A 57,671-nucleotide genomic window follows, 5' to 3' on the forward strand; every position below is an offset into this window, starting at 1 on the left:
GACGAACCGCTTCCGTGGATCCCCGGTTGGGACCTCTCAGGCGTCGTCGTGTCTGTCGGGGATGACGTGACGGCGTTTGAACGGGGTGACGCCGTCTGCGGCATGGTGCGACCGCCCGGTGCTGGCGGCACGTTTGCCGAATACGCGACGATGAGTACCGCGGAAGTCACGGCGAAGCCGGCATCGCTTTCGCACACCGATGCTGCGGGCGTTCCAATGGCAGGCCAGACCGCCTTTCACGCCCTCTATGAGACCGGCGGACTCGAGCCCGGACAGCGGGTTCTCGTCCACGGGGCGGCCGGTGGCGTCGGTCACATGGCCATCCAGTTGGCGAAGAATACCGGAGCGCATGTGATCGGCACCGCCTCGGGACGAAACGAGCAGTTCCTCCGCGATCTCGGCGTTGACGAGTTCGTCAACTACCGCGAGGAGCGATTCGAAGCCATCCTCGACGATGTAGATATCGTCCTCGATGCCATCGGTGGCGAAGTCCTAGAACGGTCGGTCGACGTTACTCAGCCAGGTGGTGTGGTCGTCACGCTCCCGGAGCAACCGTCAGAAGACGGTATCGAGCGATGCCGGACAGAGGACGACGTTGCAGTCCGCTTCTTCGATGTTCTCACGGAGTCAGATCCGGCAATACTTCGACAGGTGGCTACCCACGTTGAAGCGGGCGTTCTCGAGCCCACGATCAGTGATACGTATCCACTCGCTAACACACAGGAGGCACTCGAACAGAGTGCAGACGGCCACGTTCGTGGTAAACTCGTCGTAGGGGTGATCGACGACGAATAACTGCCGGACACGGGTCAGGTCGAGGGGATCGAGCACGTCGAACTGTGGGGCCTGTCCGCTCCGAGGCAGCCGAAGGATACGACGAGGCGCTCGGTCTCGAGATCGTCGCGGGACTCGAGCGCGTATCCGCTGTTGATCTCCAGCGACGGTGGCGGGACGATGCTGGCTCCGTTCCCGGTGAACGCTCGACTCGAGAGTTGCCCACAGACGATCGGTCCCGACCGAGAGAGGGGCGCGGAATTCCGGCAAAATAGGTTTCCGCCAAGCGACCGTCCCGAACACATGGCGACGACCGAAGAGCTCTCCAGGTTCGTTCAGGCGGTCTCCATCGAAGCGTTCTCCGAGGACACGCGGGAGGAACTGAAAAAGCGCATACTCGATTCGGTCGGGATCGGGATCAACGCCCTCGGGGCGGAGCCGGTGGACGTCGTCCATCGGACGGTCCAGCGAGCGAACCCCGGCGACGACTGCACGCTCTGGGGGCGTGGCGAGTCCGCGTCGCCGGTCGGCGCCGCGATGCACAACACGGCGCTGACGCGCTATCTCGACTTCATGGATTCCTTTCTCGCGCCCGGCGAAACGCCCCACCCGAGCGACAACATCGGAGCCATCGTCGCCGCAGGCGAGGCCGTCGACGCCTCCGGCGAGGAACTCCTCGAGGGGATCGGCGTCGCCTACGAGGTTCAGGGCGAACTCGCCTGGAACGCGCCGGTCCGGGACAAGGGGTGGGACCACGTGACCCACACGGTCATCTCGGCGGCCTGCGGCGTCGCGAAGGTGCTCGACCTCGACGCCGAGACGACCAGGGACGCCATCGGCATCGCCGGGACCGCCCACAACGCCCTCCGCGTGACCCGCACCGGCGGCATCAACGAGTGGAAGGGCATCGCATCGGCCAACGCCGCCCGTAACGCCGTCTACGCGGCCCTGCTGGCCAGTGACGGAATGGAGGGGCCGAAGAACCTCTTCGAGGGACAGAAGGGGTGGAAACAGGTGATCAGCGGCGAGTTCGAGGTCGACCTCGACCCCGGCTGCACGAGGGTGCACGACGTCATGACGAAGCGGTACGTCGCCGAGACGTACGCCCAGTCCGCCGTCGAGGGCGTTATCGAACTGGCCGAACGGGAAGATCTCACCGGCAGCGACGTCACGCTCGTCGATTTAGAAACGTTCGCCGGCGCGAAGCTCATCATCGGTGGTGGCGAAGGTGATCGCCACACGGTCGAGACGAAGGCGCAGGCCGACCACTCGCTCCCGTATATGTTAGCAGCAGCGCTACTCGACCGGGAGATGGGCAACGCACAGTACGGGCCGGAGCGCATCACCCGCGACGACGTCCAGTACCTCCTCCGGCACGTCACCGTAGAAGCGAACGAGGCGTTCACCGAACGGTTCGAAGCCGGGGAGATGCCCGCTCGCGTGACGGTCGAACTCGAGGACGGCACCACCCACGTGGTCGAAAAAGACGCCTTCCAGGGCCATCCGACGAACCCGATGCGTTGGGATCAGATCGAGTCGAAATTCCACGACACGGCCGGCACTGTCCTCGACGATGGTCGCCGAGACGACGTCGTCGCGACGGTCAGGGAGCTGGAATCACGGACCGTCGACGACCTCGTCACCCTGTTGACGTGACGACTCGTACTCTCAGAGAGACCTGACTGTTGCCCCCCTCACTAAGCAGACAGCGATCGAGTCTGCTACCGGATTATGGTAGATCGCACGTTCGAGTTCCTGCATCACAACGAGCGCGAGGAGAAGCCTCGAGAGAAGGGAATCACGGAGATCCGGGGGCCGTACTACGACCCGATGGGGCCGCGCGAACTCCGCGATATACTGGAGACGATGGGGCAGTACGTCGACATCTACAAGTTCAGCGGCGGATCGTTCGCGTTGATGCCCGAAGCGGCGGTGACGGAGTTGATCGACGTCTGCCACGAGTTCGACGTGAAGGTGTCCACGGGCGGGTTCGTCGAGAACGTCCTCATCCGTGACAACGACAAAATCGAGCAGTACTTCGAGGAAGCCGAACGGCTCGGCTTCGACATCGTCGAGCTATCGAGCGGATTCCTCGCCATCGGTACCGACGACATGGTTCGAATGACGGAACTCGTGGCCGACGACTACGAGATCCAGCCCAAACCGGAGATCAACGTCCAGTTCGGCGCTGGCGGTGCCACCGACCCGGAGATCTTGGAGGAGCAGGGCCAGCAGGATCCCGAGCAGGCCATCGAAGAGGGTCGTCGGCACCTGGAGGCGGGCGCAGACCTGCTGATGGTCGAGGCCGAAGGTATCACCGAGGAGGTCACCGAGTGGCGAACGGACGTCGCCTACCAGATCGCGAACGAACTGGGGATCGAGAACCTCGTGTTCGAGGCCCCGGGCCCGGAGATGTTCGAGTGGTACATCAAGAACTTCGGTCCCGAGATCAATCTGTTCGTCGACAACTCCCAGATCGTCGAACTGGAGTGCATGCGCTCCGGCCTCTGGGGGAAGGCGACCACCTGGGGGCGAACCGTCACCTGGAAAGGCGACGACGAATAGCCGAACCGCAGGTCGGGACCACCGAGTCGGCGAATCGGTTCCGTCACGCGTTTCGGTGCGTTCCGTTTTGCGGATCGAGAGACGTGGCAGTGAGACGGATGGTTTTCGAGCCGACCGACAGGCCGGGTCAGCCACACCAGGGGTACCGAGAGGAAGACCGCCGGGCCGCGTTGCCCCTCGAGGATCAGGGCACCCGGTGGGGAGCGCACCGCACCGAGAACGCCGTCGATTTGGAGCGTGTACTCGCCGTCCCAGAACAGGTGCTGCTCGAGCACGGTGAAGAGAGTGGAGTCACTGGAGACTGTCAGTCCGCACCTCACAATCATCAACTCCCGGTAGTTGGCCAGCATCTCTGGTCCGAATACGGGGTGGAGTAACGAGCATAGTGAGTAGTACGGTTCACCATCGTGATAGAACATAACGTACGGTGAGAAGGTTCCATATTGGGCAGCGGCTTTTCAATCGCTGCGCGTTAATACAGTGTATGGACAGGAGGAAAGTTTTGGCTTCTATCGGACTTTTGATTTCGTGCGGATGTTCGGGAACGGACGTTCCGAAAGATACTGAGGGTGATCGTGGAGTTTCCGAGAATGCTACTGGTCTAAATACTAGTAGAAAGAAGACGACTGATCGTGTCGACTCGATCTGGGTCGAAAATTACGACCACAGTAGTCATAAAGTGAATATTACCGTAATAGGCGACGAAGAAGAACAAATATATAACCAGAAGTACCAGATCCCTGGGAAAACAGGGTTTGAAGTGCCCGCTGTTGGGCAGAACGGATCCGAGTACGAGATCGTTGCCGAAATCAATGGGAGTATAACGCAATCGTTCGATTGGGACGTGAAACGCTGTGAACGTGGTGAAACAGACACTTCCGGAGGCAATACTGATGCAGGAGTTATGATTTCTGAAAACGAAATGAGGGTTGCGAGGACTGAGTGTGACGTGGCTAGTTTTGGGATGCAAAATATAGACTACGGAAACCATACTGAATTCAGCATTGATGACGATAAATCGGAGGAGGCGTAGACGAGGGAGCCCACTGACGCTCCTCGAGATTCCGCGTTTTGACCTCCCCCACGGTCTGTCGGTCGTGAAATCATCCAAGGGGATTTCCGCCGAGCGAGACAACCGAAATGACACCACGACTACGCACCAGATACCACCGAGTCCGTGTCGTTTCGAGAGCCCCTTTTCGCCGACGGGGGCGGAAGTGCGACCTCGCGTTTTTGTAGCTGGCTTACTTCAACCAGTACTGTGACCGTGCGAGACGACAGGATGCCGAGGCCCAGTGCGGCGGCTGATACCCCGCACAGTGAGGAGTTAGCTCCGGAATCGGCCAGCCGTTCAGCGGTCGACGAGACGGCCGCCAGTGAGGAGGCCGAGCCGGTTCGTGAAGCCGCTACCAGTACCAGTAGTAGCGGTTCGGCGATGGACGGCCGCGACGTCGCCGTTTCCGTAACCGGTCTGCGCAAGCGGTTCGGCGACGGTCCGGAGGCGATCACCGCCGTGGACGACGTCACCCTCGACATCGAAACCGGGTCGATCGTGGGACTGTTAGGCCCGAACGGGGCCGGGAAGACGACGCTCATCAAATCGATTCTCGGGATGGTGCTGCCGGAGGAGGGGACCGTTCGGATTCGGGGCGTCGACCTCCACGATCGGCCACGAGAAGCGTACGCCCACGTCGATGCGATGCTCGAGGGGGCGCGCAACGATTACTGGCGGTTGACCGTCCGGGAGAATCTCCGGTACTTCGCCACGATCAGCGGCGTCGATCCGGATTCGGTGAGCGAGCGCCACGACCGGCTGCTGGCGCAGTTGGGGCTCACGGAGAAAGCGGACGTTCCCGTCCGCGACTTATCGCGCGGGATGAAGCAGAAAGTGTCGTTAGCGAGCGTTCTCGCGGGGGGAGCGAAGGTCGTGTTCCTCGACGAGCCGACGCTGGGGTTGGATATCGAGAGCTCGCGGACCCTCCAGCGGGAACTACGACGACTCGTCGAGGAGGAGGCGCTGACCGTCGTCCTCAGCAGTCACGACATGGACGTCGTCGAGACGGTGTGTGATCGCGTCCTCGTGATGTCCGACGGAGAGATCGTCGCGGACGACACCGTCGATGCCCTGCTTCACGGGACCGATCTGCACCACATACAGATCACGAGCGGCGATCTCGACGCGGCGATCGTTTCGACGCTCCGGAACAGATTCGACACGATCAGCGTCGAGTCGCGCGATCGTGGCGCCCGGATCGACGTGACGACGGATAGCGACGGGCTCTACGAGTTGCTGGATCGACTCCGCGCCGAGGACGTGACACTCGAGCGCGTACGGACGATCGAGCCGGACCTCGAGGACGTGTTCGTCGACCTGACGACGGTCGAAGGGAGGGATCGATAATGTCACACGGTCGTGACGCGGCCGCCGCGCCGCGGAAGGCGGGCTACTCTCACCTCGCACGTGCCGTACTGTACCGCGAGGTTCTGCTCTTCGTCCGCTATCCCGCGAACGCGATCGGCGGTATCGTCGTCTCCCTGTTCTTCTTCGGGGTCCTCTTCTACGGTGGGCAAATGGTCGCCGGGCAAGCGCTCACCGACTCGATCGAGGGGATCATCGTCGGCTACTTCCTGTGGACGCTGTCGGTGGGCGCGTACTCCTCCATCTCGAACGACATCGGGAGCGAGGTGCAGTGGGGGACCCTCGAGCGCCACGTGATGTCGCCGTTCGGATTCGCGCCCGTCGTGCTACTGAAAGGGGTCGCGAAGATCGTTCGGACGTTCATCACCTCGACGGTGATCCTGGTGGTGATGATCGGTATCACCGGGACGACGCTCGAGTTGCATCTGTTCACCATCGCCGTCATCGCGACGCTTAGCATCGTCTCGGTGCTCGGGCTCGGGCTCGCGGCCGGCGGCGTGACTGTCCTCTACAAGCAGATCGGCAACTGGCTCAATCTGCTCCAGTTCGGGTTCATCGTGCTCATTTCCGCGCCCGCGTTCGACCTCGGGTGGATGCGGTTTCTCCCCCTCGCCCTCGGCAGCGCCCTCCTCCAGCGCACGATGATCGACGGCGTCCGGCTCTGGGAGTTCGCTCCGACCGAGCTCGGGCTGCTGTTCGGCATCGCTGTCGCCTACGTGGCGCTGGGGTATACGGTCTTTCAGTACGCGACCAGCCGGGCGAGACGACTCGGCGTTCTCGGCGATTACTGACCGGCACCGCCCCATCGAACGATCAGTACAGGCTGTCCACTTCACAACCGACTCTCAGTGACTGATCGCTTGAGACAGTGTTCTACTCATCCATTCTGAAATCTCCGAGAATATCCTGTGGTCCCCCACATATATTTACGCTCATCCGGGATAAGTACACTATGAGCGATACGCAAAACCGTAGGAGAGAACGGGTATTGATACGGGTCGGAGGACTGGCCTTCGTAATTCAATTAATCGTGTTTCAGAACAGTCTCGGAGTGATGAGTAGTCCGGGAGTTTCTGGAACGCTTCGAGACATTTTAAGTGGTGGATTGTTGCTTGTGGCAGTGGTTTGCCTCGTCGGAGGGGTGTATCTCCGCCAGCGTGGTTCGTGATGGATACGCACAGAGAGTGTGCAGTGTTTTCATGAGTGAATATCTCCAAAAAAGAGGGATTCGACAGATCTTTCCGACTTCGTATACTTTGGAACTCCGTTCGATAGCAGTCCAGTTTCCTCGTCGCCGCACCGACGGTTGAACCCTCGCTGACGAACGGTCGTCTGAAATCGTCGTCTATCGCCGAGGAGAATTACGACGGACTCGAGGGCTCAGTTCCCGAAGTACTGACGATCGTCGGTTCGAGTCACGGTTCCGGCGAGCGCGACGTGATTCGGAACGGCATCGTCGATCGGCTGATGGTCGCGTTCGTGAACCGGTATTCGACGACTTTCTGCGATCGGTTATTCCCCCGTATCATAATATTTTTCAACAGTGTTTTGAATAGGTAGCTCGACGACACAGGTCGAACCTCGAGCGTCAGCAACCGGTACGACAGCCGCTCTCGCGTTCCACGGCTCGAATCGGACCACTGCGACAACCGTTGAGCGGCCAGCTTTCGGTAGAGAACGCCGCAAACGCAGGCCGTCCGCCGGTCAAGCAGAACGGACCACCGTCTCCGGTCTCCTGCAACGGACGAACGGCGACGGGCCGCTCGAGACAGCCGCCGACCGCCAGGCCCGTGTCCGATGCCCGGCCGAAACTGGGTCCGCTGGGCGACGGCCGTAACGCGCTCGAGTGAGGACTGCCTCAGTAGTCCCGGTCGCCCCGCTCGTCCCGCTGCCGTCCCCCGACAGAGTGGTCGAACGGCCTGCGGAACTGGACCGGTGCGATCCAGTTCTCAGTTCGCAACCCGGTTCGTGAGCTCGATCGTTTCGACGAGTTCGGTGTTGCGCTCGATGTCGAGGTCGCGCCTGAGTTCGACGTGACACGTATCGACCATCGTGTCGACGAGTCGCTGCCGGTCGTCGTCACCCTGGTAGCGCCCGCCCAGGTTATCGCCGGTGCGGATCTCGAGCGACCAGTACTGGCCGGGGTAGGCGGTCCGAAACATGTACGGCGAGTCGTGGAACGCCAGCCGGACGGCAAACGCCGAGAGGTCGACGTCCTCGCCCTCGTAGCGGTCGGGCATGTGCTCGTCGTCGAGCACGACCTCGATGATGTCTCGCTGTGGGTGACCGACGCCGGGTTCCGGTCGCTGTTCGTTGTTGTAGTGACCCGCGGACATCGTGTTGCCGTACTTCGACGGGCCGACCCACCAGATGACCGCCCCGTCGAGGTGGTACGGGACCGGGCCGGTGTTCTCGAAGACGAGAACCTGATGTCCGCTCCAGCCGTCGGCGTGAACTTCTGCTGTGACGTCCATGGGCGCGTTCGCAGTGAACCCGTCACCGCCCAGCGGGTCGCCGGTCACGGGATGGACGTCGTTCGCGATGGTATCGAGCAGCTGATTGTCGTGGTTGTACAGGATTTCGTCCGGGAGGGAGAAGTGCGAGTCCCAGTCGTCCCGGTGCTGTGGCTGGTTGTGGACGGCATCCCGTTCGGCGACTTCCTCGTCTGCTTCGCCGATCGCGTCCGTGGGCCACTGTGACTGGACGAACGTGGACGGATCGTTGGTCGCCGCAGTCGGGCCGGCCGTCTGGTCCCACGCCACGCTGCGGCCGCTGCCCTGGAACGTCGGCGTCTCCGTCTCCTCGGGCAGTACCGAAAGCCACGGCAGGAGCTGTGAACTGGCGTGTCGCGGAAGGCCGGCGTCGTCGAACTGCTGGACCCACGGGAGCGCCTGCGTGCCTAGCGATCCGAACTCGAGGGAGCCGTCGTCGACGTTGTTTCGAATCGCGTCCGTGTCCGCACCGTAGTCCGATGCGTCGTCCGGCATCCAGATGTCGAACAGTTCGGGCACGTACCGCTCGTCGTAGTCCTCGTAGAACTCGACGATCGTGGTGTCGGCCGTGATGTCGTCGGGATCGGCGTCTCGCTCTTCGATGCTGACCGTGGTGGTCGCGGCGTCCGTGCGACCGTCGGTATCGGTGACGACGAGTTCGACACCGTACTCGCCGGCCTCGTCGTAGGCGTGCTCGACCACGTCGCCAGCGGCTTCGGTGCCGTCGCCGAAGTCCCACTCGTAGGCGTCGATCTCGCCCGTCGAGTCGGCGGCGTCGAACACGATCGACTCGGTCGGCGCGACCGGCGTCTCGCTGACGGCGATCGACGCCGTCGGCCCCTCGGGCGGCGTCGGCTCCTCGGGGACGTCCTCGACGCGTTCCCACGGCCCCCACTCCCGCGAGCCGGGTTCGTCCCCCCGGGTCCACCACTGGGCTTCCCAGACGGAGCCGTCGTGGACGACCCGGTCACCGCTCGTGTAGACGGTTTCGGCATCCCACGCGGGAACGTCGTCGGCCGCAACGGTGCCCGCGCCGGCGAGCGCGGCGGTAAGTAGCGATACATCACGGAGAACGGTTCTGCGCGTTCGTTTCATTGGCTGTGTGGTACGGTGATCAGTGCTCGAGCGATACTACTCCGCGGTGAATCCGTTGAAGTTCTCGGAGAACTCGAAGGGCTCCTGATCGACGCCGCTGTGTTCGGAATCCAGGCCGTTTCCGGGGTTGTCGCGTTCGATCGACCAGAACGACAGGAGACCGATATCGTGTTCCTCGGCGTACGACCGGACCTCGGCGGCGTCGTCGGGGTAGAACGGCTCGCCCGAGTTCTGGACGCCGATCATCGGCGTGATGCCGATCATATCGTACAGCTCGGCGTCCGATTTGTCGGGGAACCACTCCTGGAGCTGGTCGTGAGCTCCCTCGGCGCACTGGATGCAGTTCTCGGCGCTGGTACGCACCCAGCCCCAGTTCATCGTCATCAGGTTGACGTACTCGATCTCGACGCCGTTGTCGATCGCGTTCGTGATGATTTCGGTGTCCGCGATGCCGGTGACGCGCGTACGGACGGTGTAGCCGACGTGGACATCGGGACGCCGATCCTGTAGGATCGACAGCGCCTCGTTTCGCAGGTCGACGACGCTCCCGTTGGGTGCCTCGTCGTCGATGTCGATGTACGGACAGTCGTACTCGTCGACGACCGACTCGAACGCGTCGGCCAGCGCGTGCGGATCGTCGTAATCCGACGCGAGGTAGTTGCCGGTCGCCCCGCCGAAGGAGATGATGGCCTGACCGCCCCGCGCCTGGAGATCCCGGATCTCGTCGCCGAACGACGTCTCTCCGACGGCCTGGTTCGGGTTGCCGTCCCACGCCGGCGTTCCATCACCCGTCCCCAGCACGAACGCCAGATGGAAGTAGTTCGTTCCGGCCAGATCGGCCCACTCCGCGGGCGCGGTGGTCGGGTCGGTGTTCATGTGGTGATACGGGGCGAACACGCTGTCCGGGATTGCCCCGGTGTCGCCCGGTGGCGACGCGTGCTCCTCGACGGAGACGGAAACGGAGTCGGCGTCGGTCGCGCCGGCGGCATCGGTGACGGTCAGTTCGACGGTGTACTCGCCCGCCGTCTCGAACGCGTGCGAAACGACCGCACCGGTGGCCCCGGTGCCGTCGCCGAAGTCCCAGCCGAACGACGTGAGGTCGCCGGCCGATTCGCCGGCATCGAACTCGACCGTCTGCCCCGGCTCGGGCGCCGCGTCGCTGACGACGATGGACGCGGTCGGTCCCTCGGGCGGTTCGGGGTCCGGGTCGTCGGGTGCGTCCTCGATCCGTTCCCACGGCCCCCACTCGGATGCGCCGGGTTCGTTCCCTCGCGTCCACCACTGGGCCTCCCAAATGACCCCGTCGTAGCCGACCCGATCACCATCCGTGTAGACGGTATCGGGGTCCCACTGAGGCGGCGATTCGGTCGCACTCACCGTCGTCGCACCGGCCAGTCCGGCGGTGAGCGTCGATACTGTGCGAAGCAGCGTGCGGCGTGTCGGTTTCATTGTCTGTTGGTCGCGACTGTGTCCGTCGACTGTCGCTACGGTCGTCCCTCGAGCGACGCGAACGGCAGTGCCCCGTGAAAGCGTACGACTCGAGGTCCAGCGTAATATTTATCGTTATTATATATAATACTTTGTGTGAGAAAATAGAAAATATACGACTCGCTAGTCCGTGTACCGACCGTGAGCGGGTCCGCCGGTCGCACGAGTCGGGACGAGGGACAGACGGATCGCAGCGCTTCCATGCGCGTAGCTGCCTGCCGGCGTAGACACCGACTGGCGCTTGCGGACGGGCAGGACGCAAGTAGTACGCGGAGGTGTACGCACTCGAAGACACGGGTTCTCGAGCAGGGGCGGCCGCTGCGGACGAACGGGTCAACAGTCCGTGACGTGTGACCACCGCCAGCTATCGTGACTCGGCGGAACCGTCATCACATCTATCGTGGCCTCCCAGACGGCACCGTCGTAGGCGACACGATCGCCGGTTTCGTAGACCGTCCCGTTGTCGTACGCCGGATAGTCGCCGCAGTCGCCGGGCGGATCACCGGTGCCGTCGGCGGTGACGGCGACCGAATCGCTGTCGCTCCCGCTGCCGCCAGTCACGGTCAAGATCGCGGTGTACTCACCCTCGTCGTCGTAGCTGTGAGTCACCGTCTGACCGGTCGCCGAGGCACCGTCACCGAACTCCCACTCGTAGACATCGATCGGTCCGGACGAGTCTCCCCCGTCGAACGTGATGGTCTCTCCCGGTTCGACGGTCGTCGGTGACGCGTCCGCAACGGCCGTTACTTCCGCCGGTTGGTCGCCGTCCTCGCCGACGAGGTTGGCGGCGTCGACCCGGCCCGCACCCTGTTCGTTTGCGGGAAGTCCGACGTCGACGGCCGACTCCTCGAGCGCGGAACGCAGTTCGCTTGGCCCCCATTCGGGGGTGGCTGCCAGTCCGAGTGCGGCGACGCCCGCAACGACGGGCGACGCCATCGACGTTCCCGACAGGCTCTCGTAGCCGCCGTTTGGGACGGTCGAGAGGACGTCGACGCCCGGTGCTGCGACGTCGATCTCCGGGCCGGTGTTGCTGAAGCGCGCGAGGTTCTCCGAGGAGTCGAGTGCCGACACAGCGACGCAGTTCGAGTACGCCGCCGGGTAGGAGACACAGTCCGTACACGGACCGCCGTTCCCCGCTGCGGCGATCGGCAGCGTCCCGTTGTCGTACGCGTAGTTGATCGCGCGTTCGACCACACCGCTTCGCTGTGGCGCGCCGAGGCTCAGGTTGATGATGTCGGCACCGTTGTCCACAGCCCACTGGATACCGTCGGCGATGTCGCTCCAGGAACCGCCGCCGTCGCCGAGGACACGCACCGAATAGAGGTGCGAGTTCGAAATCCCAGCAACCCCATCGCCGTTGTCCGTGGTCGCCGACGCGATGCCGGAGACGTGTGTCCCGTGCTCCGCTCCGCGTGCGGCCGGATCGTCGGTGTCGCCTGCGGGGTCGGTCCCCGGATTCGAACCGAACTGGTCCCGAAGATCGGGATGGTCGTAATCGGTGCCCGTGTCGACGACGGCGATCGTCACGTCCGCCGAGCCGAGCGTCGTTTCCCACGCGTCCGGCGCGTTCACCTGCTGGGGGGCGTACTGCTGGGAGAAGTCGGGATCGTCGGGGGTGCGCCGGTCCGTGTCCACCTCGTCGAACGCATAGTAGGTCCCGTTCTCCTCGACGAACGCCACACCGTCGGTTCGCTCGAGGCTCCGAACGACGTTCGACCCCGCTCGTGTGCTCGCATCGTCGGGTACCTCCACGGCGAAGTAGCCGAGCGTATCGTTTCGGTGGACGACGCTTGCGTCTGCGGGGAGTTGGGTCGTTACCGTGCGCCGTACGGATGCCGTACTCGTCGTCGGAGCCGTACTGACCAGCAGTTCGTTCGGTTTCGGTCCCGGATCGCGTCCGGGCTGTGCGGCCGTCAGACCGCCGAGTGCTGTGATACTGCCGATCGCTCCGAGGCTCCGGAGTACGTCCCGTCTGTCGGGGCAGTCTGGGTTGTTTACCATACTACGTTCCCGATATATATGATCTTAATATTTATATTTTATTAATTTAAATAATTGTCAATAATACACAAAATGAGAAACGGGCGGGTGTCAGGTCCCGCTTCGAAGGACGGCACCCGTTCGGTCGTCGCTCTCCGTCCCACCGCCCACCGCCCGATCGAACGAGGGTGCGACTACCTCCGGCAATCGAACGGTGACACTGACGGGGCGCGGTGACGGCAGTCCGTTCGCGGATCGATCGTGGCTAGCTCGACCCGTCCTCGAAGTCGTGGTAGATCTCCGAGAACGTTCCGTCGGGGTCGTTGTACAGCGCCCAGTAGGACAACAGCCCCATTCCACGGTCCGCCGCGAACTCGACGATCTCGCGGGCGACGTCGGGCGTGACCGACTCCTCGCTGACGTCCGGGGTGTTCCCGAGCATCGCCCAACACTCCGCGGTCGATTTGGTAGGATACACCTCCTCGAGGAACGCGACGGTGCCCTCACACGCCGACACGATCTTGTCGGACGTCGTCGGATTCATCACCATCGTCATGATGTTGACGTACTCGAGGTCGACGCCCTTCTCGGCCGCGTCGCGGACCCACGTTCTGGCCTGCGCGTGGCTCGACTCCGCGATTCCGTTCTCGTCCGCCGGAACGGTATAGCCCACCGTGACCGCCGGACGCTCGTCCTGTAACAGTGCGAGTGCCTCGTTGCGCAGTTCGTAGATCGGCTGATCGCGTCCAGCGGCGTTCTCGTCGTCGATATCGATGTGCGTGACGCCAAACGTGTCGAGGATCTCCGCGTAGGCGTCTTTCAGTTCCGTGGCGGAACCCGCATCGCGGGCAACGGTTCGGCCTTGCCAGCCGCCGATCGAGAGCCACACCTCGATGCCTTCGTCCTGCAGCGTCTGAATCTCGGATTCGTACCTCGAGAGCGGCTGCTGATCACACGAGCCCTGATTGCAGCCCGTCAGCCATCCGGGGGTGACGTCGCCGTCGTCGGTCGCATCGCCGAGGAACGAGACGACGACGCGATCGGTCGCGGCCTCGAGCGTGCCGTCGACGATATCGCCCCACGTGCCCTGGTACGGCGCGAACGCGCCGTCGACGGTGATACCGTCCCGATCGCCGACGGAAACCGTCGTGGACGTCGAATCCGACTCGCCGTCGTCGGTCTCGACGGTCAGCGTCACCTCGTACTCGCCGTCGTCGTCGTAGGCGTGTGTCACGACGCCACCCTCGGCGGTCGTTCCGTCACCGAACTCCCATGCGTAGGAGACGATCTCGCCAGTCGAGCCGGTGCCGTCGAATTGACCGACCTGTCCCGGATCGAGCGTGGCGTCGCTGACGGCGATCGATGCCGTCGGTCCGGGATCGGACGCGTCGATTTCATCCCACGGCCCCCATTCGCCGCCGTCGCCCGGTTCGTTCCCGCGTGTCCACCAGTTCGCCTCCCAGACGGAGCCGTCGTGGACGACGCGATCGCCGCTCGTGTAGACCGTGTCCGGGTCCCACTCGGGGTACTCCTGTGCAGCCGCAGCGGTGTTTAGTCCAACGCCCGCAACGATGGCGGACAGTGTCGATGCAGTACGCAGTACGGATCGTCGTGATCGTTTCATTGTCATCGGTTAGATCGTCTCGAGGATCGTATCCAGAAGCGTCTCGTTCCAGTCCTGGGAGAGCTCCCAGAACATCACGCCACCCATGCCGCGTTCTTTGGCGAACTCGACTTTCGCCTCGATGGCGTGTTCGTCGTCGTAGCTGATGAAGATCCCCTCGTCCTCGTTGACGAGGGACGGCACGTCACCCATGTCGTGACGGCGGCCCTCCCAGTCGGGATCGTCACGCATGTTCTCCTCGATGTCGCCGAAGTCGAACGAGCCGGTCGGGTCCGCGCCGTCCTCGAGGAGGTGGTGCCAGGTTCCCTCGGGAAGTCCCGAGTACCGCGAGCCGAGTTCGGGCGACTGCCACTCGCCGACGGTAAAGCCGCGGCCGTAGAACGGCATCCCGAGCACGAGTTCGTCGTACTCGGCGGGATCAGCGGGCGGATACTGCCACTGGTTGGGCCAGTAGCCCTCCTCGCCGTGATCCCCGGCCCACAGTTTGTCGACGGCGTACTCCACCCAGTACTGTTCGCCGTCGGGGTAGACATCGCGGTCGTTCGTCGGATGCGTGTCAGGGCCGTACAGCGGCGCGTTCAGGCCGATCGTGTCCATCCACTCGCCGGTGAAGTCGTAGGCCATGACGGACACCGAGTCACAGAGCTCGCCGATCCGATCGTGGCGAAGTCCGCCGGCGTTCCAGTCGGAACCGCCATTGGCGACCGACAGGTGATACTGCTGGCCGTCCTCCTCGCCCGCCTGATCGAGGTGGTCGCGCAGTTCCTCGAGCAGCAGGACGTGGTTCTCGTAGTCGGCGTCGTTGCCACACTGGCATTGCCCCTGCTGCGGACCGGGATGCTCCCAGTCGATGTCGACCCCGTCGAAGTTGTACGTCCGCAGCAACTCGACGCAACTCTCCGCGAAGTTCGTCCGCAGATCGGGATCGGCCGCAACGATGTGGAAATTATCCGAGAGCGTCCAGCCCCCAATCGAGAGGTGGAACCGACAGTCGGTCTCGTCTGCCAGGTCGGCGAACTGCTCGAGGTTTTCCTCGTGTGTCTGGCGCGGACTGTCGAGCGCCGTCGCGTCGTTTTCCGGCGGGAAGACGTTCCCGTTCTCGTCGAGGGCGAGAAACGCGTACAGAACGTCGGTCACCTTCTCGAAGGGGACGTCGCTCGGGTAGTAGTCCTGCTCGGCGTTGGCTTTCCAGCCGGGGTAGTAGCCGACGACTTTGAAGTCGTCGGCCGGACCTTCGACCTCGTCCCGGACGGTGAGTTCGAGGCGGGCGGTGTCGGTTTCGCCATCTGCGTCGGTGACGGTCAGTTCGACGGTGTAGTCGCCCGTCTCGTCGTACGTGTGCGTGACGACCTCGCCGGTGGCTTCGGTTCCGTCACCGAACGCCCACGCGTAGGCGTCGATCTCACCCGTCGACTCGCTCCCGTCGAACTCGACGGCCGCGCCGGGTTCGACGCGCGACGCGCTCGCGGCGATGCGTGCGGACAGGGCCGGCGGCTCGGGCTCGGACGATTCGATCTCGTCCCACGGACCCCATTCGCCGCCCTCGCCCGGCTCGTCACCGCGAGTCCACCACTGGGCTTCCCAGACAGAGCCATCGTGGACGACGCGGTCCTCGCTCGTGTAGACGGTGTCCGGGTCCCACTCCGGATACGCCTGGGCCGTCGCCACCGAACTCGCTCCGAGGCCGGCCAGCAGAACGGATATATTCGATGCTGTACGCAGTACGTGTCGTCGTGATCGTTTCATCGGTTGTGTGTGCTCGTGTCGTTCGATCGTCGATACTGTTGCTCGAACGGCTCTCGGTCGTCGCCGTGCGTGGTTCCCCACGACCGCCGTTCAGCCGTTGAGCGTCGTCCAGAGTGTCGTGATGAGATCGCCCTCGTAGGTATCGCCGCCGACGGCCCACAGCATCGTCCCCCCGTAGGGAGACTCCCTGAGCCAGTCCATCTTCGCCTCCACCGACTGCGCCGTCTCGTGGGAGATCATCAGCCGCTCCTCGTCGTTCCAGCTCCAGGCGGCGACCGCGTCCTCGTCGAAGTAGGTCTCCCACCCGGGGCCGTCGAGATCGACCGGGTTGCTCCCTTGGCGACCGTCGGAACCGAGGTCGAACCACTCCCAGACGCCCGCGTAGCTGGTTCCCATGGACGGATCCCAGCTCGGATACGAGCCGTCGCCGCTGGCGTCTTTGCCCTCGCCGTCGTACTCCTGGAAGAGACCGTCGTCCGCTCCGGTACCGAAGTCGCCATTCGGGGGCTGGACGTCCGACCAGCTCCGACCGTAGAACGGCACCGCCATATTGAGCTGGTCGGAGTCCCAGCCCTGGTCCGCCCAGTACTCGAGAGCGTACTGGGCACTCCAGACGTCCGATTCCTCGTACGGGTCGTCTGGATTCTCCAGCAGCGGTGCGTGATGGCCGGTGGTATCGCTCCAGATGCCACGGTAGTCGAAGGTCATCACGAGGACGAAATCGAGGATGTCCGAGAGCTGTTCGTGCTCGAGTCCGTCGTTACCCTCGGTCTTCCCCTCGACGACGTCGGGACTGGCGCTTACGGCGGCGGAGAGTTCGTAGGGCTCGTCCCGATCGGGATCGTTCGCCGCGGCCTCGTCGAGTTGAGTGCGGACTTCCTGACACAGGAGCGTAAAGCGTTCCTGGTCGCCCTCGCGGACGACGTTGTCGACGTCGCAGACGGGGTCGTCCGCGGTACAGCCGCCGCCACCGGGGAACTCCCAGTCGATGTCGATCCCGTCGAGGTTCGCTTTCTCGACGAGATCGACACAGTCACTCGCGAAGCGCTCTCGGTTCTCCTGGGTGAGCGCAGCGTCGGAGAAATACTCCGAGTCACCCCAGCCGCCGATCGAGAGGACGAACTTGGTGTCGTCCCGCTCGGCGGCGTACCCCGCGAACGTCTTGCCGCGATCCGGCCCCTGCCAGTCCTTCTCGGCGTAGAACATCTGTTGCCCGTAGCTGTCACCCACGAGGTTGATCGAGCCGTCTTCTTCGGGTCGAGCGAACGCGTACTGGACGTGTGTTACCTTGTCGAACGGAATGTCGCCCGGGACGTAGTCCCGGTCGTACTGTGCCCACTGACGGTAGTACGCGACGACCCGGTTCTCGTCCGAGGACGGGCGGCCCGCGGTAATCGTGATCGAATGCGTGTCGGTCTCGCCGGCGGCGTTCTCGACCGTCAGCGTAACGTCGTACTGTCCCTCGTCGAACGCACGAGTGACAGTTTCGCCCGACGCGGTCGTGCCGTCGCCGAACGCCCACGCGTACGTCTCGATCTCGCCGTCCGAACCGCTGGCGTCGAACTCGACTTCGTCGCCGGGATTGGGGAACTGCGCGCTGACCGAGAATTGCGCGGTCGGGCCATCTTCGCCGTCCTCGCCGTTGTCGCCGTCGTCCTCCTCGATCTTCTCCCACGGACCCCACTCGTTGGCCCCGGGTTCGTCCCCCCGGGTCCACCACTGGGCTTCCCAGACGGAGCCGTCGTAGACGACCCGATCGCCGCTCGTATAGACGGTCTCGGTATCCCAATCGGGGTATTCTTGTGCCGCTACTGCCGTGCTCGCACCGATGCTCGCCAGTAGCGTAGACAGTTTCGTTGCGTTCTTGAGTACAGTTCGTCGGGTTCGTTTCATTGGTTCTGAGTTTCGGTATGGTCGTCGGACGCTACATCCGATCGTGATCCGCCACGACCCGCGTAACATTCTGTATTCGCCGTACAAAATATTATCTTAACTATATAGATAGTTTTTATTAGTTAATACGTCATATTTCACCACGGTTGATGGGAACGTGGGAGAGTGCAGGCGACCGACGTCGAGTTGCCGAGCGATCGACTGGGAGAGCCGAACGACCGCGACGGTGACCCTCACTGGTCGACCGTCGACGAACGCGCCACACCATCTCGACTGACGACGGCACAGCGGACGAACCGAACGCGAGCGTTCCGTTCGGCTGTCGCGGCCCGTTGGTCACGCGTACCCCGCAGTACCGGCGACGATTACGCCGTCTCGACGTGGCTATCGGCTTCAGGGAGCGTACTCGACTCGATCGGCTCGTCGCTGTGCTTGACGGAGCGACCGGAATCCGCGTCGAAGAGGTGCATCTTCGACGCCGGAACGTACATGTGGAGGAGCCCACCGGGATCAACGCCGACGTGGCCGTCGACGGTAACCGTCACCGTCTCACCACCGACGTCCAGATAGACGTTCGTGACGTCGCCCATCGGTTCGGTGACGGTAACTTCCGTCTCGATCAATCGATTCGGTTCCGGGTGTGTCCCGGGGGAGTCCGTAAGCGACACGTGCTCCGGTCTGATACCGAGAACGAGTTCGGTGCTGTCGAGTTCGTCGGCAAGCGAGTCCGACAGCGGCATCGTAAAGACCGGATGGACGAGCGCGCCGTCCTCGTGATCGACTTCGACCTCGAGGAAATTCATCGGGGGCGAGCCGATGAATCCCGCGACGAACTTGTTCGCCGGCCGGTGATAGCACTCGAGTGGCGTTCCCACCTGCTGCAGTTGGCCGTCGTCGAGGATGACGATCCGGTCGCCCATCGTCATGGCTTCCGTCTGGTCGTGGGTGACGTACACCGTCGTCACCCCCAGCTCGCTCTGGAGTTGTTGGAGCTCCGTCCGCATCTGTGCGCGCAGTTTCGCGTCGAGGTTCGAGAGGGGTTCGTCCATCAGGAAGACCGCCGGGTCGCGGACGATCGCGCGCCCGAGCGCGACCCGCTGTTGCTGGCCGCCGGAGAGCTCGCCGGGTTTGTCGTCGAGGAGGTCGTCGATATCCATCATTTCTGCGGCCGTCTCGACCTGGTCGTCGATCTCGTCGGCCGAAAGATCCGTCGACATCTTCAGCCCGAACGCGACGTTCTCCCTGGCGGTCATGTGCGGATAGAGCGCGTAGTTCTGGAACACCATCGCGATATCCCGGTCTTTGGGCTTGTCGTCCGTGATGACGGAGTCACCGAATCGTATCGAGCCGCTCGTGACGGACTCGAGACCGGCGATACAGCGGAGCGTCGTCGATTTCCCACAGCCGGACGGCCCAACGAAAACGACGAACTCCCCGTCCTCGATCTGGAGATCGAGCGACTCGACGGCACGGATCGGTCCGGTCGGCGTACGATACTCTTTGGTCAGGCTCTCTATCTCAATCCGGCCCATTCGTTACGAATACTGGTGGCGAAGTATATATAACTGTCTGAAATAAATACTTTGAATCCGCCGTGAATGCAATTAACTGGTCGGCACAATAGAATTACATGCGAGCGAAGACAACTGTCGCGCCATGGTGACGACAGACGTGAGCGAGATGGATCTCGCGACCAAGGTCGGACAGCTGTTCGTTATCGGGTTCGATGGGCCGGAACTCACCGACGACCTCCGAACGCTGCTCACCGAGCGACGGTGTGGCAACGTCGTCTACTTCAGCCGGAACGTCGAGACGCCCGAACAGGTCGCAACGCTCACGAAACGACTACGGCGGCTCGTTCTCGAGGAGGGGGCAGGCGTTCCGCCGTTCGTGATGGCCGATCAGGAAGGCGGGGTGGTCTCCCGTCTCGGCTGGGGGACGACCCTGCCCAGTCAGATGTGCATCGGTGCGAGCGCCGATCCCGCTCTCGCACGCACCGCCGGTGAAACCGTCGCCGCCGAACTGGCAGCGCTCGGTATCAATTTCAACCTGGCACCGGTCCTCGACGTCAACAACAATCCGCGGAATCCAGTGATCGGCGTACGCTCGTTCGGCGAGGACCCTGCTCTGGTGAGCGAACTCGGCGTCGAACTGGCACAGGGGATGCAGTCCCAGGGGGTCATCGCCTGCGGAAAGCACTTCCCGGGGCACGGCGATACGAGCACCGACTCCCATCACGAACTGCCCGTCGTCGATCACGACCGCGAGCGACTCGAGGCCGTCGAGTTCGCGCCGTTCCGGCGAGCGATCGAGGCAGGTATCGACGCGGTCATGACGACGCACGTGTCGTTCCCGGCAATCGCGGAAGCGCCGGCCACCCCGGCGACCGTCTCGGCCGCAGTCCAGCGCCGAGTGCTCCGCGACGAACTCGGTTTCGACGGACTCCTCGTGACCGACGGCATGGAGATGCGCGCCATCGCGGACACGATCGGAACAGCGGACGGCTGCGTGCGGGCGCTCGACGCAGGCTGTGATCTCCTGCTCGTCTGCCACACGCCCGAAACACAGGCGGACGCCGTCGACGCGGTGATCGATGCGGTCGAGTCGGGCCGGCTCGACGAGCGGACGATCGACGCGGCCGTCGAACGGATCGTCCGCTACAAACGTCGCCGCGTGAGCGACTCGAGGTCGCCGTCAGCCGCGCGATGGGCGGCGATGGCCGACCGCTCCGTCGAGACCGCACACGCGATCGCCGCTCGGGGGATCACGCTCGTGCGCGACCGGGACGACACGCTCCCGTTCACGACCGATCGGCCGCTCCGGCTGGTCGGGTCGTCGGGCGGCCGAGCGTCGCCGGCGGAAGACGACGAGTTCGAGCCGTCGCTGATCGCCGAGTCGCTCGCCACCGTCGGATTCGACGTCACGTGTCACGAGGTCGCCGACACGCTCGAGGAGCCGTCGTTCGACGACGCACAGGTGATCGCCGCCGTCGATGGCGTGACGGCCGACGAGTCGCAGGCGGCAGCGGTCCGGGCGCTCGACGACCGAGCGACGCGGTTCGCGGCAGTGATCGTTCGAAACCCCTACGATCTGTCGACGGTTCCCGACGTCTCGACTGCAGTGGTGACGTACGATTACACGCCGGCGACACGCGCCGTTCTCGGCGAGGTGCTGGTCGGCGAGACGACGCCGACCGGGCAGCTGCCGGTCACCGTCCCCGGATTCGAAGGCTGACCGGGTTCGACGCCAGTCGACAGCGCGGTGGAGTCAGCTACCAGCGACACCGGCTCGAGTTCTCGACCGGGAAGAGAACGGTGCCCGCCGTGGTCGCCGATCGAAATCGTGGAGAGCGACTACTGTTTCACGCCACCCTCCGTCAGCCCCTTCACGATCGGCTTCTGGAACAACACGAAGATGAGAAGGATCGGCAACGTCGCGACCGTCGACGCGGCCATCATCTCGCCCCAGTGGTTCTGGTCCCGTTCCATGAACTGCTGGATGCCGATCGAAAGCGGCGTCACGTCGCCCCGCGCCATGACCGACGCGAACAACACCTCGTTGAACGCGACCAGGAACACGAACATCCCCGTCGCCGCGATCCCCGGCGCTGCGAGCGGCAGGACGACCCGAAACAGGGCCTGAAACCTGGTACAGCCGTCGACGCGAGCGGCCTCCTCGAGCGACCGGGGGATCGTGTCGAAAAAGCCCCGAAGCATCCAGATTGCGAACGGGACGGCAAACGTGGTGTAGACGAAGATGATCCCCTGGTAGGTGTGGATGAGCTGGATCCCGACGGTGTCGTGAATCGTCCGGAACAGCATGAACATCGGTAACAGGATCAGGATCCCGGGGATCAGCTGGGTCCCGATGAGCGATGCACCGACGTACTGTCGGCCCGGGAATCGGTACCGGGAGAACGCGTACCCGCCGAGACAGGCGATGAAGAGCGCGATACCCGTCGTCGTGCTCGCGATGACGAGGCTGTTCACGAAGTACTCCAACAGATCGACGCGAGACCACATGTCGATGTAGTTCTGGTAGTGAAGCGACGTCTCGGTGAAGCTCGGATCGCCGCCGACGATCTCGAATCGGGTCCGGAAGCTGTTGAACACCATCCAGTAAATGGGGAACAGGGCCCAGATCGTGATCGTCAGCAGGACTCCCTTGGACGCCAGCCCGAACAGTCGGTCCTTGGTCGCCTCGGACGGAGCCCATTCGTCGGGAATCATCGGGTATCCGCCTCCAAATCGCTCCGGATGAAGCGGCGGTAGTAGATCGTCGCAAGCACCATCGAGACGACGAACAGTCCGACGCTCATCGCGGCCCCGCGACCGAACGCGAAGGCTCTGAACGAGAAGTTATAGATGTACACCATCGTCACCTCGACCGACGAGGGCGGACTCCCGCCGAACATCACGTACGGCGTCGTGAAGTCGATCATCGTCCACAACAACATGAGGAGTATTACCACCCCGGAGACGGGCTTGAGTTGTGGCAGCGTGACGTATCGGAACCTGCCCCAGCGGCCGGCACCGTCGATCGACGCGGCCTCGTAGAGCTGTTGGGGGATCGACTGGAGGCCGGCGTAGAGCATGATCATCACCCAGGGAAACTGGATCCAGACGTGTGCGATAGTCATCGACCACAACGCCCGATCGCCGAGCAACCAGAACACCGGTTCGTCGATGATCCCGACGGACATGAGCGCGTGATTGATGATGCCGGAGTCGGAGAGGAACATCATCCGCCAGACGTTCAACGTCACGATCGCCGGTGCGATCCACGGAAGCAACAGCAGCGTTCGAACGAGGAACGACCCCTTGAACTCCCGATTGAGGATCAACGCCGCAGTCAGTCCCAGCACGTAGGTCCCGACGAGGACACCGAGCGACCAGAGGACGGTCCGCGATATCGAGTACCAGTACCGGCTTCCGATGGTAGTCGACGGGTCCATCACGAAGGCGTAGTGTTCGAGGCCGACGAACGGCGCACTCGTCCAGTCGCCGATGTAGTTCGAGTTCACACCCATGAAACTGATCGTGACCCCCCACACGACGGGGACGAAGTGAACGACGAACATCATCGTCAGTGCGGGAAACAGGAGTTTGTACGCGTACTGGTACTTCTCGTCGAGCCGACCGTACCACGGGAGATACCGGCCGAGATCCCCGCTGACCACTCGCTCGCGTAACTGCAAGGAAGCGCGTGCCATGATTTGTGAGTTACGAGATCGATGTTATTTCTTTCGGAAGACCATCCGCGATCAACCCTCTTGTGCCTGATCGACGAGTCGCTGTGCGACTCCGGCGGCCTCGTCGAGGAGCTCCGCGGATCGCCCCTCTTCCCAGTCGCCCGTGACGACCTCCTCGAGCCACTGGCCGATCGTCCCGGCGAGTTCACCTTCGACTTCGCTCAGTCCCGGGATCATCGGATAGTGCCGCGCGTGGGGGAGCACGTCGTCGTGGAGCGTCCGACTGAGTTCGTCGTCGAACTCGGAGCGGTCGAACGCCTCCTCGACGGTCGGCAGGAGACCGATCCGATCGGCGAACGCCGCGTTGACAGCCGGCCGTGAGAGCCACGAGATCCACTCGGCGGCTTCGTCCTGTTTGTCCGACCACGGCCGAATGCCAAGCCCTTCCATGCCGAAGAACGTCGACCGGTCGCCCGTCGGTCCGGCCGGGAGTGGGCCGATCGTGAAGTCGCTCCGATCCGCCTCGCCCTGCTCGACGAACTGATCGACGGGACTCAAGTCTTGCATGATCGCACTGACGTCTTCGTTGATCAACGCCCCGTCGAACTCGTCGACACCCCACTCGGCGATCTGTGTCGGCATGACGTCCTCCTCGAGGATGAGGTCCTTCCAGAAATTCAGCGCCTCGACGCCTTCCGTCGAATCGAACAGGATCTCGTTCGTGTCCTCGTCGGCCACGCGGCCCCCGTTTTGCCAGAGGAACGTGATGAACGCACGCGGTAGCTCCCAGCTCACGCCCATCATCGCGTAGAGGTGTCTGTCGGGGAACTCCTCGCGGAACGCCTGCCCCTGCTCGACCAGTGCGTCCCAGTCGTCGGGTTGACCGTCGATCCCCGCTTGCTCGACGAGCGGGTCGTACTCGAGATAGCCACGCGGCCCCCAGAACCACGGGATACCGTGGATCTGTCCCTGATAATCCATGATGTCGGTAACCTGGTCGAAAAACCCGTCCAGTTCGGGAAGCGTCGCGTCCAGTTCCGACAGATCGACCCAGCCGTCGGCGTTCGCCTGTTGCGGCAGGAACGTCGACGCGATGTGGTCGACGTCCGGCCCGGTGCCGGACTGAATATCGGTCACCTGCGAGTCCGGAACGTCCGCCCACGTCAGAAACTCGTGTTCGACTTCGATACCGGTCTCCGCCTCGAAAGCATCGGACTGCTCCTCGAGCCAGTCAGCCTGTGACTCCTGCCCGATGTAGCGCGCTTGGACCGCATCTCCGGAGCCGTTGGAACCGGTGAATCCGTCCAGACAACCGGCAATACCGATCGTCGTCGTTGCGCCGGCACACTGCAGTAGCTTGCGTCGGGTATGATCTATCATGTCATTCGGCCCGGGACGACTATTCAAACAGATGGCATATATAGCTTTCCATGATAAAAGTGCTGAAGGAGGTAACAATAACACCCGTTTTCGCGACGACGAGACGGGGCTCGAGCCCGTAGAGAACGGCGCACACGCTCCGGCCGCTTCCGATAGATGGGACTTCACCGGACCGAGAGACGGCCGCCCCCATCGTCGTCGCGTGGTCGAGGCGAACCGAGACGAGCGCCGATCGAGGTCGAACGTTTATTGATGACTGTTACGAACAGCCTGTATGAAAATCGTCGACTACGAACTGTTCCGAGTGCCGCCCCGGTGGCTCTTCCTGAAACTCGAGACGGCGGACGGGCTGATCGGGTGGGGTGAACCGATCGTCGAAGGGCGGGCCGAGACCGTCCGAACCGCCGTCGACGAGATTATGGACAGTTACCTCCTCGGGAAGGACCCACGGCACATCGAGGATCACTGGCAAGCGATGTATCGAGGCTGTTTCTATCGCGGCGGACCCGTGCTGATGAGCGCCATCGCGGGAATCGATCAGGCGCTGTGGGATCTCAAGGGTCGAACGTTCGGTGCACCGGTGTACGAACTCCTCGGCGGAAGAACGCGGGAGCGAATCCGCGTCTACCAGTGGATCGGCGGCGACCGCACCGAGGAGGTCGGTGCGGAAGCGGAGCAGTTGTGTGACGTCGGCTACACCGCGTTGAAGATGGATGCGGCGAACCAGATGCGACACCTCGAGCCGCCGGCCGCGGTGGACGAGATCGTTTCCCGCGTCGAACACGTCCGCGAGACCGTCGGGCCGCATATCGACATCGTCGTCGACTTCAGGGGACGAATCTCGAAATCGCTCGCGAAACGTATCGCACCGAAACTCGAGCCGTTCGACATCGCGTTCATCGAGGAGCCGGTCCTTCCCGAAAACCTCGAGTATCTGCCGCCGCTCGCGTCCCGGACCACCGTTCCGCTGGCGACGGGCGAACGGCTCTACTCGCGGTGGGACTTCAAGCCGCTGTTCGAGCGCGGCGGCGTGGACGTCGTGCAACCCGACGTCTCCCACGCCGGCGGGATCTCCGAAATGGTACGAATCGCGAACATGGCGGAGGCGCACGACGTGGCAGTGGCCCCGAACTGTCCGCTCGGACCGATCGCGCTGGCGGCCTCGTTGCAAGTGAGCGCGACCGTGCCGAACCTGCTATTTCAGGACCACGGGTTCGACATCTATCCCGCCCCGAAGAGCGCAGCCGACAACTACCTCGACGACGCCTCCGTCTTCGAGTTCGCGGATGGCTATCTCGACCTCCTCGACGACCCCGGGTTGGGGATCGAGATCGACGAGGAGGCCGTCCGCGAGCAGTCCCAGCGAAACCTGAACTGGCACAACCAGGTGTGGCGTCAGGAGGACGGGAGTATCGCGGAGTGGTGAGCCGATCGGACCGGTTTCGTTTCGCTCTCGGAAACGACTGGCGTCGGACCGGCGGTATCCGAGCCCCGCTGTCGCATCGTTGGGCAGTGCATTACAACCATACGACTGTAATATCGGAGTTTACTAACTTATGGCTGTAATCGGATTTTTCCCGAGTTCGTTTCGGAGAGCGAAACGAGACGGAGAATCGTCACAATCAGGCACGAGTACGAAGATGGAAACGGGGGGCAGCGATCGAAACGGACACTGCCTCAGGCAGCAGCGGGGAAGCCGTCGATCGCGACTCGAGACGCTACCGTCGACTCCGACGGCGAAAACGGTCCGGGAATCGACCGGGTCGTCGCTCACTCGAGGTAGGCGTGGGCGGTCTCGTGGAACGGGACGAATCCTTCGGCGCTGTCGACCCCGGTTCGTTTCCCGAGGACGGTGTTTTCCGCGGCGACTCCGTCCACGAGATTGTCAAACTCCGCGTCGATTCCGCCGTGCGACTGGAGGAACTCGACTTGGGACTCGTGTTGTCTGATCGCGTCCGCCTTGACGTCCTCGTAGCCGGTGATATCGACGTGGACCGACGGATCGAACTCGGCGGTCGGCTTCCCGAAGTAGTAGATGTTTGCCGGATCGCAGGGCTCCGACGGCGTCTCGACGAGGGGCAGCGACGCCATGTAGTAGGCGTCGGTGACGAGTCGCGATGTGACTCGATGATCGGGATGCATGTCGTCCCGATAGTGCGTGAGAACGATGTCCGGCGAAAACGTTCGAATCGTCTCGACGATCGAGAGCCGGTTCTCGAGGGAGTACTCGATGCGCCCGTCCTCGAATCCGAGAAACTCCACCGCGGCCGCGCCGAGTATCTCACCGGACTGGCGCGCTTCCGCCTCGCGGACGGACGCGATCTCGGTGGTCGTCGTCTCGACGGCCCCGTATTCGCCGCGGGTTAGATGGGCGATCGTGACCGTGTCGCCCCGATCGGCGTGTTTTGCGAGCGTTCCACCGCAAAAGATGTCGGCATCGTCCGGATGCGCAACGATGGCTACTAGTTCCATGGACGGATCGACTGACGAATCGGGGAGACATAATAATTTTCCCTCGGACTGGTTCGAGTGAAAGACTGTCTCCCGGCTGCTACCGACGGGAAGCGGGCTCAGCCGAGAGCGCCGAGAGCAGCATGCTACTCGCGCTGAAGAGGATTCCGGGGACGTTTTCTTCGAATCGCTTCCCGGAGAGTTCGTCAGCCCACCCCGAGACGAAGACTGCACCAGTCAGCGATCCGGTCGAGATTCCGTCGGCGACGCTGTTCACACGCGGAAACTGCTCCTGCCGATCGAACGCGACGCCGCGATCGCGGATCCGATCCAACTCGGCGCGGAGTTCGGGTTCGGCCGTGATCGTGTACTCGGTCCGTTCCGGCCGGTGGTCCTCGAGAAGCGCGTCGAGCGCGTCGTCCGACTGCTCGGCGAGAATCGCCTTTCCAGCGGCGCTACAGTGAAGAAGCCGCGTGTTGTACGCCGGAAAGTCCCGGTCGGCGTGTTTCGTGGAGAGATACACGTCGACGACTCGCCCGTTGTGTTCGATAGCCATCCCGGCTACTTCGTTCGTCATCTCGGCGAGTTCGTCGATCGGGGCCGTCGCTGCGCGGTGCAGTTCGGACAGTGACCCAGTCCGGATGCCGTAGTCGAGAAACTGCACCGACGGCAGGTAGTGGCCGTCAGATCGGTCGACGTACCCGAGTTCGTGCAGCGTCGACAGATGCTTGGAAACGGTGCCCTTCGACAGCTCCGTCTGATCGGCAATCGCCGTAACACCGATCGGCTCCGGCGAATCCGCGACGATTTCGAGGATCGTCATCGACCGAACGGTGGCACCGATCGCGGTATCGCTCTGCATACATCATTCGTAGAACACATCACATATAGTCGTTTCCGAGTGAGAAACGGCCGAAATGAACTGACAACCGAACTTATTTATATATGGTGACGTGAATTATCGGACACGATAGATGAGTGAAGAGACCGTGTACGACGAGCTAGGTGTCCCGAGCGTCGTCAACGCCGCCGGGACGAAAACGCGGATCGGCGGCAGCCGTATCCGGCCGGACGCCGTCGAGGCGATGGAACGGGCAGCGACCGAGTTCGTCAGGCTCTCCGATTTACAGGCGAAAGCGAGCGAACTCATCGCTGACGTGACGGGATCGCAGGCCGGCTACGTGACGTGTGGCGCAGACGCCGGACTGCTTCTCGCAGCGGCCGCGGCACTGGCGGGCGACGATCCCGGCGTGATGGATCAGCTCCCGGACACCGACGGCATCCCCGACGAGATCATCATGCCACGGACGCACAGAACCGGCTACGATCACGCGTTCCGTGCGGCCGGGGCGACGATCGTCGACGTCGGGACGAACGATCGAGTCCTCGGCACCGGAGCGACCGCGGTCGAACCCTGGGAGATCGACCGTGCAATCTCCGAGCGGACGGCGGCGATCGGCTACGTCCAGAAGCCGTACACCGAGCCCGCCCTGTCGACGGTAACCGAGATTGCGTCCGAATACGACGTCCCGGTTATCGTCGACGCGGCCGCGGAACTCCCGCCCACGGAGAACTTCTCGCGGTTCATCGAGGACGGTGCGGACCTCGTCGTCTTCAGCGGTGGGAAAGCGATCCGCGGTCCGCAAACGACCGGAATCGTCGCCGGCCGCCGGGATCTCGTCGAATCGATCGCCCTCCAGCATCTCGACATGCACGCCGCCGGCGAGGTCTGGCAACCGCCAGCAGAACTCGTCGACATCGATCGGCTCGACGGCGTCCCGCGACAGGGGATCGGACGGCCGCTGAAAGTCGGAAAGGAGGAACTCGTCGGTCTTCTCGTCGCCCTCGAGTCGTTTCTCGAGGACGACCACGACGTCGCTCGCGGCAGATGGCAGCGTGATGCTGCGCGTATCGCGTCCGCACTCGAATCCATCCGTGGGGTCGACCCAGCCCTCGATGGCGGTGACGACGACTCGGTCGCCCCGCAGGTCGCGGTTCACGTCGATTCCGCCGCCTCGACGTGCTCAGCGACGGAACTCGTTCGGGCGCTTCGAGCAGAATCGCCTCGAGTATTCGTCGGCGCGGACCGCCTCGACGAAGACGTCTTCACGATTAATCCGATGTGTCTCGGGGCGTCCGAACTGGACCACGTCATCGATCGCGTCCGGTCACACCTGACGGCGTCACAGTAACTGTGACAGTCGTGACCGAAACACACATATATACTAACAAATACGGAGTAATTGGAAGATGGACGGAATCGAAACGGAAGGCGCACCCACGAGTATCGGGCCGTTCTCACAGGCAGTACGCGACGGTGATCGGTTGTACGTCTCCGGGCAGGGGCCGGTCGATCCCGAGTCGGGAGAGATCGTCGGCGGCGACATCAGTGCGCAGACACGCGCGACCATGGAGAACATCGAAACCGTTCTCGAGGCCGGGAACAGTTCGCTCGAGAACGTCGTCAAGACGACGGTGTTCGTCACCGATATGGACGACTACGAGGACGTCAACGCGGTGTACGAACGGTACGTGACCGAACCGTACCCCGCCCGGAGCGCCGTCGAAGTATCGCGGCTGCCGATCGACATCGGCGTCGAGATCGACGTGATCGCGCGGGTCGATCCATGAGAGCGATTGCCGTCGAACGTGACGGCTCCCAGCCGCGTCTGATAGAGAAACCGCGCCCCGAACCCGACCCCGGCGAAGCGCTGGTTCGAACGCTCCGTGTCGGGATCGATGGAACCGACTTCGAGGTGATCGACGGGAATCACGGCGGTTTCCCCGCGGAGAGCGATCACCAGGTCCTCGGTCACGAGGCCGTCGGCGTCGTCGAGGAGTCGAACGGCACCGCACTCGAGGAGGGACAGCTCGTCGTCCCGACGGTTCGCCGTCCCCCGGACACCGCGAACGAGTACTTCCGGCGGGGGGAGCCCGATATGGCACCGCCCGACGAGTGTCTCGAGCGTGGAATCGACGGCGAACACGGATTCATGGCCGACTACGTTACGAGCCCGGAAGCGTTCCTGGTTCCCGTTCCGCCCGCGTTCGAGGCGACAGGTATCCTGATCGAACCGATGAGTAATACGGAGAAGGCGCTCGAGCACGCCTACGCGTCGCGGTCGGCGTTCGACTGGCAGCGTGATGCGGCGCTCGTGCTCGGAAACGGACCGCTCGGCCTGCTAACGCTAGCCAGGCTTCAGTCGGAGTTCGAGCGGACGTACTGTCTCGGACGCCGTGATCGGCCCGATCCGACGATCGACCTCATCGAACGATTGGGTGCGACCTACGTCGACTCGCGTGAAACGCCAGTGGCCGCCGTTCCGGCCGAATACGAGCCGATGGATCTCGTCTACGAAGCGACCGGATACGCGAAACACGCCTTCGAGACGATCGATGCGCTCGATCAAAACGGCGTCGGGGTGTTGCTCGGGCTCCCCGGAGACGCTGCGTTCGACGTGGCGGGCGGTCGACTCCACCGCACGCTCGTGCAGGGGAACAGGGCACTCGTCGGCAGTGTCAACTCCCACGTCGAACACTTCGAGGCCGCCTGCGAAACGCTCTCCGCGCTCCCCGACTGGTTCAGTGACGCGCTCGTTACGGACGTCTTCGAACCGGCCGCCGTGGACGATGCGTTTTCCCGGTCACCGGATCGAATCAAGACCGTCATCGAGTTCGATTCGCGCTGACCGACGATCGGGAACGGCTCGCCGAGAGGGGCACGGCCAGTACGTTCGTCGTGGTGGTTTTCGAGGGCGAGATGCCGTCGCTGGCCAGTAGCAGTAAGTGTTATTTCAATAATAGTGGAGTATAGAAATTCAGATATAGAACAATACAAGTGCGGAAATACCCCGTCCCCAGTGAGACACCCTTCGGACGGCAGTCGTCGTTACACTCGATGCGGTTCCGTGCGGTTCACCAGGCAAACACCGCTCTTTTGCCGTCGTTCGTGTTGGTAGTGGCGGTCGGCAGCTGCCGGTTTCGATGAGAACCGGCCGTCAGATCGACACTACCGGCCCAATGTCGCCGCAAGCGGGGATAGCCGTTCGATCGTGGTCCGACGAGTTCGGCAATTCGTGGCTCGACCGCCGAGCAATCAGCGGGCCGTAATTGTTCATTCTATAAAACACCATTTGTTTTATAAAATATATCAATCAGTATTGCGTTTCGGGACCGAACTCGCTCGGACGCGACTCGAGCGAGCGGCGGCTCGGACACCGGACACGCGGGACGGGGCGGGGGAGTCAAACCATCACCGCGGCTAATCGCCATACCGGCCGTACGAGGGGTTGAAATAGCCGATATCGGCGGAGAAACGAACGCTACGGGCGCAAGGTTTAGTAGGCGAGCATATAACTCATTCTACAATGACGCTCTTACCGGTTGACACTGACATCCTGGAAGATGTCTGTCGGGACATCGCCCAGGACAACTACGGATTTCTCTACGTCTCCGATCAGAAAGGGGAGATCAAATCCGCCTACGAGGCCGCCGATATCGGCCTCGTCAACGCGCGGTCGCTGTCCTCGAGCGACATGCGCAAGGCGTTGTCCGAGATGGCGGCGGACGAGTTCGTCGACATCGAGCAGCTCCGGGACGGCGTCTTCTACGTCGACCCGTTCGGCGTCAAAGGGAACATGAACATAACCAGGGAGCTGACCAATCTGTTCGGCCAGCGGCTCGTGGTCACCGGGGAGACGCTGCGGTCGCGGTTCTCGCTCGCGATCGACGACATGGAGTTTTTCGCCGACGAACTCGCCGACCGAAACTACGTCCGGCGGATCACTGCGGGAAAACGCGACTACTACACGATCGGCCCGCAGCTCAAGGAACACGCCGACGACGTCGGCCTCGATTCGCGGCTCGCGCGGGAGTCCTCGAACGGGAAGATCGCCCACAGCGACCTCGAGAGCGTCATCGACGTCGACGCGACCGCCGACGTGATCCGGTATCTCGATCGGGAGGGGTACATCGTCGACCTCGACGGCGAGTACCTCGTACAGGAAGCCATCGACGAGTACGCCCGCTATCTCGCCGAGCAGATCGAGGACGCGGTCGAGACCGAGTTCGAGGAGTCGAGCTACGTGCTTCGAACCGGCGAGTTCGAGCAGGTCGTCGAAAACGAGATCGACAGCCGGTTCGACGTCCTCTCGAGGGCACGCAGCGTTCGCGGGGAGCTGCTCGACGGGACCCGCGACACGTTGATCGATCGACTCGGACTCGAAGCCGGGCGGGAGATGGTCGAGGCCGTCGAGCCGTTCGAGGCCGTCGTCGAGGATCACGCGCGGCGCGTTCTCACCGACCTGAAGGCCGAGCGGGACAAGCTTCCCGGTACGCTTCCGGAGTGGGTCGAGCTGGCCGAGGGCCACGTCGAAGAACTGCACGTGAGCGAGACGACCGACGTCAACGAGTACGTCCGCGACGCGGTTCAGGATCGATACAGAGCCCTCGTCAACCAAGAGGAGTTCGGCGGGATGGCAGCGTGATCGACCCCCGGACGGTAACGCGAACGAGAGATGCAATCACCACGACCACGACTTATCGATATTCTATCCACTAATCCACAATGCCTCGAAAATACGACTTCGAACGGATCGAAAGCGACGGACAGGAGTACGTGATCGCCGACCCAGTCACCCAGACCGACGACCCGGTTCGCCTCGACGCCCGCTGGATCGAGGGCGACGACATCGAAGGCGAGTGGGAGCGGGCCATTCGTGCGATCATCAAGACCGACCTGCTGGGATCGATGGAGCTCGAGGAGGGGAACGGCCGGATCGATCGGCGGCAGGCGATCGAGACGCTGGCCGCGGCCAGCGACGACGAGGGCGACATCGTCACCAGCGAGCAGCAGGCCGAGGCGCTGCTCGAGTTCCTCGCCGACGAAGACATCCTGAACCTGCAAGGCGGGCAGGTCGAGATGCTCCGCAATCCCAGCGACAACCCCGAGGAGATCAACGGGCGGATGATCCTCAACTGGGCGGCCGCGATCGACGCCTGCGTCGAGAAGATCTCCGAGACGATCGACCGGGTCGACGGCGCGAAGGAGAAACTCGAGACCAGGATGGCCGACGTCGAGCGCGACTCGGGGAAGATCGACGAATACCTGACGGAGACCGCCCAGGAGCTCAAGAGCCTCGGCGACGGCCCCGGCGTTCCACAGGACCCCACGGCGCTCCCGGCGGAGGACCGCGACCGGTTCCAGCAGCTCAAGCGGAAGCTGGTCTACCACAAGAAGATGAAAGAGGCCGATCGGGAGAACCTCGCGGAGAAAGTCGAGAGCGGGACCGACCGGCTCGCGGACAACATCGAGATGCTCGAGTCGGCCAAGCTGACGCTCGCGAACAAGCGCGAGCAGGTCCGCACCCAGGCCCTAAAGAAGCAGACGTTCCCGGACGAGGCGATGAACATCGTCGACAACATGGGCGAGCTGACGACCCAGCTCGCCGGCGTCGGCGGCATCGAGGAGACGATCGAGGAGACGCCCGACCACGAGGTCGCCACGATGGTCGACGACGTCCTCGGCGACATCGAGAGTATCGGCGAGACCGCCCAGCAGACGGCCGGTGAGACGGTCGACGAGACGGACCCCGAAACTGAAACCGGCGAACTCGAGATGTCGTAGGATGCGCGCAGACTCACTGCTGCAGGGGGTTCGCCGGGTCGACGAACAGGGGGAGCGGCTCCTCTCCGTGCGGACGTTCTCGGGCCCGGACCCCGCGTGGTGGGTCGACGTCGCGATGGCCGCGCTCGTCGACCTCGCCGAGCTGCTGCGTGCCGGAGCCCCGTTCCCGCCTCGCCTCGAGGCGGAAGCCGGCGCGCGGTCGGTCGAACTCGAGTATCGGCCCGACGGCGGGACCCGCGAGGCGGGAGCCGAGATCGACCCGCAGGAACGGGACGACGTCGTCCGCCGGGTCCTCGAGGCCGGCTACGAACGCGGGGAGACGACGATCGAGCGACTCGAACCGGACGTCGCCGACCGCGTCGCGGCCGACGACCGCTTCGAGACAGTCGGCTCTCGAGTCTTCGTCCCGCTGTCGGCGACCGCGCCGTACGCACGCAACTGGCGACCCCTCGTCCGGACCGTACTCGACCACCTCGAGGACGTCCTCGCGGACTTCAGACGGATCGTCAGCCGGGTGCGGGCTGCGGGTGCCGCTCGACCGCTCACGATCGGCTGCGAGTCGATCGTCGAGATGCTCGAGACCCTCTCGCTCGTCGTTCGGCGGGCCGATGCCGATAGCCGGTACGTCCGCGACCGCACCGATCACCGCCAGGGCGAACTGCTAGCGACGATCGAGGACGCGACGACACAGCTACGGAGTGACGACAATGCTTAACCTGACCCCAATACTGAAACGAGATCAGCCGACGTCTCGAATCGAGATCGGAGCCAAGAAGGTCGGTCCCGAGACGGACACCGTCGAGATCCGACACAACGACAGGCGGGCGTTCTTCTACGTCGAACCGATCGACGACTCGATCGTCGACGGGATCGGGAACAAGGTCCGGATGCACCGGAACGTCAAGACGGTGTTCGGGGGGATCGACCGCGGCAAGGACTTCCTCGTCGATCCCGACGCGTCGAAACGCGACGTCGTGGAGTGTTCGTCGGCGAAGATCCACACCAGCGAGGTCTCGCCCGAGGAGCTCGAGCCGTTCCTTCGAGAGAACGATTACCTGTTGCATCCGATGGAAGAGGTCGTTCCGAAAGGCGACGAGCGGGCGACGTTCGAGGTCGCCGCGATGGAGCCGACCGGGTACACGACGCTGCGGGTCACCCCGAACACGGAGCTCGAGTTCATCGGGGCCGGCGAACTGCGGGAGTTACGGGCGACCCGGGACGCGGCGAGTCGCGGCGGCCCGGGTCCCGCCGGCCCCGCCGAAGCGGGTGCCGGCGACGAGGAGGGCGTTCAGGTCTCGCTCGAGCCCAAGAAGCCGACCGTCAGTTTCGAGGAGGACGTCGCCGGCCTCCCGGCGGTAAAGCGCACCGCGGAGAACTTGCTCGCCCTGTTCGATCCCGACGTTCGCGACGAGGTCGTCGACCGCTACGGCGACGAGTTCGCCGCCCGGGGCAACAGCATGCTGCTGTACGGACCGCCCGGCTGCGGGAAGACGCTCATCTCGGAGGCGATCGCCTACGAGGCGAAGTTCAACTCGAGCATCGAGGACGCCTACGGCGAGGTCAAGTTCCTCGAGATCAAGGGCAGCGACGTCCTCTCGAAGTACTCCGGCGAGTCAGAGAAACGCGTCGAGGCGATCTTCGAGAAGGCACACGGGATCGCACAGGAGGGGTTCGCAGTCCTGTTTTTCGACGAGGTCGACACCCTGATCCCGGATCGGGGCGACGACTCCTTGCAGCGCCACGAGCGGTCGCTGACCAACGCCTTCCTGCAGGAGATGAACGAAATCGAAGACAACCTGCTCGTGATCGGGGCGACGAACATGCCCTTCACGATCGATCCGGCGGCGACCCGTCGGTTCCCGATCCAGCAGTTCATTCCCCAGCCCGACGAGGACGTGATGGCCGAGGTCTGGCGCAAACACCTCTCGGCCATGGACACCGAGGACATCGACTACGAGCGGCTCGGGACGGCCTCGAAGGGGTACACCCCGGCGGAGATCGCCGACCGCGTGCTCGGCAGCGAACTGCAGCGCGAACTCGTCGAGAGCGTTCACCTCCCCGATCGGGAGCCGATAGAGCCGGACACCGACTATTTTTTCGACCGGCTCGGCGAGACCGAACCGAAGACGATCCGGCAGTACGTCGCGAGCGTCCGGACGCAGATCGACGACCTCGAGGGGTACCCCGAACTCAAACGCTACGTCGAGGACCAGGCCGACCAGCTGGACATGCGCATCGGAACGAGGCCCTCGTCGCTCGGACAGCTGCTCGGCGCTGGAACGGCGTCGGCCGAATCGGCGACGACCGAACCGCCGACCGGAGCGGCGGAACCGGAGACGGAGGCGACCGAACCGAACGAAACGGGGTCGGACGCGGCCGAGATAGACATCTCGGACCCGGACATCGCGGACGACGCCGACTCGATCGGCGGTGATGACGATGAGTGACGGCTACCGGCAGGTCGGCTCCTTCGAGAGCGGCCCCGTCGACGCCGTCGGCGTCGGCGACGGCGCGATCGCCGTCGGGATCGGCGACCGCGTCGTCGTCGTGACGGGGAGCGACCGGGTCGAGATCGATCACGGCGACCGCGTCGTCGACCTCGCGCTCGCCGACCGCGTGCTCGTCCTCTCGTCGGACGCGCTGACGACCTACTCCCGAACCGGCGAGCGGATCCGCGAGCAGCCGGCCGCGGACGGCCACGCGGTCGCCGCCGTCGCCGACGAGGGACTCGCCGGCGTGCTCGGACCCGAACGCTTCCGCGCCGTCGATATCGCGACCGGCCGCGAGCGGTTCGACGTCGAGCGCGTCCGGCCCGGCGGACCGGCCGACGACGCCCTTCTGGGCACACCGAGCGGGTTCGTGCTCTCGACGTGGTCGTTCCTGACCCGGATCGATCTCGAGGGCGAGGTCGGCTTCGACCGCAACCTCGAGGCCGTCGTCCGGAGCCTGGGGCGGTGTGACGATGCGATCGTCGCGGCGCTCCAGAACGAGCGCCTCGTCGCCGCCGACCTCGAGAGCGGAACGTCGCGCTGGCGGACGGAACTCGCGGTCGAACACGTCGCGCCGCGAGGCGAGTCGTCGGTGCTGGTGACGACCGCCGACGGCATCCGGGCGGTCGATCCGGCCGGCGCGACGGCGCCGGTCGACGGGCTCTCGAGCGGCGAAGGGTACGCGACGTCCGACGGCTCGCTCGTCTGTGCGGTCCGGGGCGAGACCGTCTCGACGTACGTCCACAGCCGCGAACAGCTCCGGGTCGCCGTCGCGACCGAGAGCGTCGGCGTCGGCGGCACGATCGACGTCGAGGTGACCAACGCGACCGACCGGGACCGCCGGCTCTCGCTGTCCGCGTCGGTCGACGGGGCGACGCTCTCGCCGGCCGACCGGACCGCGACCGTCGGGGCCGGCGAGACGACGATCGTCGACTTCCCGGTCGAGTCGATCCGGGCCGAAGGGGAGGCGACGGTCGAACTCACCGCGGACGGATCGGTCCTCGAGCGGGCGGCGCTCGACCTCGACGACGCCGCGAGCGGCGGGATCGCCGTCGATACCGACATCGAAGTGGCGGCGATCGAGCACGGCGTCGCCGAACTCGCGGTCACCGTCGAAAACGTCGGCGGGGTGGAACTCGAAGGGCTTCGACTGCGCGAGACCGACGCGGGAACCGACGCCCTCGAGCCCGGGGAAGAGTGGACCGGAACGGTCACCCGGCCGTACGAACCCGATCGACGGGTCTCGGTCGGGCTCGAGGTCGCTCGCGGCGACCGACGCCGGGAGTACGCCCCGACGTGTACGCTGCCACCCGTCCCGACGATCGACGTCGAGCCGGACGGCGACGCGGTTCGCGCGACCGTCGAGACCGACGGCTCGGTGACCGTCGTCGATCGACTCGTGATCGAACTCCCGGGAGCGGGTCGCGTCCGGACGGCGGTGACGATCGAGCGAGACGAGTTCCTGCTGATCGTCCCACAGTTCGACGACGGGACCGCTCGCATCGGGTTCGAATCGCTCGACGTCGACGAGCGGGTCCGACTCGCCGGCGGTCCGGGCAGGCTCTCCCGCTCGCCGGGGATCGGCGAATCGGATCGTAGACGGACCGATCGAACAGACCGGAGGCGATCCGATCGCACGGCCGCGTCGACGGACGAGACGACGACCGATCCGTCGGCGCAGAACCCACGCGAGGGTCGCGACGGCCGTGACGATCGCGACGACGGAACCGCACCGCCGGACCCTGCGGCCGCTGACGCGACCGCCGACGCCGCTACTGCGGCATCGTCTCGATCGGAACCCGAGACCGGCGACGACGGACCGGACGATCGGTCGCGAGCCGGGAGCGATCCTCCAGCGACGGCTCCGGCGAGCGACGAGGAGCGAATCGATGGCGGCTCCGGGGCCGAAGCCGACGACGGGGAGGTCGGAGACCCGCGGCTGGTCGCGACGCGGCGGATCGACGAGGAATCGGTCCCGGCCGGCCACGCGGTCCGCGACCGGATCGAACTCGAGAACCGGGGCGAGTCGGCGGGGGACGTCACCGTCGAGATCGGCGACTCGAGCGTCGACGTCGGTCGCCTCGCGGCCGGTGACCGGACGGCCGTCGAGCGATCGGTCGCGATCGGCTCCGGTTCGGGAACCGTCCTGTCGCGGGCGGCGGTCACCCTCGACGGAGCGGTCTGCGAGCAGTTCCCCGAACGGGAGCTGCCCGCAAGCGGCGACGGCGTCGCCGTGCGGGCGACCGTCGACGCGGCCGACGGGGCCGTCGTCGCCGACGTCGTGAACCGCAGCGATCGTCCACGGACCGTTCGCGAACTCGAGATCCAGGGTCGGTCGGTCCCGATCGATACCCGGCTCGAGCCCGGCGAGACGACGACCGCGACCGGGGCGCTGAACGAGTTCGGAGCGGACGCGGACGCGCTCGAGGGCGTGCTGGTGGTCGTCGACGGTGACGGCACGGAGCGGCGTCTCGATATCATCGTAGACGTCTCGTCGACCGCGGGAGCTGGCGGCGCGGACGGCGACGGTCCGTTCCGGATCGGGATCGGCTCGGAGACCCAGGTCGCCGGCGAGTACGGAACCGTCGTACTGGTCTTCGAAAACGAGGGCGACCGATCGCTGTCGGACGTCTCGGTGTCGGCCAGCGGCGAGCCGATCAACGACCTGTTCTACTCGGAGGCGCGTCGCGAGCGCCTCGAGCCGGGCGACCGGATCGAGCACTTCGTCGATATGGAGCCGGGCGTGACGTCGCCGTCGTTCGACGCGACGGTTCGGTACGCGGCCGACGGCTCCGAGCGCGAGGTCGCTCTTCGTGCGGCCGGGCCGTCCGCCGAGGACGAAGCCGCCTGGACCGACGACCACCGCGAGCAGTGGTCGGTCGAGCGCGTCGAGGACGCGCGGACGGACGCGGACGGTGCGTCGTCGCTGTCGACGCCGGTCCGGCTCGAGTGACGCCGGTCTATTTTCCGTCGAGGCGGTGCGTGACGGTCGAACTAGACACGTCTCGATCGTCGAGCGGGATCTCACTGTCGAGTGCGCGTTCGACGACGGAAGCCGCGAGAATCGGAGAGTCGACCACCGGCATCGTGAGCGTCGAAACGGAACGGGTCACACTGACAGCGCGGGGGGCGGAACCGCTCACACGAGGAAGTCGCCGCTGATCGACTCGCGCGCGTCTCGGAGATACCAGTAGGTCCCGCGCGCGGTGCGGACGACGATCCCGAGGACGGCCAGCGCGTAGACGGCGAGAGAGCCGAACAGCGACACGCGGGTCACCTGCAGCGTCGCGGTCCGGGACTCGTGTTGGGCCGCGACGTCCGCCGCGCGACTCGACTCGCCGGCCGCCTCGAACGTCGTCGTCGCGTTCTCGTAGGCCGCGTTCATCTCGTCGACGCCGTCGGTGTACGCGTCGTACTTGGCCGGATTCAAGAGCAGCGGTTGGCCGGCGACCGTCAGGAACTGCTCCGACTCCATCGTCGACCACGTCTCCTCGGCCCGCTGACGCGCTCGTTCGCCCCTCGAGACGGCCGCAGTGTAGTTCTCGAACGACGATTCGGCGCTCGCCTCGAGCGTCGCGGCCCGCTCGTCGTCACCCTGCAGCGAGACGACGCGAGCCAGCTGTCGCTGAATCGTCGCTTCTTCCACCAGCGAGACGTTACCGGACTCGAGGCGCTCCTCGTAGTACGCCTCCTGATCGCCGATCGCCGTTTCGAGGTCGCCCTCCGCGGTGGAGAGCACCCTGTCGCTGTCCGCTCGGAAGGCCGCGCCGTCGAGTTCGGCAGCGTAGAGCGTCATCGTGTTGTACGCGGCCGCCGCCTGGACGATTTCCGTCTGGGCCGCCTCGTACTCGCCGGCCGACTGTCGCTCGCGGACACCCTCCATGGACTCGAGGTACAGCGACGCCGCGCTGCCGTAGGAGAGAACGGTCGTGACGTCCTCGCTGGAGACGTCGCCCGATCGCATCCGGTCGTCCATCGTGTCGATCATCGCGACGGTTCTGTCGGCGACCGGCCCCTCGTACGTGGAGACGTCCTGGCGTATCGGATCGAGATCGAGCGGCACCGGTGAAGCGACGACGATCACCGTCCGCTCGTCGACGCCGTTGCCGTCGACCACGTACGTCCACTCGTAGCTGGTCCCCAGTTCCGCATCGGTGTCGAACGCGGCCCGGTACACCACCGGTTGGGACCCACCGGCGTCGAGGTTCCCCGGCGACTCCTCGATCGTCAGCCACCTGTCCGGCCCGTCTTCGAGCGTTATCTCGAGGTTCTCGACAGTGTTGTAGCCGAGCACCTCGCCGACCGAGGTCGACTGCCGTTCGGGTTCACCGATCGGAACGTCGCCGAACTCGATCCGATCGGGGGCATCGAGTTCGGTCCCGTGTTCGATGCTCACGGTCCCCTCGTAGCTCGTATCCGTTGCGCTGAGATTCGTCGAGCTGACCGTGCCGCTGATGGCGTACTCCCCCTCCTCGAGTCGGGTGTCCGCCGTGACGGCCAGTTCGACGGTCTGCGCGCGCTGGCTCCAGCCGTCGATCGTCTCGGGCTGGTTCGCGACCGAGACGTCGATACCGGCGTTCGAGGAGTACGCCGTGACGTCGTCGAGCACCAACGGGAGATCGCCCGCGTTCTCGACCTCGAGCTCGACGATCTTCGTGATCGTCGACGTCGAGTCTCGCGGCTCGTCGAACGTCATCTCGTCGTCGAGTTCGATCGCGCCGAACTCGGCGGGGTAGATGACGTTGCCCTCGACCTCGACGGTTCGGGCCGCCTCGTCGTTCCCGTTCGGGACGAGTTCGACCTCCCACGAGAGGTCCTCGTGCTGGGCGACGCCGCTGTCGGCGTAGGCGTTCCAGGTCAGCGTGGTACCGCTCGCACTGACGCCGAGATCCGCGTCCGGATCGGTGCTGACGACGGTCGCGTCGACGTAACTGAGGCTCTCCTCGCCGGTGAGTTCCTCGATGGCCACCTCGCCGGACGCGCTATCACCGACGACTACGCCACCGATATCGAGGGGTTCCTCCGCCAGACCGGCGATGGCGGGGCGAACGACCTGAAACTGATCCGAGTCGCGGCCGGCGCTCACGGTGACCGTCCCGTCGCCCGCGTCGTCGTCCGCGTCGATCTCGAGAGTGATCCGCGCCGTGGTTTTGGCGGGAACGGTCCGTCGATCCGGATCGACGGAGATCCCGGACGCCGACGACACGTCGATCGAGACGGACTCGTTCCGGTCGTTCGTTACCGTGACGGAGTGCGTTTCGGTCCCCGTCCCCACCTCGACCGGCCCGCTCGCTGCGTCGACGGTGACGGAACCGCTCTGGGCGACCGCCCCCGGGACCGCGGCTATCGTCAATCCGAGAGCGAGGGCGCAGACGACTGCGACGGGCAGGGCTCGCTCAGACATCGCTATCCCCCACCGATACGACCGAGCCAACCCTCGCTGCATCGTACGTGCGCCGCCAGACGAACAGTCGTCCGGCGACGATCGTTCCCAGCAGGCCGACGACGACGCCGTACCCGATCAAGACGACGACGGAGGCGATCGCGAGCGTCGTTCGCGTCTGCCCGACGTCGTCGCTCATCGCTGCCAGTGCGTCTTCGCGATCGGCGAGCCCGTGGTGTGCCGCGCGCTCCCGCGCGTCACGAATCCGAATGTGAGTCGCCTCCGCGTCCTGATACGCCGCGAACGTCTCGAACCCGTTCGCGCTGACGGCCGCCTGCACGTCCGCGCAGTCGGCACAGTCCTCGAGGAAGGTAGCCGAGGTGTTCTGCGCGGTCGCGATCGTCTCGCGATCCCGCTCGAACTCGGCGGACAACTGCTCCGCCTGGACCCGGAACTGCGTCGCTTCCTCGGGCATGTCGGCTCGCTCGTAGGCCGTCGCGGTCATATCGAGGTACTCGATTCGCTCGGGCGTGCCGTTCGTCGCATCGGCTTCCTCGTAGAGGCCGTCGCCGAGTCGCTCGTAGAACCGCGTCAGCGCGAGAGTCACGAGCGTCGCCTGCGTCTGATCGTACTCCTCGAGGTCGTCGGCGTAGGCGCTCACGTTTTCGGCGGCCGCGAGACTCGACTCGTAGTCGCCGTCCTCGGCCAGGACGTAGGCGCGATCGAACGCGGTGAGGGCCCCGATGACGGCCTCGAACTCGGCTCGTTCGGCCGCGGTGAGTTCGCCCGTCACCTGCGTCTGGGAGACGGCGAACGTCCGGACCGTCTCCAGTTCGTCGTACTCGTCGTAGGCCTCGGTCCCTTCCATCGAACGGAACGTTTCGAAGTAGTCGTTCGCCGTCTCCTCCTGCGCGGCGGCGGTCCCCCCGAACAGCGGTATCGTCGTGATCGTCGCGACGACGAGTATCGCGGTCAGTAGCGTCGCCCGACGGCTGTGTGTGTGCATGTCGTTAGAACACCGTCCGTGAGAGTCTGTCGCAGAGGGCGTCGTGCTCGAACACGGCGTCGACGGCGTCGAGCAGGAGCAGGGCGGCGTGGATCGTGACGATCGCATCGTCACCGCGGCCGGCGTCGTTGCCGAGGTCCCAGGCGTGTCGCAACATCTCCTCGGCCGGCGCGGCCTCCGAGACCGATCCCCGTTCGGCCTCGACCCGGCTGGTGACCGTCTCGTACCGATCTTTGAGGGCGTTTCGCTGCGTCATCGCGTCCGAATCGAGGCGCTCGAGGAGCGTCTCGAGGTCGCACTCGCCGTCCCATTCGACGGCGGCGGCGGACATGTCCGCACAGGCCGCGAAGAGGTCGACGTTGCGCTTGGTCGTCATCGCGTCGTTGATCGCGTCGACCGAGTCCGCGGCGGCGGCCAGCAACGCGTCGGCGACGACGTCGGGGTCCGTCCCCCCGTCCGCGAAGAGATGGCCGGCCTCCGGGAGGGACTCGACGGCATCGAGCATCCGCGTGACGACCGTGCCGTAGTACTGCGGGATCGTCGTGTCCCGGCCGGCGTGGTCCGACAGCGACCGGACCCGCTGTCGGAGGCGATCGATCTGACTCCGCTGGGCCGACGACAGCGACCAGGTGAAGCCGGCGTCGACCTCGGCCGTCGTCGATCGATCCTCCCGGACCGTCACGATCGATTTGCCGCCGTCGAACAGGTCGTCTCGACCGGCCGGCGGGTCGATCTCGGCGCGATACTGTCCGATCAGGAGCCCGTCACGGGTGGCGGACCCGTCGCGGCCGGTCGTCACGCTAATCGTCCCGTAACGATCGCGAAGCGACTGTTCTCGTGGCGTGAGTCGCAGCGGCGTCGAGCTAATCGGAACGCCGTCCACGCGGGATCGAAGCCGTACGCGCCCGGTTCGGGGCGAGAGCGCGACCGTCCGATCGCCGTCCTGCGTGAACGCGACGGTCTCCGTTCGGTTCTCGTACTTGTCGTGGGCGATCTCCACGTCGACGTTCGAGCCGGGTTCGCCGGGCTCGAGGGAGACGGTCCCGGTCGCGTCCGTCGTCCGGCTGGTCCCGTCGTCCGTTCGCGTGACGGTCGCGCCGGCGATCGGGTCGCCGCCGTCGCGGTCGGTGACCGAGATCGTCGCCGGGAACGCGATCGGCAGCGTCGCGCTCGTTTTTCGGCGGCTGACCGTGACGGCCTCCGAGTCGTGCTCTCCCCGTTTCGCAGCGACGTTCCAGCTCCCCGGTTCGGACACGGAGATCCGGCCCGTTCCACCGGTGATCGTCGTCGATTTCGCTTTCGTGTCGCCGCCGTCGATCCGTCTGTAGCCGATCGTCGTCCGGCCGTCCAGCGGCCGGTCGCCATCGGTGACGGTCACGTCGAACGTGAACCCGCCGGCGTCAGCGCCGGCCCGGAAGCCGAGTCGAGAGTAGGTCACCGGTGCCAGCGCCGCCCCGAGCAGCACGCCGACGACGGCGAGCGCGTGCGGGGTCAGCTCGTTCGGCGGCCACAGGCTGTCGATTTCGGGCAACAGTCCGCCACCGACGGTTTCGACGAGCACGAGCGCCAGCGCCAGCGCGAACCCGACGGCGACGACGCTACTGATCTTGAGTCGATCACCCGTCCACTCGTTGCGGAACCGGTACGCGCCGTAACCGACGGCGGGGCCGACGAGCGCCGGCACCACCAGAATCACGGCTTTCGTTCCGAACCCGAGTATCGTCTCGAGGAGCCCCGACTCGTCCGCTGGGGCGGGGTCCTGCTCGCTGGGTGCAGCCGAGAGCGTCACCGTCCCGACGCCGGCGTTCGTCGCGATCACCAGCGAGTCGTTCGCCGTCGCCGTCGCGTTTCCGAGCGCGAGCCGACCGTCTTCGACCCGGTGGCCGCCGTCGAACGCGTACCGTTCGATCGAGCCCGTACTCGAGTCGATCACGACGCCACGCACGCCGAGTCCGTCGACACCCTGATCGAACGTGACCGCCGATCCCCCGTCCGCGACCGTCGCGGAGAGCGAGAACCGATCGAGTGAGACCGTCCGTCCGTCGAGCAGGGTTTCGTCTTCCGACGAAACCGAGACCCTCGCCTCGCTCACGCCCGTCAGCGACGAGAGGTCGATCTCGCCGGGGCGAACCGGCTCGGCTTCCGCGTTCACGTATCGCGTCCCGTCGGCGGTCCGTTCGGCCGTCACCGAATACGAGGAGCCGGTCTCGAGCAGCGGCTGCCAGAGCACGAGGCCGTCGGTCGTCTCGCGGAGTTCCGGCTCGAGGGTCCGACTCGTCGAATGCCCGTCGGCGACGGAGACCTCGAGGCCGACGTCCGCGGACGAGCCGACCGCCTCGCGGAGTTCCGACTGCGGGATCGTCAACTGGGTCCCGTCCGCTCGGACCGCTCCCTCGAGGGCGGCGTCGTCGGCGGTGACCGCGACGGTATCGTTTCCAGTGATACCGACGGTCTCGCTCGCGTTGAGCGGAAGCACGATCCGCGGGTCGTCGCCGTCGATCCAGACCGGGACGTCGTCGGCCGCGAACGTGACGGTGTGGAGGTCGACCGCGTCTTCGTAGGTCTCGTTTCCGGCGGTGACCTGGACGGTCGCGCCGACCAGCGACTCGCCGTCGTCGACCCCCGAGATCAGCGTTTCGATGGATACCTCGGCGGTGCCGTTACTGACGGTTTTGGGGTCGGAACTGGTCGAATTCGGTTCGCTGACGGCGACGGTCACGGTTTCCGGCCGGTCCGAGAGATCGGTGACGTCGACCGTGAGCGCGTCACCGGACCGCGTTACCCCCACGTCACCGTCGTCCTGCGCCGTCGATGCGGCCGTCGCCGGCGCGACCATCGCACCGGCGACTGCGACCGCGAGGACCAGCGCGACGAGGAGGCGGCTCGCGGTCGTGCGATCGTCGGGGATGGGTGCCAGTGCCGTCATACTCACTCCGCGTTCCGTTCGACGTACGACTCGAGGTTGTCGACGATGCGGTCGAGCTGGGCGCTCGTGAGGTCGGCCCCGCCGCCGCGGGACTTGCCGGCGAGCGTCTCGCCGAGCATCTCGAAGTCGTCCCACGAGTGATCGAGCAGGGGGTTCAGGTCGAAGCCACCGAGCAACAGCAGGACGTCGACGTCGCTCCCGCGGCCACGTTTGGGCGTGAGACTCGCCTGCCCGGCCACGTTGATGTCGTGTTTGCCGGTCCACTCGCGGAACGCCTGATACACGTCCGGTTCGGTGATCTCGCCGTCGTCGATCATCCGTTCCGGCGCACGGACGATCGCGTAGGCGGCCGTCGTCGTCTCGATGTCCATCGGGACGAACGTCCCGCTGGCCGCCTGATCGAGCATGTACTCGAGTTCGTAGACGGAGCCGTTGAGGTCCGTCGCGACGGCGGGCGTGAAGTGGTAGGCGTCCATCTGGGACGGGATCGTCACGTAGTCTTTGATGTCGATGACGCTCCGGGTCTCGCGGCCGGCACCGATCATCAGGTCGATCGCGGTGATGATCGCGTCGTTGATCGAGTCGTACTGGTCCCCGGCTCCGTCCTCGTCGTCGAGGTGAGAGTTCGACGCGAGCAGTACCATGTCGGCGTTTTGCTCGTCGTCGTCCGTCCGGAGGAGTCGCGAGAGTCCACAGACCGCGTTGAAGTGGCGCTGGGGCTGCTCGTAATAGTACGGCCAGACGCCGAAGGCGGCGTGGATGACGCTGTCCATCCACTCCTCGGCGGCGTTGTCGTCGTTCAGGTCGCGGAGCCCGTCCCTGAACTGGTCGACGACGTAGGGAATGGACCCGTTGCCGGTCCCGCCGCCCAGCGTCGCGACGTGCATGAACGCGTCAGTCGTGCCAAACTCCGTGATCCGGTTGACGATCCGATCGAGGTCCTCCCGAGCGCACGCCGCCCCGTTCGGGAAGAAGTTCCCCGCCCCCTGCTGGGAACCGAACTCGAGGGCGTGGGATTCGATCACGTCCTCGTCTTCGGTCGCCCCAAGCTTCGATTTGAGCCGGTCGATCGTGTTTCGGAGGTCCGCCCGATTCGTGTTCATTACCAGGATTCGGTCGTCGATCCCCGGGTTCTCCGTCCGGTCGAAAAACTGTGATGCGATCCGTCCGCCACCCTCTCCCGAGGCGATGACGCTCCATCTCGTAAACGTGTCCGTTTGTGCCATGAGTTACTTCATCTCGATCGCGTCGTCTGTAGTCGTCACGCTGTGCTCCCCGCTCAGATCCGCGACGGCGTCCCGGATCACCGACCGCGGGACCGGCGCCGTCAGGAAGTTCCGCTCGAGTTCGTCGAACGGCAATCGGTCGCCCGACTCGAGGTTGTACCTGACCACGTTGGTCAGCTCGCGCTCGAGGCGGTCCCGCTCGAAGACGACGATCTCGCCGTCGGACGTCTCCGTCGCGTCGTAGCCGTCGGATTCGGCCCAGACCGCGAGCAGACAGGGCGCGTGCGACGCCCGAACGGGAAGCTCCATCGCAGTCGAGACGTATCCGTCCGCGTCGTACAGCTCCTCGAGACGCGGGCGAAGCTCCGAGAGGTGGTCGTCCATGTCCGCGCTGGTGTCCGAACAGACTCGCTCTCGGAGGCTCTGCTCGGCGAACTCGACGCTGACGGTCGTCTCGCCGTCGACGCGGACCGATCGCTCGATCGGTGCGAACGCGTCGTCGCCGGGGGTACCGCTCAGCTCGTAGCTGCCGGTCGGGACGTCCGTGAACGTCGTCGTCCCGGCGACCCGGGTCGCGATCGTCGCGGTCTCGTCGTAGCCGGCCCCCGACAGCGTCAGCGTCGCGGTCCGCTCCGCTCCGCCGCGCTCGTACGCGATCTCGACCGTCAGATCGTTCGTTTCGACGTCACCGACGCGGAGCACCGGCACGTTCGGATCGAGTTCGACCGATTCGTTTCGACGGTAGTAAAGCCCGAGGAACTCCTCGGCGTTGCGAACCGGGAGGTCGTCGTCCGTGACTTCCCCCGACGCCTCGAGCTCCGCCGCAATGGTCTCGGCGACGTCGTCGTAGGCGTCGACGACGGCGGCCTTGGTAGTGGCCGTGTCGACGGCGTCGGCGAGCGAGCCGGCGACGTCCCGCCAGCGATCGGTGAACCGATCGAACTCCTCGATCCGCTCGAGTTCGTCGACGAAGTCCTCGTCGACGATCCCCGGCTCCGTGTAGTAGCCCGGCGGGAGCTCCGCCCGCCGAAGCGTCTGGGCCTCGTCCGCGAGGTCGCGCTCCATCGCGGCGACCATCTCGATACAGGTCCGCCGCAGATCCGCGCGGCGGCGGCTCACCTCCGAGAGGTCCAGCGCCGAGTCCATTCCCGTGACGGCGGACTCGACGGCGTCGACCGCGTCGAGGTACTCGGCGTCGACGTGTGCGGCCACACCGGCCGCGTCGACCGCGTCGACCAGCGCCAACACCGCGTCCCGCTCGGCGTCGAACGAACCCGAGAACTGGTCCCGGAGCCGGTCTCGCGCCTCGAGTACCGACTCGACGGCCGTCCCGTACTCGTGGCGGTCGAGGGCATCGACGGCCGCATCGAGGTCGCCTTCGATCGCCGCGGCGTCGTCCGGCCGCTGCCCACCCCGTTTCATCTCGCGGACGGTGTCGATCGCCGTCTCGATCGTCTCGTCCGCGATCGCTCGTCCGGCGTCGACCGCGTCTCGACAGGCCGGGATCGCCGCGTCGTCAGCCGGCTCGTCGATCGCCGCGTCGCGAGTCGCGAGATCCACGGCCTCGAGCCGATCGATCGCGTCCGCGAGCCGCGACAGTTCGTCGTCCGCGAACGTCCGGAACTCCGCTTCGACGTCGTCCTCGAGTCGATCCACCTCGACGGAGAGCTCCTCGAAGGCCTGCACGTCGGCGTTCGCGACGCCTTTCGTGAGGTCGAACGCGCCGGAACCGAGGTCGAACGCGACCCCCTGCGCGCGGAAATCGCCCGCGACCGACTCGAGGCGCGCGTCGGCGGTGAACTCCCAGTCGCCGTACGTCTCGGAGAGGTCGTTGACGTCCCGGACGGTTCGCTGGAACTCCTGTGCGACCGCTCGCGCTCGTTTCCGGACGTACTGCTGTTCGCTCGTCCCCCCGCGAGACACGACGCCGCGAACGTACAGCGCGATACCCCCGACGATGATCAGCGGAATGCCGCCGATGACGAACCAGACGGCGATGTCGGAGCTGGTCGTCACGAACACGCCGGCCCCGACCGCGGCACCCAGAACGACGAGTGCACCGATCACGAGCGCGCTCTTGACGTTTGCGTTCATCGAATCACCTCCAAGAGCTCGGGCCCGACGACGACCGCGAGGAGGGCGGCACCGCCGATCGCCAGGGCGATCCCGACGAGGATCGGGACGAGCGCCGTCTTCCGATCGTAGGAGACGTTTCGGCTCAGCTTCATCGCCTCCTCGACGCGCCGGGCCGCGACGAGCGGGACTGCGACGCCCGCGACTCCGCCGGCGACCAGCCCCCCGGCGATCGATCCGAGCGCGGCCAGCCGCACGCTCGAGGCCGCCCCGGCGCGCTCGGCCTCGGCGACGTCGGTGTACCGGTCGATCGCGTCCTCGGTCTCGGCGCGCTGTGCGGTCGCGTCCGTCCCGACCGCCGTCAACGCGCGGTACGCTCCACTCGCGTTCCCGCTCTCGGTTCGGCGCAGGAGATAGTCGCTGAGCGCCGCTTCTCGATCGGTCATGTTCTCGTACGTTTCGGTGAGCATCTCGAGATCCGATTCGGCGGCGTCGAGTTCCGCGTCACCGTTCTCGATCGCCGTCGTCGTCTCGGTGAGTTCGTCCGTCGCGTTCGATAGCGCCGACCGTGCCGTCCGATACTCGGCGACTCGCGCGTCGTCGATTCGCTCGAGAGCGGCGGTATCGCCGCCGGCCGTCGCGACCGTGACGGACAGGCCGTCGGTCTGGTCCTCGTTGAGCGTGACAGATTTGGCGAACGCGATCGAGGCCGTGCCGTTCCCGGTGAGGGTGACGGTGTACGTCCCGTCGTCGTCCGCGGTTGCGGAGTCGCGTTCGAACCCGTCGCCGGCGGCCAACCAGTCGCCCGTATACGTCGTCCCGTCGGTGCAGTAGGCGAGCTCGAACGTCGACCCCTCGTACAGCGTCTCGTCGCCGTCGGTCCACTCGCCGTCGACCGATCCGACGACGGTCGAGCCGGTGCTGTCGCAGTCGACGTCGGCCGCAGCGGTAGCGGTTCCCGGTCCGACGGCGAGTATCGCCACCAGAGCGACCGCACACAGCAGGATTCGTCGGCCCGTGCTCATTGGAGCCGTCCCCCGATCTCCCGGCTCTTGTACCAGTAGGTCGCACCGCTCGCGAGCGCGACGCCGAGACCCGCGCCGAGCAACAGCCCGCCGGCCGCGATCACGAGCGTCTGCTCCGCGAGCGACTGCGCCGTGATCGCTCGAGACGTCGTTTCGATGGCCGTCTCCGTCGCCGAGCCACTGACGGTTCCCGTCGCTGCGAGGCCGCCGAGCGCCACGGCGAGTGCGAGGACGCCCGATGGGAGTCGTCGCGTCATGCAAGTAGCTCCTCCGTCTCCGCTTCGTACGCGTCGGCTGCCGCCTCGATATCCGCGAGCCGGTCGATGTCCTCGCGGCGGTACGTCAGCAGCGTCGTCACCGAGGCGAGGTTCCTGTCGCTCATCGCGACGCCGATGTTGACCTCGTTCAGGTTGGACGTCCGCTCCAGATACTCCTTGACCGTCCCGATTTCGACGCTGTGGGACCCGGAGCCGAGGTTCGATTTCGGCGCCCTGATCAACGAGATCGCCTTCTGAGCGCCGCCGACGTCGACCTTCGCGAGGGTCTGTTTCGCCGCCGACAGCCGCGAGAGTGCGGCGCTGTCGATGTCGCGTTTCCCGACGAACGGCAACAGATAGCCCGGCAGCGACCGCGTCATCGTCACCGAGCGTCCGATCGCGGCGTACCCGGGCGTCGACTCCTCGCCGGCGACGCCGAACGATAGCGACGTCACGATGTCCCGGACGTCGATATCGGGCGTATCGATGCCGTCGACCGCGCTCGGATCGACCCCGCTCAAAACCGGGCCGGCGACGAGGTCGTAGATCGACGCCGCGACGTAGTCGTTGTACTCGCCGAACTCGCCGCCCGCCGAGTCGAGATACGAGATGCGCTGATTGTCGACCAGAATGATACCGTCGACCTCGTCCTCGAGCCGGTCGAGGCCGTACCGCGCGTTCCAGGCCTGTCGGCCGGCGCTGGCCTCCCCGTCCTCGTCCGACCCGCCGACCTCGTCTGCGCCGCGGGTGTTCGGCAATACGGCGACTGCGACGACCTTGGCTCGCCCGTCGGTGAACGCCCTGATCTCGCGGGCGAGATGCGGACCGATCCCGCAGCCGGTTCCGCCACCGAGGCCGAGAAACAGGAACGCGAACTGGACGCCCGATCCCGTCGGTTCGACCGCGGGCCCCGGCTCGAATTCGGCGTCGGGATCGATCGGTGCGTCGTCGGCTTCCTCACCGTCGATCGGCTCTTCCACGTCGGTCGGATCGTCTTCGAACGACTCGTCGGCCCCCGCGGACCGGTCGAACCCCGATTCGAATTTCTCGCCGAGGATAGTCTGGATCTGCGGCGCGTGTTCGGCCATCACCTCGTCAGCGTCGACCGGGTTGCGACCGAACCCGCCCGTGACCATCTCCTCGAATCCCGGTTCGGTCCCCTGAACGAGACCGTGCTGTTCGGCGATTCCGTACTGATCTTCGGGCGGAACGTTCGAAAGGTTCTGCAGGTCCCGCATCGTCGAATTGAACACGAGCGGCCGACCGAGCGTCGAAATATCGGCCGAATCGAACAATCCCAGCAGCGAATCGTCGGTGTAATCGAACACCGAATCGACGATCGCGCCCCCCGCCTGTCCAGCCCCAACGAACAAGTACGTCATCTGACTATCGACGCCCGTCTCTCTCGACTCTAACTGTAGTTATCCAACCGTACATGTCCTATCAACCGAAACACTAGAGTAACGTACAATAAATGTAATGGCCCAGCGACACAGTTCTGTACAGCTATTTCCGGCCGATAGTGGAGCGTTTCGTTCGATTTAGAAGTAATTGTTACAGTTACGTGATATAGTCATAGTCTGTAATACTATAATTACATCACACGTGATGTTCAACGAAAGTATCGATCATATGAATTATCATCCGCTAATCATTCGTGCGACCTGTGAGGGAAAGAGTGACCGAGAACCGGGTCCGTGAACGGACACCCACAGCGTTGCGGTCGACGCCGGTCGCGCCGACCGCTTACCCGCGGAGTCGCCTGAGCATGACGCTGTACTCGTTTCGTTCGTAGAGCGCTTCGACGTGGTCTAGCACCTCGTCGGCCGCCGAACAGAGGCCGGCAGCGCGCATCGGGCTGTCGGTCTCGGCACGTTGGGCCTCCGTTCGGAGGTCCTCGACCAGCGAGAGGAAGTGGCGCGGAATGGTGTGGTTGTGGTCGGCGCGGACATCGATGTACTCGCGCTCGATCGTCTCGACTCGGTCCCCGATATCGGCGATCAACCGCCCGGTATCCGCCCCGCTGCCGCCGTCGTCGAGCGATCGCGAGAGTCGCGGTAACAGCGTCCGATCGTAGAACGTGCTCTCCTGATAGATCGCGTACAACTGCACGTCGGTGACGTCGTCCCGCTCGATCATCGCCTCGAGTTCGCGGACCCGATCGGCCAGATGCCGGTAGACGTCGCCGTCCTTCCGCTGAAGTTCGTCGTCGATCGCGTCGAGCCGTCGCCGGACGTCGCGCGTGCCGATATCCGCGATCGTCGCTCGCAGCTCCGCGTAGGCGTCGAGCGAATCGACCGTCGAGCGCAGCACCGGCTCGACGTCGGCCGCATCCGGCTCGCCCAACGCCTCGAGCAACTCCCGCGACTGGGGCGACTGCGGTCGAACGGAGCGGTCGAGGTCGGCCGCGATCGACGGAACCGCCGTCTCCGGCTCCCGATCGGCCGCCGGCCGCTCGAGCACGATCGTTTCGCTCTCGAGGGCGTCGGCCAGTTCCGTCGTCCGCTCGGCGACGTCGGTCGAACGGAACGTGAGCGCGTCGCTCCGGTCGGCCTCACGACAGACCGTTTCGGCTGCGGCCCGGATCCGATCCCGCTCCCGCTCGGACTGCTCCAACTCGGCTTTCGTCTCCGAGAGCGCGGCCTCGACCGTCGCCGCGTCGTCGGTTTCGTCGAGGACGCGGTCGAACACCGGCTCGAGCCCCCCCGGGATAGCACCATCTCGAGCGGCCAGCGTCCGTTTCGCCGATCGGATCTGTTCGTCCGCCGTCGGATCGTCGAGCCGCTCGACGGTCTCGGCGACCGCACCCGCTTGCTCGAGGCGGTCGACCGCGTCCTCGAGCGCCTCCTCGAGCCGGTCTTCGTTCGGGTCGGGACTCGAGAGGACGCGACACAATTCGTCGGCGATGGGGTCCGTCGGCCGCGCTCGCGAAGTGACGTCGTCTGCGACCGACGTAATCGGGTGTGTTGTCACGTCGTCGGCCGATTCGTCTCGCGGCGTCCGAACGGATTCGGTCTCGTCCGCCGGCGAGCGGTCGGCGGGTGCGGACGGTTCCGCATCTCGTTCCGGCGGCGGCGCTTCGCGGGTCGCCGCCGACTGCGAGGACGGCCGGTTCGGTTCGCGGTCGGCGTTTCGTCCCCGGCCGGGGGTTTTGATCTCGCGAACTCGCTGTCTCACTTCGGCCACTACGTCGTCGACGGTGTCCGTCGCGATCGAACTGATTTCGGTCGACTCGCCGTCGGACGTCTGAATCTCGAGTTCGGTAAACGCTCCACTCTGGTGAGAGCGGACGCCGGTCACCTGATCGTAGTAGATTTCCTCGTTGGTACCACCGCCGGCCCCCGCCCGGGCTTCCATGTCGTACTTCGCCCCCTTGTTCAGGTTGACCGACGTATCGGTCACGACGATCGTCGTGTTGAAGTACGTATCCGCCGCCCTGACCAGCGGCGGCGAATTTCCGGAGTTGTACGTCAAATTGTATAGATCGGCGCTGTCGACTTCGATACCGCGCCTCGCGTTGCGCTCGGACTCGCCGATGAACGTCTGTACGAACGATTGATACTTGTTGTTGATCTCTCGCACACCCCAGTACCAGATCGCGATTCCCCCGAGCAGACCCAGGCCGACGAACGGGCCGATCGCGTCTATCATCGCGCCGATGATGGTAAACGCGACGGTCACACCGATCGTCACTAGCCACGGCGACCACCCTATCTTCCACCGAAGATTGTTGACGTCCGCTGCCATTACACAGCGACGAATGCACTCAGGTCGTGATGAAGCTTCTGCCCTGATATGTCTCTTTCAAGGATATTTTCGTCTAAGAAAGTTTTCGGCCGTCATCGAGGTCGTCGGTGGGACCGAATACCCGTCGTTCGGTGACGGTCAGGCCATGTTCTCGCGCCCGAGCGACGAGAACAGCGCTTCGACCGCGTCCCACTCGTCGCGGACGTTCTCGGCCTGCTCGCTGCTGCCTTCCTGTTTGAGCCGCTGGGCCTGCTCGTACATCTCCGACAACGACGGCATCTCCGGGTTCCACAGCGTTCCCCAGAGGTAGACGTCGTCCAGGTCGGGTGTGACTAGCTGTTTGACGTGAACGTCGATCGTTTCGATTCCCGAGACGTTCCCCGCATCGAGAAATTCCTCGCTGGAGATGATCTCGGTTATCGTCCCGTCGGCGACGAACTCCGAGACGTCGTCCATCTTTTCCTCGGGGCCGTACAACAGTACCGTCCCGCCCCAGGCGGTCGTCGGGTCGAACTCGGCCAGTTTGTTCTGGAACAGGGCGTTTCGGACGAGTATCTCGAGTTTCGACCGATCGAACGAGTCCGCACGCGAGCGGCCTAGAACCGGCGCGAGGATCACCGCGGGAGTAAACGACGCGTCCGGATTCAGCCGGTACTTGTCCTCGACCGGCCGGAAACTGTCGGCCGGATCGAACACGTCGCCCATGATCGACATCGTCGCGTCGCGATCGAGGAACTGCGGCACCGACGACATCGTGAACGCCTCGAGAAACGCCACGAGCGGGCGATTGATTTCGGTGTACTGCGGCGGATTGTAGTCTTCCAGACCGTCGATCTGCGGCCGGATGTCCGCCCCCACACTCTCGAGGCGATTGTTATCGAACGGGATGATGGCGTCGACCGCTCGCGAGGTACGGGCGAGTCCGACGACGCCGTTTACTTTCGCGCGACCGCCGTACTCGGAGTACTCCGTTCCCTCCGAGGGGATGACGACGCTGCTGAAGAGCGGTTTCGGAACGATCGTATCGTCCGCGAGAACGTCGCTTCTGAGGCGATCGGCGACGACCGGCGTCGCGCCACAGCCGGTCCCTTTCGTGACGCTGTGGATGAACATCACCGCCTGGGAGTCCTGGATCCGCTCGGTCTTCATGTCCCAGCGCTCCTGGAACGGGTTTGCGTCGCCCTCGAAGTCGGCCTCCATCAACCGCTTCCCGATGTCCCACCGGTAGCCGGCCCCCGCGTAGTCGTGGCGACCGAACCCGATGATACAGTTCGGCAACAGGTCGTTCCGGCTGTAGCCTTTCTCCTCCTGTGCGTAGTAGGTCTGCTCGAGTTCGCTGACGTTCGTGTTCAGCGGGCCGTAGCCGGCGAGCCCGCCCTCCCAGATCCGAGCGCGTCGCTCGTTGTTCTCCGCGAGCGTCTCGCGACGAAGCAAGATCGCATCGAGCAGGTTGTTTCCCGCCCCGCCGACACCGATGAGGAACCACTTCTTGCCGTAGGAATCACCGAGCAACTCGTCGCTCGGCGTGTCGGTCGGCGACTCAGTCGGCGATCGAGGACCGTCGTCGGGCCGCCCCTCGTCGGGCGGCTCCGCGGCGAATACGTCCTCGCGCAGCTCCGGATACACCTGTTCGACGGACTCCGGCTCGTCCCCGTGTGCGGATCGGATGTGTTCGACGAGGGTTCCCCGATCCCACTCCCCCTCCCGCGCCATACAGATCTTACAGAGGTTCGTCATTCTCGGTACTATCCTACCCGTACGCCGGAACTATCTAAAAGATTACGTGTGCGGCGACGGCGAATCTATTCCCAGCAGCCATCGGCGACACATTTTACTGTGAAAACACATCATTCAACGATAACGTGAGAGATTCCACCGCATTTGGACCGGTTTTCGACCGCGACCGATGCCGTAATCGTGGGCCGTCGCTCGGCCGACGACTCACCTACCGTGGCGCTCGACGAACCGCTCTCGTAACGTTTCGAGTCCCGACTGCGGTGACGTTCGCGGACTGAACTCGATCTCGAGAAAGCCCGGCGGAGCCCCCTCCTGCAGATCGACGGCTGCGACGACGTCGGTCTGTCGGCGGCAGTACGCGGCCACTTCGTCGAGGACGGCCGGACGAGCGACGCTATCGGGTAGCCGATCGGTCTGGCACTGAACCGTCTCGACGCCCGTCCCGCCGTCGAGTTCCCGGAGGACGAACAGGATCTCGTCGGCGATCGCCTCCGTCGTGACGCCGGCGTGGCCCCCCGTCGCTGCGCCGGAACCGGTGGCCACGGCGCGGTTCGACGACTCCTCGCTCGTGAGTGTCGCCTCGTCCGTGCGGTCCGGGGCCGCTCCGCCGTCGGAACCCTCCCGGTCGGTGATCTCGATCGCGCTCTCCTCAAGTGTCACGTCGACGCCGTACTGGCGCTCGACGATCGGGGCGAGATCGCGCATCAACGCCGTCGGCACGGCTTCGGGGAGGGCGACCGTCCCGCCCCCGTGCTCGATCGTCCCGACCAGTCCGCCGAGGAAGTCGACGGTGACGAGCAGGTCGTCGGCGGCGTCGTCCGCGTCTCGAAGCTTCCGCCGGGCGTCCTCGAACGAACAGCGGTGCAACAGATCGGTCGCGTCCGACAGGTCGCGTTCGATATCGGCGACGCCCGGGACCGAGTCGTGGCGACCCGCCAGCACGAAGTCGTCGACGCGATCGGCCAGCGGCCCCTCGAGTCGGTCGGTCAGGTCACGCACGTCCGCGAGCGTCCCGTCGACTTCGGCACGCAGTTCGACGAGGTCCCCCTCTCGGCGGCGCACGTGCTCGTGGATCGCCTCGCGATGCTCGTCGACCGCCGCGGCGACCATCGCCAGCTCTCGAATCGTCCCGTCCTCGAGTCGATCGCGGACGGCCTGTTCGGCCGCATTGACGTGAACGGTCTCACCCGACGACGGCAGAGACAACTCGCGGTACCGAGCCGGGAGGTTCACGATCTCGTACGGCTCGCCGGTCGGCGCGGCGAGTCCGGGCTCCAAGCGGCCGTCGGCGAGCGCGTCCTCGAGTCCGCGCCGGAGGATCCGCTCGGCTCGCTCGATTCGCTCCCGGGCGGATTCGTGATCGTCTCGGGTTTCGGATTCGAGGTCGCGTACGCGCTCGACCGCGTCGGGAACGATCGGCTCGAGGCGCTCGAGCGTCGTCTCGTCGAACCGCTCTTCGAACCCGTTCGCCGCGGAATCCGTCCGGATTTCGTCCCTGCTCGAGTCGGTGCTCGTGGGGTCGTCGCCGTCGTCGGCCGCGGTCGCGAACCGGCGCTGGACGACGATCGCGACGCCGATGACTGCCAGTACTCCCGCGGCCAGCGCGAACGGGAGCGTCGTATCGGCCAGTGAGACCACCGCTTCGGACTGAACGGCCCACGTAGCCCGACCGTCACCCCCGCTGAGAGCCGGGTTCCGTGCGTACACTACGGACGACATCCCCTCACCCGTAAATCGGTCTGCATGTTGGGGGTGTCGACAGTAGAGGTGCAAAGAAGTATCGGCTATCGAACGAATGACGGCCGCACGGCTGCGTTGCGGAATAGCGACTGGACGCGAACAACTGCGAGTCGGTCGGTGGGATGGTCGACGAATTCCCAGGGTTGCTCGACGGTGGAGAGACGCGCTGTTGAGACGCGTCGTCGTTCCGACACCGGCACGAGCCTGTTCGATTCGATAATCCGCAACGAGTTCGGCCGGAGTCCACTGAACTCAGGTGTCCAGAACGGTTTAGCAATTGCCCTCTCGTCCATCCAGACTACACTAGTCGACAAGGAGTGACGCTCCGCAACCACTAAG

The 57,671-nt window shown here is 64.9% G+C and carries 39 protein-coding genes (1 of these 39 only partly in view); 16 read left to right on the plus strand and 23 right to left on the minus strand.

Annotation, left to right across the window (positions count from 1 at the left end):
* From BMX07_RS17130 to BMX07_RS17160, 6 genes are all read left to right on the plus strand, one after another.
* Positions 1-795: the 3' portion of an NADP-dependent oxidoreductase gene (locus tag BMX07_RS17130; RefSeq protein ID WP_245742146.1), read on the plus strand. Its footprint begins 132 nt before the window's first position; only the last 795 of its 927 coding nucleotides appear in the window; the start codon falls outside the window, past its left edge; its stop codon occupies positions 793-795.
* A gap of 282 nt (positions 796-1,077) precedes the next feature.
* Positions 1,078-2,430: an MmgE/PrpD family protein gene (locus BMX07_RS17140; RefSeq protein ID WP_090620143.1), complete on the plus strand. Its 1,353-nt coding sequence runs from the start codon at positions 1,078-1,080 to the stop codon at positions 2,428-2,430.
* A 75-nt stretch (positions 2,431-2,505) separates the two neighbouring features.
* Positions 2,506-3,339, plus strand: coding sequence for a phosphosulfolactate synthase (locus BMX07_RS17145; RefSeq protein WP_090620146.1), 834 nt, complete (start codon positions 2,506-2,508; stop codon positions 3,337-3,339).
* Between the two features lie 484 nt (positions 3,340-3,823).
* Positions 3,824-4,372, plus strand: a complete 549-nt coding sequence (locus tag BMX07_RS23875) for a hypothetical protein (protein WP_139210941.1) — start codon at positions 3,824-3,826, stop codon at positions 4,370-4,372.
* 249 nt (positions 4,373-4,621) lie between these two features.
* A complete protein-coding gene (locus BMX07_RS17155; RefSeq protein WP_090620154.1) occupies positions 4,622-5,740 on the plus strand; it encodes an ABC transporter ATP-binding protein in 1,119 nt (372 codons plus the stop codon).
* Positions 5,740-6,549: an ABC transporter permease gene (locus tag BMX07_RS17160; RefSeq protein WP_090620157.1), complete on the plus strand. Its 810-nt coding sequence runs from the start codon at positions 5,740-5,742 to the stop codon at positions 6,547-6,549. Before BMX07_RS17155 ends, BMX07_RS17160 begins: the two co-directional genes overlap by 1 nt.
* A 1,158-nt stretch (positions 6,550-7,707) precedes the next feature.
* On the opposite strand, the gene BMX07_RS17170 is transcribed toward BMX07_RS17160, so the two are convergent.
* The 7 genes from BMX07_RS17170 to BMX07_RS17200 form a co-directional block, all read right to left on the minus strand.
* Positions 7,708-9,345 (minus strand): PKD domain-containing protein, encoded by a 1,638-nt coding sequence (locus BMX07_RS17170; RefSeq protein ID WP_090620164.1) that lies wholly within the window; start codon positions 9,343-9,345, stop codon positions 7,708-7,710.
* 36 nt (positions 9,346-9,381) lie between these two features.
* Complete coding sequence (locus BMX07_RS17175) at positions 9,382-10,794, minus strand: PKD domain-containing protein (RefSeq protein WP_090620168.1); 1,413 nt, start codon at positions 10,792-10,794, stop codon at positions 9,382-9,384.
* Positions 10,795-11,166: 372 nt separating this feature from the next.
* On the minus strand, positions 11,167-12,834 hold the full coding sequence (locus BMX07_RS17180) for a S8 family serine peptidase (protein ID WP_090620171.1): 1,668 nt from the start codon (positions 12,832-12,834) through the stop codon (positions 11,167-11,169).
* Between the two features lie 244 nt (positions 12,835-13,078).
* Entirely contained in the window at positions 13,079-14,437 is a 1,359-nt protein-coding gene (locus BMX07_RS17185; RefSeq protein ID WP_090620174.1) for a PKD domain-containing protein, read from the minus strand.
* Between the two features lie 9 nt (positions 14,438-14,446).
* Positions 14,447-16,183 carry a glycosyl hydrolase family 18 protein gene (locus BMX07_RS17190; RefSeq protein WP_090620177.1) on the minus strand — a complete coding sequence of 579 codons (1,737 nt, stop codon included), beginning with the start codon at positions 16,181-16,183 and terminating at the stop codon, positions 14,447-14,449.
* A gap of 90 nt (positions 16,184-16,273) precedes the next feature.
* Entirely contained in the window at positions 16,274-18,076 is a 1,803-nt protein-coding gene (locus BMX07_RS17195; protein ID WP_090620180.1) for a glycosyl hydrolase family 18 protein, read from the minus strand.
* A gap of 365 nt (positions 18,077-18,441) precedes the next feature.
* Positions 18,442-19,608, minus strand: coding sequence for an ABC transporter ATP-binding protein (locus BMX07_RS17200; RefSeq protein ID WP_090620183.1), 1,167 nt, complete (start codon positions 19,606-19,608; stop codon positions 18,442-18,444).
* A gap of 124 nt (positions 19,609-19,732) precedes the next feature.
* Here BMX07_RS17200 and nagZ point away from each other — a divergent pair, with 124 nt between their 5' ends.
* Positions 19,733-21,310 carry a beta-N-acetylhexosaminidase gene (nagZ, locus tag BMX07_RS17205; protein ID WP_090620186.1) on the plus strand — a complete coding sequence of 526 codons (1,578 nt, stop codon included), beginning with the start codon at positions 19,733-19,735 and terminating at the stop codon, positions 21,308-21,310.
* A gap of 119 nt (positions 21,311-21,429) precedes the next feature.
* Here the strand turns inward: nagZ and BMX07_RS17210 are convergent, their stop codons facing one another.
* The 3 genes from BMX07_RS17210 to BMX07_RS17220 are packed head-to-tail and all read right to left on the minus strand — an operon-like array spanning position 21,430 to position 24,647.
* A complete protein-coding gene (locus tag BMX07_RS17210; protein ID WP_090620189.1) occupies positions 21,430-22,305 on the minus strand; it encodes a carbohydrate ABC transporter permease in 876 nt (291 codons plus the stop codon).
* A complete protein-coding gene (locus BMX07_RS17215; RefSeq protein WP_090620192.1) occupies positions 22,302-23,288 on the minus strand; it encodes a carbohydrate ABC transporter permease in 987 nt (328 codons plus the stop codon). The genes BMX07_RS17210 and BMX07_RS17215 overlap by 4 nt, the downstream gene beginning before the upstream one ends.
* A 51-nt stretch (positions 23,289-23,339) precedes the next feature.
* Positions 23,340-24,647, minus strand: coding sequence for an ABC transporter substrate-binding protein (locus BMX07_RS17220; protein ID WP_090620195.1), 1,308 nt, complete (start codon positions 24,645-24,647; stop codon positions 23,340-23,342).
* 274 nt (positions 24,648-24,921) lie between these two features.
* Here BMX07_RS17220 and dgoD point away from each other — a divergent pair, with 274 nt between their 5' ends.
* Positions 24,922-26,073, plus strand: coding sequence for a galactonate dehydratase (gene dgoD / locus BMX07_RS17225; protein ID WP_090620198.1), 1,152 nt, complete (start codon positions 24,922-24,924; stop codon positions 26,071-26,073).
* A 344-nt stretch (positions 26,074-26,417) separates the two neighbouring features.
* On the opposite strand, the gene BMX07_RS17230 is transcribed toward dgoD, so the two are convergent.
* Both BMX07_RS17230 and BMX07_RS17235 read right to left on the minus strand, forming a co-directional pair.
* Positions 26,418-27,119: a PIG-L deacetylase family protein gene (locus BMX07_RS17230; RefSeq protein ID WP_090620201.1), complete on the minus strand. Its 702-nt coding sequence runs from the start codon at positions 27,117-27,119 to the stop codon at positions 26,418-26,420.
* Between the two features lie 79 nt (positions 27,120-27,198).
* The gene (locus tag BMX07_RS17235; protein ID WP_090620204.1) at positions 27,199-27,960 is read right to left on the minus strand and encodes an IclR family transcriptional regulator; all 762 of its coding nucleotides are present in this window, start codon (positions 27,958-27,960) and stop codon (positions 27,199-27,201) included.
* A gap of 112 nt (positions 27,961-28,072) precedes the next feature.
* Here BMX07_RS17235 and BMX07_RS17240 point away from each other — a divergent pair, with 112 nt between their 5' ends.
* From BMX07_RS17240 to BMX07_RS17275, 8 genes are all read left to right on the plus strand, one after another.
* Positions 28,073-29,290 carry an aminotransferase class V-fold PLP-dependent enzyme gene (locus BMX07_RS17240; RefSeq protein WP_090620207.1) on the plus strand — a complete coding sequence of 406 codons (1,218 nt, stop codon included), beginning with the start codon at positions 28,073-28,075 and terminating at the stop codon, positions 29,288-29,290.
* Positions 29,291-29,348: 58 nt separating this feature from the next.
* Entirely contained in the window at positions 29,349-29,729 is a 381-nt protein-coding gene (locus tag BMX07_RS17245) for a RidA family protein (RefSeq protein WP_090620210.1), read from the plus strand.
* Positions 29,726-30,787: a glucose 1-dehydrogenase gene (locus BMX07_RS17250; RefSeq protein ID WP_090620213.1), complete on the plus strand. Its 1,062-nt coding sequence runs from the start codon at positions 29,726-29,728 to the stop codon at positions 30,785-30,787. The genes BMX07_RS17245 and BMX07_RS17250 overlap by 4 nt, the downstream gene beginning before the upstream one ends.
* 678 nt (positions 30,788-31,465) lie before the next feature.
* Positions 31,466-32,584 (plus strand): hypothetical protein, encoded by a 1,119-nt coding sequence (locus tag BMX07_RS17255; protein WP_090620215.1) that lies wholly within the window; start codon positions 31,466-31,468, stop codon positions 32,582-32,584.
* An 80-nt stretch (positions 32,585-32,664) separates the two neighbouring features.
* Entirely contained in the window at positions 32,665-33,723 is a 1,059-nt protein-coding gene (locus BMX07_RS17260; RefSeq protein WP_090620218.1) for a hypothetical protein, read from the plus strand.
* A gap of 1 nt (position 33,724) precedes the next feature.
* A complete protein-coding gene (locus BMX07_RS17265; RefSeq protein ID WP_090620221.1) occupies positions 33,725-34,438 on the plus strand; it encodes a hypothetical protein in 714 nt (237 codons plus the stop codon).
* The gene (locus BMX07_RS17270; RefSeq protein ID WP_090620224.1) at positions 34,431-36,170 is read left to right on the plus strand and encodes an ATP-binding protein; all 1,740 of its coding nucleotides are present in this window, start codon (positions 34,431-34,433) and stop codon (positions 36,168-36,170) included. The genes BMX07_RS17265 and BMX07_RS17270 overlap by 8 nt, the downstream gene beginning before the upstream one ends.
* On the plus strand, positions 36,163-39,165 hold the full coding sequence (locus BMX07_RS17275) for a hypothetical protein (RefSeq protein WP_090620694.1): 3,003 nt from the start codon (positions 36,163-36,165) through the stop codon (positions 39,163-39,165). Before BMX07_RS17270 ends, BMX07_RS17275 begins: the two co-directional genes overlap by 8 nt.
* A gap of 186 nt (positions 39,166-39,351) precedes the next feature.
* On the opposite strand, the gene BMX07_RS17280 is transcribed toward BMX07_RS17275, so the two are convergent.
* The 11 genes from BMX07_RS17280 to BMX07_RS17330 form a co-directional block, all read right to left on the minus strand.
* Positions 39,352-41,616: a hypothetical protein gene (locus BMX07_RS17280; protein WP_090620227.1), complete on the minus strand. Its 2,265-nt coding sequence runs from the start codon at positions 41,614-41,616 to the stop codon at positions 39,352-39,354.
* Positions 41,609-42,601 carry a hypothetical protein gene (locus BMX07_RS17285; protein WP_090620230.1) on the minus strand — a complete coding sequence of 331 codons (993 nt, stop codon included), beginning with the start codon at positions 42,599-42,601 and terminating at the stop codon, positions 41,609-41,611. The genes BMX07_RS17280 and BMX07_RS17285 overlap by 8 nt, the downstream gene beginning before the upstream one ends.
* 4 nt (positions 42,602-42,605) lie before the next feature.
* Positions 42,606-45,527: a hypothetical protein gene (locus BMX07_RS17290; protein ID WP_090620235.1), complete on the minus strand. Its 2,922-nt coding sequence runs from the start codon at positions 45,525-45,527 to the stop codon at positions 42,606-42,608.
* 2 nt (positions 45,528-45,529) lie between these two features.
* Positions 45,530-46,753 (minus strand): FtsZ/tubulin family protein, encoded by a 1,224-nt coding sequence (locus tag BMX07_RS17295; protein WP_090620241.1) that lies wholly within the window; start codon positions 46,751-46,753, stop codon positions 45,530-45,532.
* A gap of 3 nt (positions 46,754-46,756) precedes the next feature.
* Positions 46,757-48,847 carry a hypothetical protein gene (locus tag BMX07_RS17300; RefSeq protein WP_090620244.1) on the minus strand — a complete coding sequence of 697 codons (2,091 nt, stop codon included), beginning with the start codon at positions 48,845-48,847 and terminating at the stop codon, positions 46,757-46,759.
* Positions 48,844-49,851 (minus strand): hypothetical protein, encoded by a 1,008-nt coding sequence (locus BMX07_RS17305; protein ID WP_090620248.1) that lies wholly within the window; start codon positions 49,849-49,851, stop codon positions 48,844-48,846. The genes BMX07_RS17300 and BMX07_RS17305 overlap by 4 nt, the downstream gene beginning before the upstream one ends.
* Entirely contained in the window at positions 49,848-50,108 is a 261-nt protein-coding gene (locus BMX07_RS17310; RefSeq protein ID WP_090620252.1) for a hypothetical protein, read from the minus strand. The genes BMX07_RS17305 and BMX07_RS17310 overlap by 4 nt, the downstream gene beginning before the upstream one ends.
* The gene (locus tag BMX07_RS17315) at positions 50,105-51,490 is read right to left on the minus strand and encodes an FtsZ/tubulin family protein (RefSeq protein ID WP_090620256.1); all 1,386 of its coding nucleotides are present in this window, start codon (positions 51,488-51,490) and stop codon (positions 50,105-50,107) included. The genes BMX07_RS17310 and BMX07_RS17315 overlap by 4 nt, the downstream gene beginning before the upstream one ends.
* A gap of 364 nt (positions 51,491-51,854) precedes the next feature.
* The gene (locus BMX07_RS17320; protein ID WP_090620261.1) at positions 51,855-53,855 is read right to left on the minus strand and encodes a hypothetical protein; all 2,001 of its coding nucleotides are present in this window, start codon (positions 53,853-53,855) and stop codon (positions 51,855-51,857) included.
* 138 nt (positions 53,856-53,993) lie between these two features.
* Positions 53,994-55,592 (minus strand): FtsZ/tubulin family protein, encoded by a 1,599-nt coding sequence (locus tag BMX07_RS17325; protein ID WP_090620264.1) that lies wholly within the window; start codon positions 55,590-55,592, stop codon positions 53,994-53,996.
* A gap of 204 nt (positions 55,593-55,796) precedes the next feature.
* Positions 55,797-57,299: a hypothetical protein gene (locus BMX07_RS17330; RefSeq protein ID WP_139210943.1), complete on the minus strand. Its 1,503-nt coding sequence runs from the start codon at positions 57,297-57,299 to the stop codon at positions 55,797-55,799.
* Positions 57,300-57,671 lie beyond the last annotated feature (372 nt).

It is taken from the genome of Natrinema salaciae (genome assembly GCF_900110865.1).
GTDB lineage: Archaea > Halobacteriota > Halobacteria > Halobacteriales > Natrialbaceae > Natrinema > Natrinema salaciae.

Excerpts from the sequence above, each read along its gene's own strand:
- BMX07_RS17300 (WP_090620244.1), bottom strand. The coding sequence starts at position 48,847 with ATGAACGCAAACGTCAAGAGCGCGCTCGTGATCGGTGCACTCGTCGTT.
- nagZ (WP_090620186.1), top strand. The coding sequence starts at position 19,733 with ATGGTGACGACAGACGTGAGCGAGATGGATCTCGCGACCAAGGTCGGA.
- BMX07_RS17175 (WP_090620168.1), bottom strand. The coding sequence starts at position 10,794 with ATGAAACCGACACGCCGCACGCTGCTTCGCACAGTATCGACGCTCACC.
- BMX07_RS17250 (WP_090620213.1), top strand. The coding sequence starts at position 29,726 with ATGAGAGCGATTGCCGTCGAACGTGACGGCTCCCAGCCGCGTCTGATA.
- BMX07_RS17160 (WP_090620157.1), top strand. The coding sequence starts at position 5,740 with ATGTCACACGGTCGTGACGCGGCCGCCGCGCCGCGGAAGGCGGGCTAC.
- BMX07_RS17145 (WP_090620146.1), top strand. The coding sequence starts at position 2,506 with ATGGTAGATCGCACGTTCGAGTTCCTGCATCACAACGAGCGCGAGGAG.
- BMX07_RS17245 (WP_090620210.1), top strand. The coding sequence starts at position 29,349 with ATGGACGGAATCGAAACGGAAGGCGCACCCACGAGTATCGGGCCGTTC.
- BMX07_RS17220 (WP_090620195.1), bottom strand. The coding sequence starts at position 24,647 with ATGATAGATCATACCCGACGCAAGCTACTGCAGTGTGCCGGCGCAACG.
- BMX07_RS17200 (WP_090620183.1), bottom strand. The coding sequence starts at position 19,608 with ATGGGCCGGATTGAGATAGAGAGCCTGACCAAAGAGTATCGTACGCCG.
- BMX07_RS17285 (WP_090620230.1), bottom strand. The coding sequence starts at position 42,601 with ATGCACACACACAGCCGTCGGGCGACGCTACTGACCGCGATACTCGTC.
- BMX07_RS17260 (WP_090620218.1), top strand. The coding sequence starts at position 32,665 with ATGCCTCGAAAATACGACTTCGAACGGATCGAAAGCGACGGACAGGAG.
- BMX07_RS17240 (WP_090620207.1), top strand. The coding sequence starts at position 28,073 with ATGAGTGAAGAGACCGTGTACGACGAGCTAGGTGTCCCGAGCGTCGTC.
- BMX07_RS17265 (WP_090620221.1), top strand. The coding sequence starts at position 33,725 with ATGCGCGCAGACTCACTGCTGCAGGGGGTTCGCCGGGTCGACGAACAG.
- BMX07_RS17255 (WP_090620215.1), top strand. The coding sequence starts at position 31,466 with ATGACGCTCTTACCGGTTGACACTGACATCCTGGAAGATGTCTGTCGG.
- BMX07_RS17230 (WP_090620201.1), bottom strand. The coding sequence starts at position 27,119 with ATGGAACTAGTAGCCATCGTTGCGCATCCGGACGATGCCGACATCTTT.
- BMX07_RS17235 (WP_090620204.1), bottom strand. The coding sequence starts at position 27,960 with ATGCAGAGCGATACCGCGATCGGTGCCACCGTTCGGTCGATGACGATC.
- dgoD (WP_090620198.1), top strand. The coding sequence starts at position 24,922 with ATGAAAATCGTCGACTACGAACTGTTCCGAGTGCCGCCCCGGTGGCTC.
- BMX07_RS17210 (WP_090620189.1), bottom strand. The coding sequence starts at position 22,305 with ATGATTCCCGACGAATGGGCTCCGTCCGAGGCGACCAAGGACCGACTG.
- BMX07_RS17190 (WP_090620177.1), bottom strand. The coding sequence starts at position 16,183 with ATGAAACGATCACGACGACACGTACTGCGTACAGCATCGAATATATCC.
- BMX07_RS17180 (WP_090620171.1), bottom strand. The coding sequence starts at position 12,834 with ATGGTAAACAACCCAGACTGCCCCGACAGACGGGACGTACTCCGGAGC.
- BMX07_RS17305 (WP_090620248.1), bottom strand. The coding sequence starts at position 49,851 with ATGAGCACGGGCCGACGAATCCTGCTGTGTGCGGTCGCTCTGGTGGCG.
- BMX07_RS17315 (WP_090620256.1), bottom strand. The coding sequence starts at position 51,490 with ATGACGTACTTGTTCGTTGGGGCTGGACAGGCGGGGGGCGCGATCGTC.
- BMX07_RS17215 (WP_090620192.1), bottom strand. The coding sequence starts at position 23,288 with ATGGCACGCGCTTCCTTGCAGTTACGCGAGCGAGTGGTCAGCGGGGAT.
- BMX07_RS17320 (WP_090620261.1), bottom strand. The coding sequence starts at position 53,855 with ATGGCAGCGGACGTCAACAATCTTCGGTGGAAGATAGGGTGGTCGCCG.
- BMX07_RS17295 (WP_090620241.1), bottom strand. The coding sequence starts at position 46,753 with ATGGCACAAACGGACACGTTTACGAGATGGAGCGTCATCGCCTCGGGA.
- BMX07_RS17290 (WP_090620235.1), bottom strand. The coding sequence starts at position 45,527 with ATGACGGCACTGGCACCCATCCCCGACGATCGCACGACCGCGAGCCGC.
- BMX07_RS17185 (WP_090620174.1), bottom strand. The coding sequence starts at position 14,437 with ATGAAACGATCACGACGATCCGTACTGCGTACTGCATCGACACTGTCC.
- BMX07_RS17155 (WP_090620154.1), top strand. The coding sequence starts at position 4,622 with ATGCCGAGGCCCAGTGCGGCGGCTGATACCCCGCACAGTGAGGAGTTA.
- BMX07_RS17270 (WP_090620224.1), top strand. The coding sequence starts at position 34,431 with ATGCTTAACCTGACCCCAATACTGAAACGAGATCAGCCGACGTCTCGA.
- BMX07_RS17195 (WP_090620180.1), bottom strand. The coding sequence starts at position 18,076 with ATGAAACGAACCCGACGAACTGTACTCAAGAACGCAACGAAACTGTCT.
- BMX07_RS17275 (WP_090620694.1), top strand. The coding sequence starts at position 36,163 with ATGAGTGACGGCTACCGGCAGGTCGGCTCCTTCGAGAGCGGCCCCGTC.
- BMX07_RS23875 (WP_139210941.1), top strand. The coding sequence starts at position 3,824 with ATGGACAGGAGGAAAGTTTTGGCTTCTATCGGACTTTTGATTTCGTGC.
- BMX07_RS17170 (WP_090620164.1), bottom strand. The coding sequence starts at position 9,345 with ATGAAACGAACGCGCAGAACCGTTCTCCGTGATGTATCGCTACTTACC.
- BMX07_RS17140 (WP_090620143.1), top strand. The coding sequence starts at position 1,078 with ATGGCGACGACCGAAGAGCTCTCCAGGTTCGTTCAGGCGGTCTCCATC.
- BMX07_RS17325 (WP_090620264.1), bottom strand. The coding sequence starts at position 55,592 with ATGACGAACCTCTGTAAGATCTGTATGGCGCGGGAGGGGGAGTGGGAT.
- BMX07_RS17310 (WP_090620252.1), bottom strand. The coding sequence starts at position 50,108 with ATGACGCGACGACTCCCATCGGGCGTCCTCGCACTCGCCGTGGCGCTC.
- BMX07_RS17280 (WP_090620227.1), bottom strand. The coding sequence starts at position 41,616 with ATGTCTGAGCGAGCCCTGCCCGTCGCAGTCGTCTGCGCCCTCGCTCTC.